Origin of the sequence: Streptomyces sp. NPDC017225, assembly GCF_044331465.1 — a bacterium.
Lineage (GTDB): Bacteria > Actinomycetota > Actinomycetes > Streptomycetales > Streptomycetaceae > Streptomyces.
Genome location: NZ_JBIRNE010000002.1, coordinates 208,950 through 251,808, shown reverse-complemented (window position 1 = coordinate 251,808; position 42,859 = coordinate 208,950). Strand labels below are relative to the sequence as shown.

Below are 42,859 nucleotides of genomic sequence, written 5' to 3'. Positions count from 1 at the left end.
GCCCGCGAGGTCGGCACCGAGGGCAACCTGGGCGGACGCGCCCAGGTGCGCGGGGTGTCGGGCACCTGGAAGGACCTGACCGACAACGTCAACTCCATGGCCAACAACCTCACCGGCCAGGTCCGCTCCATCACGCAGGTCGCGACCGCCGTGGCGCGCGGCGACCTGTCGCAGCGGATCACGGTCGAGGCCAAGGGCGAGGTCGCGGCGCTGGCCGACGTCATCAACACGATGGTCGACACGCTGTCGGCGTTCGCCGACGAGGTCACCCGGGTGGCCCGCGAGGTCGGCACCGAGGGCCGGCTCGGCGGCCAGGCGCACGTGCCGAACGTCGCCGGGACCTGGAAGGACCTGACCGACAACGTCAACTCCATGGCCAACAACCTCACCGGCCAGGTGCGCAACATCGCGCTGGTGACGACCGCGGTGGCCCGGGGCGACCTGTCGAAGAAGATCGACGTCGACGCGCGCGGCGAGATCCTGGAGCTCAAGACGACCATCAACACGATGGTCGACCAGCTCTCCGCCTTCGCCGACGAGGTCACCCGGGTGGCCCGCGAGGTCGGCACCGAGGGCCGGCTCGGCGGCCAGGCCGAGGTGGAGGGCGTCTCCGGGACCTGGAAGCGCCTCACGGAGAACGTCAACGAACTGGCCGGCAACCTCACCCGGCAGGTCCGCGCGATCGCCGGGGTCACCTCCGCCGTCGCCGAGGGCGATCTGACCCGCTCCATCAACGTGGAGGCGTCCGGCGAGGTCGCCGAGCTGAAGGACAACATCAACTCCATGGTGGAGTCCCTGCGCGAGACCACGCGGGCCAACCAGGAGCAGGACTGGCTCAAGACCAATCTCGCCCGGATCTCCGGGCTGATGCAGGGACACCGGGATCTGCCGGTGGTCGCCGAGCTGATCATGGACGAGCTGGTGCCGCTGGTCTCGGCCCAGTACGGCGCGTTCTATCTGGCCGAGGACGGCGACGGCGGACCCGAGCTCAGACTCGTGGGCTCCTACGGCTATCCCGAGGACGCGAGCCGGCCCACGCGCATCGCCTTCGGCCGCACCCTGGTCGGGCAGGCGGCGCGCAGCCGGCGCACCATCGTGGTGGACGAGCTGCCGCCGGGCTACGTGACCATCTCCTCGGGGCTCGGCGAGGTGGTTCCGGCCGCCCTGGTGCTGGTGCCCATCGTGGTCGAGGGGCAGGTCCTCGGTGTGATCGAGCTGGCGTCGGTCACCGCGTTCACGCAGGTCCACCGGGACTTTCTGGACATGCTGATGGAGACCATCGGCGTGAACGTCAACACGATCGTGGCCAACGCCCGTACCGACGAGCTCCTCGCCGAGTCGCAGCGCCTGACCGCAGAGCTCCAGGCCCGCTCGGCGGAGCTCCAGGTGCAGCAGGAGGAGTTGCAGCGCTCCAACGCCGAGCTGGGGGACAAGGCGTCCCTCCTGGCGACGCAGAACCGGGACATCGAGGCGAAGAACCTGCAGATCGAGCAGGCGCGGCAGGAGCTGGAGGCCCGCGCCCAGCAGCTGTCGCTGGCCTCGAAGTACAAGTCGGAGTTCCTGGCCAACATGAGCCACGAGCTGCGCACCCCGCTCAACAGCCTGCTCATCCTCGCCCAGCTGCTCGCCCAGAACCCGTCGCGCAACCTCACCCCGAAGCAGGTCGAGTACGCGGGCATCATCCACTCCGCGGGCTCGGACCTGCTCCAGCTGATCAACGACATCCTGGACCTCTCGAAGGTCGAGGCGGGCAAGATGGACGTCGCCCCCGAGCGTGTGACGCTGCGGCAGCTCATCGAGTACGTCGAGGCCACCTTCAGGCCCATGACGACGCAGAAGGGCCTGGAGTTCACGGTGACGACGGCCGCCGGAGCACCGGCGGACCTGCTCACCGACGACTCCCGGCTGCGTCAGGTGCTGCGCAACCTGCTGTCCAACGCGGTGAAGTTCACCGAGCGGGGCGGGGTGGAGCTGGCCGTCGAACCGGCGCCGGACGACGAGGTGCCCAGCGGCGTGATCCGGGGCGGTGCCGTGGTGGCCTTCCGGGTGAAGGACACGGGCATCGGCATCCCCGAGCAGAACCTGGAGTCGGTCTTCGGCGCCTTCCAGCAGGCGGACGGCACGACGAGCCGCAAGTACGGCGGCACCGGGCTCGGCCTGTCCATCACCCGGGAGATCGCCCAGCTGCTCGGCGGCGCCGTCACCGTGGAGAGCACGCCCGACCGGGGCAGTACGTTCACGCTGTTCCTGCCCGTGGCCCGGCCCGACTTCGAGGAGCTGCTCGACCGGACGGCGGAGCACGCCCCGGCCGAGTCGGCGGCCGACGTGCTCACCCGCCGGGGGCCGGCGCCCGAGCTCACGGTCGGCCACCGGCAGCGCCCGCGACGGCTGCTCGTCGTGGAGGAGCGTCCGCGCGGTCTGCTGACCCTCGTCGCGGAGAGCGTGATCGCCGACCTGACGCACGGACGGGACGACGCGGCCGACCGGCCTCCGCTCGACGTCATCACGGCCGTGGGGGCGCAGGAGGCCGCCGGCGCGCTGGCGGCCGAGCCGTGCCACTGCGTCGTCCTGGAGCTGGGCATGCCGGACGCCGAGGCGTCCCGTTTCCTTCAGGCCCTGCGCGGCGACTCGGCGCTGGCCAGCGTGCCGGTGCTCGTGCACAGCGGTCACCGCGCGGACGCGGCGCTGGAGGAGAACCTGCGCTCGGGCGCGCCGGGCGGGGCGCTGGAGTTCCTGTCCAGCCTGGACGAACTGCGGGAGCGCATCGCCCTGCACCTGGCCGCCGAGGAACCGGGGGACGTGCTGTCCCTGGTCCGGCCCGAGGAGCAGACCCCGGCCCCGGCCGCCCTGGACGGCTCGCCTGCCGGGCGCACCGTCCTCGTCGTCGACGACGACGCGCGCAACCTCTTCGCGCTCAGCGGGATTCTGGAGCTGCACGGCTTCCGGGTCCTGCACGCGGAGAACGGGCGCCGGGGCATCGAGACGCTGGTGGACCACCCGGACGTCGCGCTGGTCCTGATGGACGTGATGATGCCGGAGATGGACGGCTACACGGCGACGGCCGAGATCCGCCGGATCCCCCGGTACGCGGAGCTGCCGATCATCGCGGTGACCGCGAAGGCGATGCCCGGTGACCGGGAGAAGAGCCTCGCCTCGGGCGCCAGCGACTACGTCACCAAGCCCGTCGACACCCAGGACCTCATCGCCTGCGTCCGGCGGTGGCTGCCCGCATGAGCGTGCCGGCCCCCGTCCCGTACACCGGTGGGCCGGGCGGTGCGCGGCGCGACCCGTCGTGCTCCGTGACGGTCTCCAGCCGAGGAGCGTCCTCATCGTGAACATGTCCGAGCAGCCGCGCGACCCGACCGGCGCCGCGCCGCGGGAAACGTCGGCCACGCCGCCCCCGGCGTCCGGGCCACCGCGGTCCCACGCGGTCGACGGGCCGGCCGCCGACCTGCGCGAAATGACCCCGCTGTCGCCGGTGGGCAGGCTGGCGGCCACGGTGGACCGGCTCAGCCGCGAGGTCCGGGCCGCCCAGGCGGAGGCCGAGGGCCGGGCGCTGATCGAGCTGGCCAAGGGCATCCTGGTCGCGCGGCTCGGGTGCGGTCCGGCGCAGGCCGCCCGCCAGCTCGCCGAGCTGGCCGAGCAGTCCCAGGTGACGCCCCTGGAGTTCGCGGTCGACGTCATCAACCAGGCCGCCCGGGACCGGATGTCGGAGGTCACGGACGCCTTCCTCACGGCCACCGCCGCCGCGCAGGCCGCGGTGGCCCAGGAGGGCGCGGACGGCGCGGAGGCCGGGGAGGCGGTGGCCGAGTCGGCCGCCGTGCGCCTGCGGGCGGCCGAGAGCGGCGCGCTGGCCGCGGACGACACCCAGGCCGTCGCCGACGCCCTGCTGGAGCAGGCGCTGCGCCCGCTCGGCGCGGTCGCCGTGGCCATCTGGGCGGCCGGGTACGACGGGTCGCTCACACTGGCCGGCAGCGCGGGGTTCTCGGCGGCCGAGGCCACCCGCTGGCGTTACGTGCCGCCGGACGTGGCGACGGTGGCCCGGTGCGGGCTGACCGAGCGCGCGGGCCAGTGGATCACCTCCCTGGCCGAGACCGGGCTGCCCAGTGTGGGCCGGCACCAGTACCCGGACGGCGGCAGGGCCGCCGTGCCCGCCGGTACCGGGGGGCGCATCCACGGCGTGCTGGAGATCGCCTGGCCGGCTGCGCTGGCCCCGCAGCCGCCCCAGGTGGTGCGCCAGGTGGAGGCCCTGGCGGAGCTGTGCGCGCACACCCTGGAGTCGTACACGCCGCCGCACGGCGCCGGGCAGGAGCCGCGGGTCATGCCGGACGCGGTGGAGCTGATGGACCTGGCGGACGGGCTGTACGACCCCGCACTGGTCCTGGTGCCGCATCTGGACGCCGAGGGTCACCTGGCGGACTTCCGTATCCAGCACGTGAACAAGAGCTTCCTCGATCCGGCCGGCCGGCCGCGTGCCGTGGTGGGCGGCGCGCTGCTGCTTGAGGCCTACCCGATGGCCGCCGGGGACAGCGAGCTGTACCAGAGCGTGGAGCGGGTGTACGCCACGGGCGAACCGTTCCGGGCCCGGCGCATGAACCTGACCGCGCTGGTGGACCAGGTGCCGCTGTCGGCGCTCGCGGACATCAGCGTCAGCCGGCACGGCAACGCCGTCCTGCTCATCTGGCGCATCGAGGACGAGACGGCCCGGCTGGCCAGCCTGCTCCAGCACGCCCAGCGCCTCGGCCGCATCGGTGGCTTCGAGGAGAACCTGCTGACCGGCGAGATCACCTGGAACGGGCAGCTTTTCGACCTGTACGGGCGTCCGCAGGCCAGTACGCCGGTGCCGTTGGAGGAGCTGACCGCCCACGCCCACCCGGACGAGGCCGTCGTCATCGGCCGGTTCCTGCGTACGCTCCTGCACCACCGCCGGCCGGCGTCGGCGGCGTTCCGGCTGCAGCGGCCCGACGGGGTGACCCGGCACGTCCGGGTGGTGGCCGAGCCGGTCCTGGACGCCGACGACCGCCTCCTCCTCGTACGGGGCGCCTATCAGGACATCTCGGCGCAGCACTGGACCGAGGTGGCGCTCGCGGCGACGCGCGACCGGCTGGCGCACACCGAGCAGGAGGCCATCGAGCGCAACCGGCTGACCCTGCAGTTGCAGCACGCGATCATGCCGCCCACCCAGACCCCGCTGAAGGTGCCGGCCCTCCAGGTGGCCGTCCGGTACCGGCCCGCGGAGACGGAGCAGCTGGTGGGCGGCGACTGGTACGACGCCGTGATGCTGCCGAGCGGGCGGGTGCTGCTGTGCGTGGGGGACGTGGCCGGGCACGGCATAGAGGCCGCGACCAGCATGGTGGTCCTGCGCAACGCGCTGCGCGGCCTGGCGGTGACCGGTGCCGGACCGGGGCAGCTGCTGTCGTGGCTCAACATCGTGGCGCATCATCTGACGGGCGGGGTCACGGCCACCGCGGTGTGCGGCCTGTACGACCCGGCCCGGCGCACACTGCGCTGGGCCAGGGCGGGCCATCTGCCGCCGGTGCTGGTCCGGGGCCCTGGGGCCGAGCCGCTGCCGCTGCTCAGGGGCATGCTGCTGGGAGCCGTGGCCGAGGCGGTGTACGAGGAGGACGAGGTGCAGCTGGCCGGAGAGGACACGCTGCTGATGTACACCGACGGGCTGATCGAGCGCCGCGACCGGTCGGTGGAGGAGGCGCTGGCCCAGTTGCTCAGCACCGTGCGTCCGACACCCAAGACGCTCGACCAGCACCTGGACCGGCTGCTCACCTACAGCAGGTCGGACACGGACGACGACACCTGCCTGGTGGGTATCCGGGTCGGGTGACGACGGTGCGGGACTCAAGGTCCCGGCCGGACAGGTGTGGGAGGCGGATTCGGGGGTAATCGGCGGGCGCGGTGGCACACGCCGAGCCACCGATGTCCGTCCTGTTGGAGGTACACGTGCCCATAGCCCAGAACCCGCTGTCCGTAGAGGTGACGCTGCCCCGGGAGGAGGTCGCGCTGCTCAAGGTGGAGGGTTACCTGGACGTCGACACGGCGACCGAGTTCCAGCACCACCTGGCCAACCAACTCCACCACGGCCGACGGCACTTCCTGCTGGACCTGTCGGAGGTCCCGTTCATGGACTCCTCCGGCATGAACATCATTCTGCGGGTGTATCAGGAGGCTCGCGAGCTGCCGGGCAGTGTGCACATCATCGCGCCCGCCCCGGCGGTGAGGCGCGTGCTGGACCTGACGGGGGTGAGCATCACCGTGCCGGTCTCCGAGAGCCTCGACGAGGCACTCGCCCGCGTCGACGCCCAGCCGGAGGGACCGCGGGTTCCGGACGCCTGAGACCTTTCCTCCCCGGCGCTCATCCGGACCGTTCCCGCGGGAGCAGGTGTCGTACGAGGTCGGCGGGTGGTTACAGTTGTCGCCCGGCAGACTCATGTCGCCGTCACGCCACCTTCGGGGTGCCGTGCGGCGCAACGCGGATGAGGAGTGGAACAGGTGCCGGAACAGGCGGAGGGAACAGCGGGATCGCCGACGGACGAGGTCAGGGACTTCCTGCGGCGGCGTCGTGAGCAGATCGCCCAGCGATGGGCGGACGAGCCCTTGTTCCGGGCCGTGTTCACCGTCTCGCGCGACGAGGCGGTCGAGGCGGGCAAGGCCGTGGTGGACGCACTGGCCCAAGTCGCCGACGCGGCACGGGTGGAGGACCCGGACGCCGCCGGATTCACGACGGTGCGCGAGCAGTTGGCGCGGATGGGCGCGGCCCGCTCCCGGGCCGGCCTGAGCACCGCCCAGGTGTCGAGCGAACTGGCCGCCCTGCGCCCGCCGGTCGAGAACCTCCTCGTGGCCGACCTGCCGGACGCCTCCGCCGACCACACCCGGGACTGCGTCACCACGCTGAGTGTGCTGATGGGCACCCTGCGGGTCGTGGTCATGCAGACGGCACTCAGCGAGGGGCAGGCGCTCATCGACCGCCAGCGGCTGCAGCTGCTGGAGGTGGCCACTCCCGTGATCAAGCTGTGGGACGGCATCGTGGCCGTTCCGCTCATCGGCACGCTGGACAGCGCCCGCAGCCAGGTCGTCATGGAGACCCTGCTGGAGTCCATCGTGGAGCAGCAGGCGCGCTACGCGATCCTGGACATCACCGGAGTCCCGACCGTCGACTCGCTGGTGGCCCAGCACCTGATGAAGACGGTAGCGGCGGCCCGGCTGATGGGCGCCGAGTGCATCGTCTCCGGCATCCGGCCCGCGATCGCGCAGACCATGGTCCACCTCGGCCTGGACCTGGGCACCGTGGTCACCCGGGCGAGCCTCGCCGACGCCCTGGGGTACGTACTGCACCAGCTCGGAGTCGGCATCGTGAACCCCGTCGCGAACGGCCCGGTCGCGCGGTGAGCGAGGCATTCCCGGGGCCCCACGCGGGTCCCGTGACGGGTCATGTTCCGGTGCTGCGGCTCGGCGAGGTGCTGCTGGTCACCCTGCAGGGGGACCTGCACGACAGCACGGCGCAGCAGCTCCAGCAGGACCTCGCCGAGACCATCTCCCGCAGCGGGGCCACGGGGGTGATCATCGACATCTCCGGTGTGGAGATCGTCGACTCCTTCCTCGGCCGGGTGCTGGCCGAGATCGCCGGGCAGACGGAGCTGCTGGCCGCGCGCACCGTGGTCGTCGGCATGCGGCCGGCGGTCGCGATCACCCTGGTCGAGCTGGGTCTGACGCTGCCGGGGGTGCACACCGCGCTCAGTACCGAGGTGGCCATGGGGCTGCTCACGCGGCACGCGCCGTCGTCCCGCTTCGGCGGTCTGCGCCAGGAGAGTCCGTGATGCACACTGCCGCGGGCGCCCAGGCCCGCCTGCCGATCCGTTCGGACATGGATCTGGTGTGGGTACGTCAGCATGTGCGGCAGGCGGCCGCCCAGCTCGGCTTCGGGCTGGTGGACCAGACGAAGCTGGTCACGGCGGCCAGCGAGCTGGCCCGCAACACGCTCGTGTACGGCGGCGGTGGAACGATGGAGACACAGCCCCTCACCGAGGGGGGCACGCAGGGACTGCGCCTGACCTTCAGCGACGAGGGACCGGGCATCGCGGACCTGGAGCAGGCGCTCAGCGACGGCTTCACCTCGGGAGGCGGGCTGGGCATGGGGCTGGGCGGCGCGCGGCGCCTGGTGCACGAGTTCGCGATCGAGAGCAGCCCGGGGGCCGGCACCACCGTGCGGGTGACCTCCTGGGTGGGCCGGGCGCCCCGCCCGCGTGAGGAGTCCTGATGCCACGCGTGTGGGACGTCCCGGTGCACGACTCGACCCGGGTGCGCGACGCCAGGGTGGCGGCGGAGCACGCGGCCACCCTGGCCGGTCTGGACGAGCAGCACACCGCCACCGCGGCGCTGGTGGCGACCGAGCTGGCCACCAACCTGCTCAAGCACGCCGGGGGCGGACAGGTCCTCATCGACGTCGTCGCGCCCACCGTTCTCACGGCCGAACGTGACGAGACCCGCCTCGTGCAGGTCGTCACGGTCGACCACGGGCCCGGGATCGCCGACGTGGCCGCCGCGCTGAGCGACGGTTTCAGCACGACGCGCTCCCTCGGCGCCGGCCTCGGTACCTGCGCGCGCCTCGCCGACGACTTCGACCTGCACAGCGTTCCGGGCCGGGGCACGGTGGTGGTCGCCCGGATCGGCGCCGCACCCGACGGCAACCGTGCCGCACGACCGGGTCCGGCGGCCGGTGTACGGGCCGGCGCGGTGAACGTCCCCTTCGGCGGCGCGGACTACTCGGGCGACGCGTGGGCCTGGGTCCGGGCCGGGGACCGGGTGACGCTGATGCTGGCCGACGGGCTGGGACACGGCCCGGAGGCGGCGCGTGCCTCGACCGCCGCCGTGGAGGCGCTGCGCGGTTCGGCCCACCTGGCGCCCGCCGAGGCGCTGCGGCGGCTCGACACGGCGTTGACCGGGACCCGCGGCGCGGCCGTGGCGGTGGCGCAGGTCGACACACGCGCCGCGGTGCTCAGGTTCGCGGGCATCGGCAACATCGGGGCGCGGCTGTGCGAGGGCGGTACCTGGCGGCACCTGGTGTCCCGGCCCGGCATCGTCGGCACCCACCGGCCCACGACGCTGCGCGAGCAGGAGGCTGCCTGGGCGGACGACCGGGTGCTGGTCCTGCACAGCGACGGTCTGCCGAGCCGCTGGACCCCGACGCCCGACACCTGCCGGGCGGCCGCCGACCCGGCGGTGACGGCCGCCGTGACGGTCCGCGACGCCAGCAGTTCGGCTCGCCCGGTGCGGGACGACACCGCCGTGGCCGTACTGGCCCCGAACCCGCCGGACGGCCCATGACCCGTACCTGGGAGATCACCGACACCGCCGACGCGGCACGGGCACGCATCACCACCGCGCGCCTGGCCACGGCCTACGGCGTGCCGCCGCTGGAGCGCGCGCGGCTGGTGGCCTCGCTCGGGGCGCAGCTGCGGCTGTGTCTGACCAAGGGCGGCACCTGGCGGCTCACGTTGGAGACCGGTACCGCTTCCCGTGCCACGCCGGAGGCCGGGGAGGGGGTGCTGCACGCGGTGCTGACGCCGTCGCGTGACGCCGCCGCCGCCGGTCAGCCGCCGTGGCGGGTCACGGTGCCCTGCCCCGAGGCTGTTCCGACGGCCGACGCCGACGTCGTGGCGGACGACCCGGCCGCGCTGGCGGAGGCTCTGCTGGGGGCGGACGAGGACACGGCGCTCGTACTGGACCGGCTCACCGAGCAGGAGGACCTGGTCGTCTTCCACCGGGAGGAGCTGCACCAGACGAACCAGGGCGTCGTGGCCTTGCACGCCGAGCTGGACGCCGCCGGGCGGGCCCAGCGGGAGGCGTTCGCCGCCGAGCGCAAGGCGCGTACGGAGGCGGAGAACGCCCGTCGCAGGCTGACGTTCCTCGCGGACGCGAGCGCGGTGCTGACGGCGTCGCTGGACCACCACGAGATCGTGCGCCGGCTGCCGGAGCTCCTGGTGCCGGAGTACGCGGCCAGTGTCGACGTCTGGCTGTTCGAGCAGGAGGGTGAACGGCCGGGGCCGGCCCATCCGGCCGCCGCCGTGGTCGCCGCCCGCACCGGACGGCCCCAGTACGCCGCCGCGCACCCCGGCGGCCTGCCCGGGGTCGACGACCAGCCGCCCTCGGCACTGGATCCCGAGCGGCCGCTGCTGTGCATCCCGCTGCCGACCCGGCAGGCACCGCTGGGCGTGGTGACCCTGTCCCCGCCGGGGGAACGCTGGGACCCGGACGACGCCGTGATGGTGATCGAGCTGACCCGGCGGGCCAGTACCGCGATCGACCACGCCCAGCGCTACCAGCACAACCGTGACATCGCGGAGACGCTCCAGCGGGCCCTGCTGACGGAACTGCCCGCCCCGCCGGGACTCGCCCTGGCCGCGCGCTATCTGCCGGCCACCCACGGCCTGAACATCGGCGGCGACTGGTACGACGCCTTCCGCCAGCCCGACGGCGGCGTCATCGCCGTGGTGGGCGACGTGACCGGGCACGGGCTGCGCGCGGCCGTGATGATGAGCCAGCTGCGCACCGCGCTGCGGGCCTACGCCGTCGACGGCGGCAGCCCCGGCCGGCTCCTGACCCGGCTGCACACGTTCCTGCACCACCTCCAGCCCGACCTGTTCGCCACCGCCGTCATCGCGCGCTTCCACCCCGACGACCCCACCCTGACGTGGGCCGCCGCCGGCCACCCGCCGCCGGTACTGCGTACCCCTGACGGGCGGGTCCAGACCCTGGACGCCAAACCGGGTGCGATGCTCGGCATCCCGCTGGAGCAGGAGATCGCCGACCACACGGTGCCGCTGGCGCCGGGTTCGACGCTCGCGCTGTACACCGACGGCCTGGTGGAGCGCCGGGCCCGGGGCATAGACCCGGGGATCGCGCGGCTGGCTCAGGCCCTGGGGTCCTTCGGTTCTGCGGAGCTGGAGACGGACCTGGAGGGCTCGGCGGACGGGATTCTGCGCCCCCTGCTCAGCGACTCCGAACGCGACGACGACGTGTGCCTGCTGCTCTGCCATCTCCGCGGGTCCGGCTGACCCCGGTTCGGCGTCGTCGCGGGCGCCGCTGACCCACGGGAGTCCCCGCCCGGTTCGTTCCCGCCCGGTGCGCGCCGGGCCCGGGCGGGGCATGGTGGTGATCAGGGTGTGTCGCCTGCCTGCCGCGCCCCGCTGGCCGAATCCGCGTGGGCGCGGTGGGATCGACGAGGTGCGAAGCAGCGATCCACGGGCAGGCGAATGGGGTTCGCGGCAGACCGCCCGGAGCCGCAGAAAGGGATGAACACCGTGACACGACCCAGGATCCTGGTGGTCGGCGCAGGTTTCGCCGGCGTGGAGTGCGTCCGCCGTCTGGAGCGGAGGCTCTCCCCCCACGAGGCCGACGTCACCCTGGTGACGCCGTTCTCCTATCAGCTCTATCTGCCGCTGCTGCCCCAGGTCGCCTCCGGGGTGCTGACGCCCCAGTCGATCGCGCTCTCCCTGCGCCGCAGCAGCAAGTACCGGACCCGGATCATCCCGGGCGGCGCCATCGGGGTGGACCTCAAGGCGAAGGTCTGCGTGGTGCGCACCATCACCGACCAGATCGTCAACGAGCCGTACGACTACATCGTGCTGGCCCCGGGGAGCATCACCCGCACCTTCGACATCCCGGGTCTCACCGACCACGCGTTCGGCATGAAGACGCTGGCGGAGGCCGCGTACATCCGCGACCACGTCATCTCGCAACTGGACCTCGCCGACGCCAGTCAGGACCCCGCGGAGCGCGCCTCCCGGCTGCAGTTCGTGGTGGTCGGCGGCGGCTACGCGGGCACCGAGACCGCGGCCTGCCTGCAGCGGCTGACGCACGCGGCCGTCAAGCGCTACCACCGGCTCGACCCGAGCCTGATCAAGTGGCATCTGATCGACATCGCCCCGAAGCTGATGCCCGAGCTGGGCGAGAAGCTCGGTCGCGACGCGCAGGAGGTCCTGACGCGGCGCGGTATCGAGATCTCCCTGGGCGTGTCCATCGCGAAGGCCGGACCCGAGGAGGTCACCTTCACGGACGGCCGGGTGGTGCCCACCCGCACGCTGATCTGGACCGCCGGTGTGGTGGCGAGCCCGCTCATCGCCACGCTCGGCGCGGAGACGGTCAAGGGACGGCTCGCGGTCACCGCCGACATGTGCCTTCCCCACCACGACGGGGTGTTCGCGCTCGGCGACTCCGCCGCCGTGCCCGACCTCGCCAGGGGCCAGGAGGGCGCCGTCTGCCCGCCCACCGCGCAGCACGCCATGCGGCAGGGCCGGCACGTCGCCGAGAACGTCATCGCCACCCTGCGCAACCAGCCGATGCGGCCGTACGTCCACAAGGACCTGGGTCTCGTCGTCGACCTCGGCGGCACCGACGCGGTCTCCAAGCCGCTCGGAGTCGAACTCAAGGGCCTGCCCGCCCAGGCGGTGGCCCGCGGCTACCACTGGTCGGCGCTGCGCACGGGCGTGGCCAAGGCCCGGGTGGCGGCCAACTGGGCGCTCAACGCGGTCGCCGGTGACGATTTCGTACGCACCGGTTTCCAGGCCCGCAAACCGGCCAAGCTGAAGGACTTCGAGTACACCGACGCGTATCTGACGCCGGAGCAGGTGCGGGAGCGTGTCAGGGGGGCGGGCCAAGCGAAGCTGTGACCCCGCGGCCGGGACCGGCTCGCGGCATGACATGCTGAGAAGTGGATCTCGGCGCGAACCGGCCGGGAGTCAGGCGTGAATCGGGAGAGTGTACGGCGGCGTGAAGGCAGCGGGGCGCTCGGCGCGGACACGGCTGCGGGACCGCCTCGCCGCGTCCGACCCCGGGCTGCTGCGGTTGACGGCGGGGCTGCGGACGGTGGGCGCGATCGCCCTGGCGCTGGCGGTGCTCGCCGTGTTCGGCGCGGACGTCCCCCATCTGGTGGCGGGCGCCATGACGGCGATGGTCGCCACCTTCGCCATCCGCGAGAACGAGTCCGGCGCGCAGGCCGTCACCGTGGCGCTGGGCCTGCCCGTCGCCCTGGTCTCGGTGTCGGTCAGCGCGCTGCTCGCCTCCCGGGTCGTCATCGGTGACGCCTTCTTCGTCGTACTCATCTTCTGCGCCGTCTTCGTCCGCCGGTTCGGCGACCGCGGCACCGCGCTCGGGCTGATCGGCTTCCAGGTCTACTTCGTGTCCCTATTCGTCGACGCGAAGGTGTCGGCGCTGCCGGGGCTGTGGGGCGCCATCGTGGTCGCGTTCGCGTGCAGCGCGGTGGTGCGCTTCGCGGTGGTACCGGCGACGTCGGCGGGCATTCTGCAGCGGCTGCGGCAGGCGTTCCGCGCCCGGCTGGCCCAGCTGATCGCCACGCAGACCGAACTGCTGGACGCCGGCCCGGACGAGATCGAGAAGACCCTCGAGCACCTGCGCGACGGCACCGCTCGGCTGCACGAGACGGCACTGATGATCCAGTCCCGGCTGGAGGAGGGCACTCCCGACGCGTCCACGGCCCGTCTGGTACAGCGGCGCATCGCGGACGCCGAGATCGCCGCCGAGCGGCTGGGCCTGCTGCTGCTGACCGCGCGCAGCGCCGAGCGGGCGGACACCCTGACCCTGCATCTGCCGGGCGCGCCGGCACCCACCGTTGGCCGCTCGCCCGCGCCCGGCGAGGCCACGGAGATACTGCGCCGCGATCTGGGGGCGCTGCGCACCCTGGTGCTGCGGCCGCCCGCCGAGGCACGCGGCACCGCGCTGTCCCATCTGCGCAACCGGCTCCTCGGCTACCGCGACGAGGAGAACCTGCCCGAGGCGACACCGGCCGTCCAGGACGTGTTCAGGGGCCTCGGCGAGACGGCGCGCGCGGTCATGGGACTCAGGATCGCCCTGGACGGGCCGCAGGACGAGTCGGACGACACGCCCGCGACGACCCGTTCCCGGGAGGAACTGGACGCCGAGGACGCCGCCATCGACGCCGGTGAGGAGGACACTCCCAAGGAGGAGCCGACCGGGCTGCGGCGGCCCACCACGCGCGCCGCGGTGCAGGTGTCGGTGGGGTCGTCACTGGCCATCGTGGGCGGGGAGTTCCTGTCCGCCGAGCGCTGGTACTGGGCGGTGCTCGCCTGCTGGATCGTCTTCCTGAACACGGCCTCCACCGGCGAGATCCTCGTCAAGGGCTACCGCCGCGTGCTGGGCACCATGCTCGGGGTGGTGGCCGGCATCGTGCTGGCGGGCCTGGTGGGCGGCCACACCTGGGTCGCGTTCGGGCTGGTGCTGCTGCTCATCTTCGCGATGTTCTACACCGCCCCGCTGTCCTACACGCTGATGTCGTTCTTCGTCACCGCGATGCTGGGGCTGCTGTACACCCTGCTGCACACCTACAGCCTGTCGGTCCTGCTGCTGCGCGTGGAGGAGACGGCGCTCGGCGCGGCCTGCGGGATCGCGGCGGCGGCGCTGGTGCTGCCGATACGGACCGACCGCCGTACGAACGAACTGCTCGGCACGGTGCTGGAGCGGCTCACGGATGTCACCGAGGGCGCCGTCGACCAGCTCAGTGGCGGGGCGGCGGCCGATCTGCTGGACACGGCGCGGGAGCTGGACCAGGCGCTGGGGGATCTGCGGGCGGCCACCCAGCCGCTGACCCATCCGATCACGCCGCTGCGGGCCCGGCGCAACACGGCCCAGTACGTGGTGGCGCTGCTGGAGACCTGCGCCTATCACGCGCGGTCGCTGGCCGCGACGGCCGAGCTGCTGCCGACCCATCCCTCGATCGCCGCCGACCCCCGGCTGCGTGGGGCGGTGCGGCGCACGGTGCGCAACATCGAGGCGATCGCCGCGCACGTCGCGGACGAGGACGCCGGGACCGAGGTGGAGACCGGGCCGAGCATCGCCTCGCTGCTGGAGCCGGACGCCGCCGGGGTGCCGCGGTACGGCCGCATCACCGGCCGTGTACTGCGGCACCTGGAGCGCCTGGACGAGGCCGTGGTGGGCCTCGCCCGGCCACTGGGCGTGCCGGTCAGGACGCCGGCGCCGTGACGGTCGGTGGCATGGAGCGTCGTGGTGGTGACGGTCGTCGGCGGTGTGGGCCGGCGGTGACGGTCGTCGGCGGTGACGGTCAGAAGTCGCTGGGCAGACCGCTCGCCTCGGCGATGCCGCGCAGTTCGTCGTTCTGCCGGTGGCGTTCCTTGAGGTAGTCGGCTATCTCGCCGAGCCGTTCGGGGTCGGAGGCGGTGACCGCGTCGGTGACGACCCGGACCGGACCGGTCTCGTCGGTGCTGATCTCGACGACCTCGTTGTCCAGCCGGCCCGTGACCGCGGTGGCGATGACCAGGGCGGCCTCGTCCCTGATCTCCTGGGGCAGCGCCTCGGCGTTGTCCCCGTCCAGGGAGAAGTCGATGGTGGGCATCTGGTGCTCGTCGATCGCCTGGAGGACGGGTTCCACCACGCTGAGCAGCATCTGGTAGTCGTGGGTCTCCATGCGGATGCGCAGGAGGTCGAGGTAGACGTCCACGGGACGTCCGTCCGGCGGAGGAATCTCGTGTTCGTTCATTCGACCCGTGTTCCCCGTGCGGCGCGGCTCAGACGCGACGCCAGCGTGCGAGCGCGAAGGAGAAGACGCCGAAGAGCACCAGACCCGCGGCGACGCAGACCAGAAGCCAGGGGCCGAGCGGGGTGTCGGCGAAGGAGCGGAGGGTGTCGTCCAGTCCCTTCGCCCTGTCGGGCGCGTAGTCGACGGCGGCCCGTACGGCGAAGGCGCCCGCCGCGGCGAAGACGAGTCCGCGGGCCGTGCCACCTCCGACGCCGGTGACGTCGACCAGCCGCCGGGCCCGGGGGCTCAGCGCGCCGAGCTTCAGCTTCTTGTGATAGCTGCGGCGCAGTGCCTGTACGCCGATCACCACGCCGGCGACGACGACCACGACGCCGGCGACGCCCACGAGCCACTGGCCGGCGGGCATCTCCATCACGCGGGCCGTGACGTCCCGGGACTGCTGGTCGCTGGAGCCGCTGGAACCGGTACCGGCCGCGAAGGCCAGTACGGAGTAGGCGACGAAGGCGTAGAAGACACAGCGGGCGGCGGCCGGCAACCGCTTCTTCGCCGTGCTGCCGTCCTTGCCCGTGGCGCCGAACAGTGCCTCGGACAGCCGCCACAGCGCCATGCCGACGAGCCCGATGCCGAGCGCCCACAGCAGTACGGCCCCGAAGGGCTTGTCCGACAGCTCGGCCAGGGCGCCGCCCCGGTCCGCCTGCCGGTTCCCGGTGCCGAAGGCGATCTGCAGGGCCAGAATGCCGACCAGCAGGTAGATCACGCCGCGAGCGGTGAGTCCCGCCCGGGCGGCCCCCTCCGCGGCCGACCCGTTCGCCGCCCGGCGGGCCCGGCCCTGTCCCATACGTGCCATGACACGTGCGTTCATGTGGTCCTCCCCTCCCGTCGGACTCCGGATGCCCCGGCTTTCCGGCCGCACACCGGGCTGTGGCTTCGGCGCACACGCTCGGGCGCGCAGACGCCGCGCGGGGGTTCGGCGCACACAGTCCGACCGCCCGCACGCCGTCGACCGGCGTGCGGGCAGTCGGGCCCACCAGGTGTCCCCTGTCCGCCGTGGGTCAGTCCCGGGCTCCGACGGTCTCGACGACGGCTACGGGCACCGGGGCGGGCGCCGGGGCCGTTCCGACCGCGAGCCAGCGGCGGGCGGCCTCCAGGGCCCGTGCCACGTCACGCGTGCCGGTCGACACGCACAGCGTGTACGCCAGGTCCCGCGTCCGGGGCCCCGGTCCGCCCCTGTCGTCGGCGGCCTCGTGCGCCACCGCCGCCTCGTACTCCTCGACGAGCCCGCGCAGCACCACGGGGTGAGGCATCAGCATCCGTCTCGTTCCTCCCTGGGTCCTCGGTCCTCGGTCCTCGGTCTTCGGGTCTTCGGGTCTTCGGGTCTTCGGGTCTTCGGGTCCTCGGTTCCTCGGTCCGTCAGGTCCGCACCGGCCGGCCGGTCCCCCGGCGGACGGCCCGCTGCCCCATCGCCTCGTCGCGCACGCGCGCGCAGCTGCGGCTGATGAGCCGCGAGACATGCATCTGCGAGATGCCCAGGTGGTCGGCTATACGGCTCTGCGTCATGTCCTCGAAGAAGCGCATGTAGAGGATGGCCCGCTCACGTTCGGGCAGCCTGCGCAGTCCCTCCTTGGCGGACTCGCGGTCGATCACGGTGTCGTACGAGGTGTCCGCCGCCCCGAGGGTGTCCGCGAGGCTGTAGCCGTCGTCGCCGGCCGAGAGTTCGGCGTCCAGCGACAGGGTGCTGAAGCTCTCCAGCGCCTCCATGCCGGCGCTGACCTCGTCCTCGGTCAGTCCGGTGTGGGCGGCCACGGCGGCGACGGACGGTTCGGGGCTGCCCGGGCTCTGGGTGAGCTCGCGCCGGGCCACCCGCACCTTGTTGCGCAGTTCCTGGACCCGGCGGGGCACCCGCAGGGCCCACATGCGGTCCCGGAAGTGGCGCTTGACCTCGCCGGTGATGGTGGGCACGGCGTAACTCTCGAAGGCTCCCCGCTCCGGGTCGAAGCGGTCGATGGCCTTCACCAGTCCGAGCGCCGCGACCTGGCGCAGGTCCTCGATGGACTCGCCGCGGTCCCGGAACCGCCCGGCGATCCGGTGGGCCATGGGCAGCCAGGACGTGACGAGTTCGTCGCGGACGGCGTCGCGTTCGGGCCCGTCCGTCAGCCCCGCCAGCCGGCCGAAGAGGGCCATGGTGTCGGGTGCGTCGTCGTGCCGGCGACGGGCGGGAGCGGCGGTAGTGGCGGTAGCCGCGGGAGCGTTGGTGGACTCGGTGGTTCCGGGACGGATGGTGGGCGTTTCGATGAGCATGCGCGTTCGCTCCTGAACGGTGGTCTCAGGGGACTTTCCGCGGGAACGGCACTGTCCGGGTCACCACCCGGAGGGCCTGAGCAGCCATACCGCTCCCGCTGCTGCGCCTCCGGTCCGAAGCACGAACTTGCGACTGCCCCTGCCCCGGTGGAACAAACTCCGCTTTTCGAAAAGTACTCAGGACAGCGGAACGACCACGGTGATGCACTTGCCTCCCGAGGCGAGATCTGCCACGCGTACGTCACACGCCAGCCGGCAGACGATCGGCCAGCCCCGGCCGCCGACGCGGCGGCGTCCCTGCGGGTCGGTGGCCGGCACGGCCACCGGAAGGTCGTGGCTGCGGTCGCACACCGAGAGCCGGACGCCCGGCCCGACGACGTCGACCTGGAAGTCCGTGATGCCGCCACCGTGCAGGATGGCGTTGGTGGCCAGTTCCGAGGCGACGAGCACGACGTCCGACAGGGCGCCCACGTCGCACGACGTGCGGCCGTCGGTGCCGCAGCGTTCGGTGACGACGCGTTCGACCGTTCGGCGTGCCTCGGCGGGCTTGCACGGCCGGTACCGCCGGTGCCGGTCCGCGCCGTGCTGCTCGACGACGGGCTCGGTCGTGTGCCTGTCACACATCCGTCAGCTCCCTGATCGGTGAGATAAGCCGGATCCGCGGCCCCACGGCGTCCGTGCGCCGTGCGGGCCTCGTTACTTCCGGCTGACCTCTGCCCGTATCCCCAAACCTCCGGCCCTCCGTACGGCCCAGCGGCCATCCACGGGCTCTGCGGGGGTACGCGGAGTACATGACGGATGTTGTGGACTCGGACGAACTGCTGCGCCGCATGCACCGCGCGAGGGCCTGTGCGGTGGCTCAGGAGCGGACCTGGCGGGCGCGAAGGGAAGAGCTGCGGCCGACCGACCCGGAGGGCTCCCGGGACGCCGCCGTACGGACGATCGCGTACGAGGCCGTCCTGCGGGTGCTGGACGAGGTGCTGACCCCGGGCCGGAACCCGGAGTGACGGGGCGCGCGGCCCGGGCGGACAGCGGCGGAGGCGGACCGGACGCCGGTCGGGGCGGAGCGACGATTGACCGGGGGCCGGGCGGGAAACCGGACCGGCATGACGGCCGACCACACCCGAGCACCCGTGCTGGAAGCCCTCGTCGACTACCGCCGCGAGGGGCGGCTGTCGTTCACGCCGCCGGGACACAAACAGGCGCGTGGGGCCGACCCGGCGGTGCGCGAGGTGCTGGGTGACGCCGTCTTCTACGGCGACGTGCTGGCGGCGGGCGGACTCGACGACCGGCTCACCCGGGGACGCGTGCTGCAGCGCGCCCAGGAGCTGATGGCGGACGCGGTGCACGCCGACCACACGTTCTTCTCGACGTGCGGGTCGTCCCTGTCGGTGAAGGCGGCGATGCTGGCGGTCGCGGGGCCGCACGAGAAGCTGCTGATCGGCCGGGACGCCCACAAGTCCGTCGTCTCCGGGCTGATCCTGTCCGGGATCGAACCGGCCTGGGTCGAGCCGCGCTGGGACGCGGAGCGGCACCTGGCCCATCCGCCGTCCGCCGCGGAGTTCGAGAAGGCGTTCGAGGCCCATCCCGACGCCAAGGGCGCCCTGGTCACCAGCCCGACACCGTACGGCGCCAGCGCCGACCTGCGGGCTGTCGCCGAGGTCTGCCACCGACGCTCGGCGCCGCTGATCGTCGACGAGGCGTGGGGAGCACATCTGCCCTTCCACCCCGATCTGCCGTCCTGGGCGATGGACGCGGGCGCCGACATCTGCGTGACCAGCATCCACAAGATGGGCAGTGGTCTGGAGCAGGGCTCCGTGTTCCATCTGCGCGGTGACCTGGTCCCGCCGAAGCTGCTCGGCATGCGGGCGGACCTGCTGGGCACCACCAGCCCCTCGGCACTGATCTTCGCCGGGCTGGACGGCTGGCGCCGACAGATGGCGCTGCGCGGACGCGAGCTGATGGGCGGGGCCCTGGAGCTGGCGGCCGAGGTCCGCGCGGCCGTCGAGGAGATCGACGGCATGCACGTCAACGACCGGGACGACTTCTGCGGCCCGGGGCTGGCCCACGGTTTCGATCCGCTGCCCGTCATCATCGACCTGGACGGGCTCGGCATCTCGGGCTTCCAGGCGGCGGACTGGCTGCGCGAGCACCGGAGCGTGATCGCGCACATCACCGACCACCGTCGCATCGGCGCGCAGATCACCCACGGCGACGACCGGGAGACCGCCGGCGAGCTGCTGGCCGCGCTCAAGGACCTCGCGCACGCCGCCCCCGGCCTGGAGGCCGCTCCGCGCGTGGCGGTGCCCTCGCCGTCCGAGCTGCGGATGCCGCAGGCGGGCCTGGTCCGGGACGCGTTCTTCGGCCCCACCGAGGACGTGCCGCTCGACCGGGCCGCGGGCCGCGTCGCGGCGGAGATGATCACGCCGTACCCGCCCGGCATCCCGCCCGTCCTGCCCGGCGAGCGGCTGGCCGAACCCGTCCTGCGGTATCTGCGCAGCGGACTGGAGGCCGGTATGTACCTGCCGGACCCGAGCGATCCGGAGCTGGAGACGATCCGGGTCGTCGCCGAGCACGAGGGGTGATCCGGGAGCGGGACGGCATCGGCGGCGGAGCCGGCGAGTGAAACGGGTCACGTGACCCGGTTCCCGCTTCGTGGAAGCCCCGTAGATGGTTTAGCGTTCATCCATACGTGGCGACGGGGTCGACGGAAGTGTCCTTCGTACGTCACCGATTACGGCCCTGGCTGGCTTCCCCCGTCCAGCCAGGGCTTTTTCATGTCCGGGCCCGGCCGTCCCCGGATCCGGCACGGAATCCGCACGGAAATCGGCCGTCCGCCGAGGTGCTGAGGGCGCTGCGAGCGACTGAAATGGGCATAGGGAAAGCCCCGGAACCGAATCGCCGGCGAGGAGCCCCGTGCCATGACCAAAGCGATCAAACTGCTGACCGCCCTCCCCCTTCCCCAGCGCGATCGGCTGACGGCACTCGCCCGGGAGGTCTCCTTCCCGGAGGACGCCCGGATCTTCGAGGCCGGCGGCAGGGCCGACCGCTTCTGGGTCATCCGCTCCGGCGCGGTCTCCCTGACCCAGCGAGTGACGTCCGTGCAGCAGGTCCAGGTGGCCGGCCTGGGCGCGGGCGACCTGCTCGGCTGGTCCTGGCTGTTCCCGCCCTACGAATGGGACTTCGGCGCCGAGGCCTTCAGCCCGGTACGCGCCTACGAGTTCGAGGCGGCCTCGGTACTCGCCCTGTGCGAGGAGGACCCGCAGCTGGGCATCGTGCTGGTGCGCTCGGTCGCCGAGATCCTCGCGCACCGGCTGGAGACCACCAGGGGCCGGCTCATGGAGCACTACGCGCTGCACGGGCGCGGCTCCCTGTGAGACGGCGCCTGAGCGGGGGCCGGGCCGGCTCCCGCTCAGGCTCCGGCGATGAGGGTGACACCGAGCACGATCATCGTGGCGGCGACCAGGGCGTCGAGTACGCGCCAGGCCGCGGGCCGGGCCAGGAAGCGGCCGAGGTAGCGGGCACCGAATCCGAGCGCGGCGAACCAGCACAGGCTGGCGACGACGGCACCGAGGCCGAACGTCCAGCGCAGCGGCCCCTGGTCGGCGGCGACCGAGCCCAGCAGGAACACGGTGTCGAGATAGACGTGCGGGTTGAGCCAGGTCAGTGCCAGGCAGGTGAGGACCGCCCGGCGGCGGGAGCCCGCGGCGTCGCCGTCCGCCCGCAGCGCACCGACGGGCCGGAACACGCGCCGGGCGGCCAGCGCGCCGTAGCAGAGCAGGAAGGCGCCGCCGATCCAGCCGATCGCGGTGAGCGCGCCCGGCCAGGCCACCACCACCGCGCCGACCCCGCCGACGCCCAGGGTGATGAGCAGGGCGTCGGACAGCGCGCAGATGCCGACCACCGCGAGGATCGCTTCGCGGCGGATCCCCTGGCGCAGGACGAAGGCGTTCTGGGCACCGATGGCGACGATGAGCGAGAGGCCGGTGCCGAAGCCGGCGGCCGCGGCGGAGAGGGCGTTGTGCATGCTCTCGACGCTAAGCGGGCGATCACGGGACGTACAGCTAAAGATTCTTACGTAACCTTAGCGTTCTTGATGACGGGTACGACGGACGGGCAGGCATGACGGGAACGACCACGGCGGCCTTCGCGGACCTGCCGCTGGACCAGGTACGCACCCTGCTGGCCGTGGTGGACGAGGGCACGTTCGACGCGGCCGCCGCCGCGCTGCACGTGACACCGTCCGCGGTCAGCCAGCGGGTGAAGGCGCTGGAACAGCGCACCGGCCGGGTGCTGCTGCTGCGCACCAAGCCGGTGCGGCCGACGGATTCCGGCGCGGTGCTGGTCCGCCTGGCCCGCCAGGTGGCCCGGCTGGAGCGGGACGCGTACGCGGAACTGGGGCTGAGCGGCGGGGCCGGTGAGCCGACCCGGGTCTCGGTCGCCGTCAACGCCGACTCGCTCGCGACCTGGTTCCTCGGCGCCCTCACGCGGGTGCCCCGGGAGCCGAGGCTCTGTTTCGAGTTGCGCCGTGAGGACGAGGACCACACGGCGGCCCTGCTGCGGGAGGGCGTGGTGATGGCCGCGGTGACCTCGTCGCCCGACCCGGTCCCCGGCTGCGCCGTCCGGTATCTGGGCCGGATGCGGTATCTCCCCTGCGCCGCCCCCGGGTTCGCCGCGCGGCATCTGGACGGGCCGCTGCGGGAGGTGCTCGCCGAGGCGCCGGTGGTGTTCTTCGACCGGCGGGACGACTTCCAGGACGGCTTCGCACGGCGGCTCGGTCACGGCGGCGCGAGTCCCGCCCGCCACTACGTGCCGACCTCGGAGGGTTTCGTCGAGGCCGTCGCCGCCGGCCTGGGCTGGGGCATGGTGCCCGAGCCGCAGGCGGAGCCCTTGCTGAGCACCGGCCGGATCGTCGACTTCGCCCCGGATCTGGCGGTGGACGTCCCGCTGTACTGGCAGCAGTGGAAACTCGACTCCCCGGCGCTGGCGACGGTGGCCGACGCGGTGGTGGCGGCGGCCCGGGAGGCGCCGCTGAGGTAGGCGCGGCAGGCGGCCCGAGGCGTCGCGCCGGTTTCACCCCGCTGTCGACAGGTCACCCGCAAGGGAGTAAGGCATTCACGAGGGCGCGAACGATACCGATCGCAGGTGACTTTGATGGACAACTGGCGAGAGCACGCCGCGTGCCGCGCGGAGGACCCCGACCTGTTCTTCCCGATCGGCACCACCGGTCCGGCCGCTTCGCAGACCGAGCAGGCGAAGGCGGTCTGCCGGCGCTGTCCGGTCCAGGAGCAGTGTCTGCGGTGGGCGCTCGACACCGGGCAGACCCTCGGTGTCTGGGGCGGGACCGGCGAGCTGGAACGCCGTGCGCTCAAGCGCCGCGAGGCCGTGCGCCGGAGGTCCGGCTGACCGGGTCCGGCGCGGGCGCCGGACAGGGCTCGCGACAACACCGTTCCGGCCGACCGTGGGAAGGAACCCGGCCATGAGTGTCCGTGTGCACCGCGTCTACGACCCGCCCGAACCGGACGACGGCGTGCGGGTCCTGGTGGACCGGCTGTGGCCGCGGGGTGTGGCGAAGGACGCCGCGCACGTGGACGAGTGGCCCAAGGGGATCACCCCGTCGACCGAGCTCCGCCGCTGGTACCACGCGGACGAGGGCTCCTACGAGGAGTTCGCCGAGCGGTACGAGGCCGAGCTGGCCGCCCCGGAGGCGGCCGAGCTCCTCGACCACGTACGGGAGCTGGCGCGCGAGGGGGACGTGACGCTGCTGACCGCGTCCAAGTCGCCCGGGGAGAGCCACGCCGCCGTGCTGCTCCGTCTCCTCGACGGGGCCTGAGCTCGCGACGCGCGGGCCCGACGACAGCCCGGACCCCCGACAGCCCGGACCCCGCGACGGCATGCAATCGGTGAGGGCCCGGACTCGGTGGAGTGTGTGGAGACGGAGCGGAACGGCCTGTGCCGTCAGGCGGTCTGACGTGCCGCGGCCCGGCCCGCCGCCCGTCCGGAGAACAGGCAACCGCCGAGGAAGGTGCCTTCCAGCGCGTTGTAGCCGTGCACCCCGCCGCCGCCGAAGCCGGCCACCTCACCCGCCGCGTACAGTCCCTCGACGGGTGTGCCGTCGGCGCCCAGCGCGCGGGAGTCCAGGTCGGTCTGGATGCCGCCGAGGGTCTTGCGGGTGAGGATGTGCAGCTTGACCCCGATCAGCGGGCCCGCCGCCGGGTCGAGGATCCGGTGCGGCGTGGCGACCCGGCCGAGTCGGTCGCCGATGTAGCGGCGGGCGTTGCGGATGCCCTGGACCTGGGCGTCCTTGGCGTACGGGTTGGCCATCTGGAGGTCGCGGGCCTCGATCTGACGCCGGATCACGGCGGCGTCCAGGAGCGGCTTGTCGGTCAGTCCGTTCATCCTGTCGACGAGCTGTTCCAGGTTCGGCGCGGTCACGAAGTCGGCGCCGTTGCGCAGGAAGGCGTCCACCGGGCCCGGCGCGCCCCTGCCGAGGACGCGTTCGCGCAGGAACCCGGCGCGGTCCTTCGCGGTGATGTCGGGGTTCTGCTCGGAGCCGGAGAGCGCGAACTCCTTCTCGATGATCTTCTGGGTGAGGATGAACCAGGAGTGGTCGTGGCCGGCGAGGTCATCGGCCGTGCGCAGATGCCGGAGGGTGCCGAGGGTGTCGTAGCCGGGCAGGCACGGTTCGGGCAGGCGGCGGCCGAGCGCGTCGAACCACAGCGAGGACGGTCCGGGCAGGATGCGGATGCCGTGGCCGGGCCAGACCGGGTCCCAGTTGCGCACCCCCTCGGTGTAGTGCCACATGCGGTCGCGGTTGACCAGGCGTGCGCCCGCCTCGGCGCTGATGCCGAGCATCCGCCCGTCGACGTAGGCGGGGACGCCGGTGACCATCTCGGCGGGCGGGGTGCCGAGGCGCTCGGGCCAGTGGCGGCGGACGATGTCGTGGTCGGCGCCGATGCCGCCGGAGGTGACGATCACGGCCTGGGCGGTGAGTTCGAACTCGCCGATCGCGTCACGGCTGGAGGCGACCCCGCGAGGCGAGTGGTCCTCGGCCAGTACCGTGCCGCGCACGCCGCGCGCGGTGCCGTCCTCGACGACCAGGTGGTCGACGCGGTGGCGGTGGTGGAAGGTGAGCAGTCCGTCGCGCACGGCCTGCCTGGCGTACCGCACGAACGGCTCGACGACGCCCGTGCCGGTGCCCCAGGCGATGTGGAAGCGGGGCACGGAGTTGCCGTGTCCGCCGGCCCGGAGGTCGCCGCGCTCGGCCCAGCCGACGGTGGGCAGGAAGGTGATGCCGTGCCCGGCGAGCCAGGACTGCTTCTCCCCCGCCGCCCACTCGACGTACGCCCGGGCCCAGCGCACCGCCCACGAGTCCTCGTCCTCGGTCCGGTCGAAGCCCGCGCTGCCCTGCCAGTCGTTCCAGGCCAGGTCGAAGGAGTCCTTGACGCCGAGGCGCCGCTGCTGAGGGGAGTCGACGAGGAAGAGACCGCCGAAGGACCAGAAGGCCTGCCCGCCGAGGTTGGCCGCGTTCTCCTGGTCGACGAGGGCCACCCTCCTGCCCCGGCTGGTCAGTTCGTGGGCCGCGACCAGGCCCGCCAGACCCGCTCCGACCACGATGACGTCGGCATCCATGGCGACCGTCCCTTCCTGTTCCGTGTCAATGGGGGTTCAAAAGGCCTGGGGGTCCGAGTGGTTCGGGGGTCCCAGGGATTCGGGGGTCCGAGTGGTTCGGGGTCGCGAGGGTCAGGGGGTCAAGGAGTGCGGCTGCCCTCGGTGAGCAGTGCGGTGAGCAGTCGGCCCAGCCAGGCGCGGGCGTGCTCGACGTCCCGGTCCAGGAGCAGCTGGGTGGTGACTCCGTCGTACGCGGCGACCACGGCGTGCGCGGCGCCGTCGGTGTCGCCGAGCACGGCGGGCAGGGTGGTGTGCCCGCGCGCCCGGGCGAGGCGGTCGGCGATCGCGCGTCGCAGGCGCGCCCGGTGCTCCAGCAGGGCCCGTGCCACGGCCGGATCGCGAGCGGCGTGCACCAGGAAGTCCGTCTTCACCAGAAGCCACTCCCGGTCCAGGAGCAGCACCTCGGTGACACGGTTCACGGCGGCGGGCACGTCCAGGTCCGGACCGTCCTGCGCCAGGGCGCCGGACACCTGCTCCGCGATCAGGTCGGCCCGTTCGCGGTAGAGCGCGAAGAACAGCTCGTCGAGGCTGCCGAAGTTCGAGTAGAAGGCGCCCCGGCTGTATCCGGCCGCCTCGCAGACCTCCTCGATCGACACCCGGCCGAACCCCTTGGCGGCGAACACCGCGAACGCCGCGTCCAGGAGGTTCGCGCGGGTCCGCACACGCCGCCGGGTGACGCGGCCGGCCGTCTCCTTCACCGCCATGTCCGGCCCTCCCTCGCCACTGGATACGGAAATGTATCGGATACAGCGCTGTATCCACAGGTCTCGTGACGGATCCATGCACCCCCAGCAATAGAACTCACATTCGAACAAGGGGTACGCTGGTGCCATGACCACGCACCTCCAGGGCTCGCTCTTCGACCAGACCGACGAGGCCCGGCTCGGCCCGCTCGACGGCCTGCGCCGCACCCGTCTGGGCTCCGGTGCCTGGATCGACCTGCTCCCCGGGTGGCTGAGCGGTGCCGACGCGCTGTTCGAGCGGCTGGCCGCCGAGGTCCCGTGGCGCGCGGAGCGGCGGGCCATGTACGACCAGGTGGTCGCCGTACCCCGGCTGCTCTCCTTCTACGGTGTCGGTGACACGCTGCCGCACCCGCTGCTGGCCGAGGCCCGCGACGCGCTGTCCGCGCACTACGCCGAGGAGCTGGGCGAGCCCTTCACCACCGCCGGGCTGTGCCACTACCGCGACGGCCGGGACAGCGTCGCCTGGCACGGCGACCGGATCGGACGGGGCGCGCGCCAGGACACGATGGTCGCCATCCTGTCCGTCGGGGCGCCCAGGGACCTGCTGCTGCGCCCGGCGGGCGGAGGCGGTGACACCGTGCGCCGTCCGCTGGGCCACGGCGACCTGATCGTGATGGGCGGCTCCTGCCAGCGCACCTGGGAGCACTGCGTCCCCAAGAGCACCCGCGCCGCCGGGCCCCGCATCAGCGTCCAGTTCCGCCCGCACGGCGTGCGCTGAACCGCCGTACCCGGTGGCCGGGCCCGAGGGCCGTGCCGGAAGGCTGTCCTCCCCGGCCCGCTGCCCCCACACTGGGCGCACCTCGGGCGGGAGAGCCGATGAGCGCGGACGTGGGGCGAGGGGCGGACACGGGGCAAGGTGCGGACGCCCGCCGGCGCGGCGAACTCGACGCGCTGCGCGCTCTCGTCGTACTGGGACTGGTCTTCTTCCACACCGCCCTCGTCTTCTCACCGGACGACGACTTCTACGTCAAGAACGCCCAGACCACGGACGCCGTCACCGTGGTCGCCGGGTTCGGTGTGGTGTGGGCCATGCCCATGCTGTTCCTCGTCGCCGGTCTCGGCGCCCGGCACTCGATCCGCCGCCGGGGGCCCGGCGGGTTCGCCCGGGAACGCCTGCTGCGCCTCGGCGTCCCCCTCGTCTTCGCTACGGCCGTCCTGTGCCCCCTCCCCCAGTGGCTGCGGCTGCGCGCCGCCGACCCGGGCTACGACGAGTCGTACTGGCGGTTCTGGCCGCGCTTCCTGACCGTCCGCCCGGATCCGGCCGACTTCCCCTTCGTCGTGGAGGGGGACCACTTCGAGACCGGGCATCTGTGGTTCGTCGTCCTGCTGCTCGCCTTCTGCCTGCTGCTCGCACCGGTGGCGACCCGGCTGACGACCGGCGCCGGACGCGTGGCCCCCGTTCTGCGCCGCCACCCGGCCCTGCTGCTGCTCCCCGCGCTGCCGCTCGCCGCCGTCAACGCGCTGCTGGGCATGGAGGAGGAGTACGCGGGCTGGAACCGCTGGGCCTACCTGCTGTTCTTCCTGTGCGGCCTCACCCTCGCCGACGACGGGCGGATCCGGGAGGTGACGCGCCGCGCGGCGGTACCGGTGGGTCTGCTCGGACTGGTGCTGTTCGCCGGGTCCGCGCCCGGATTCGTCGCCGGTGACGATCCGTTCACGGCATGGACACCCCTCGCCCTGTTCACCCGGGCGGTCTTCGGGGCGGCCGGCTGGTGCTGGGTGGTCTCGATCCTCGGCCTGCTGGACCGGCCCCGGAACCGGACGGCACGCACACGGCCCGGCACCGGCGGCCGGGCGGCGCGACGGGACGCGGCCCTGCGGTATCTGGGGGTGGCCGCGCTGCCCCTGTACGTGCTGCACCAGCCGGTGGTGGTCGCCTTCGCCTACGGCGTGGTCGGATGGTCCGCGCCGATGGCGGTCGAGTACGCGGTGATCGTGACGGCTTCGCTGGGGGTGATCCTCGTCGGGTACGAGTACGGGGTGCGCAGGACGCCGGTGACACGCTTCCTGTTCGGCATGCGGCCGGCCGCCGCGCGGCGGCCGGACCCACCGGACCCACCGGCCCTTCCACCTTCCTGACGGCATCGGGCGCTTCGGCGAGAAGGGTGCCTCGCGCGACAGGCCCGGGAACGGGCGTTCTAAAGTCGGGGGCATGGCCTTGCAGATCAGTGCCACCAATCCGGAGCACCCCGCGCTCCTGCTCGAACTGCCGTGGCAGACGCCGCTGGAGGAGTGGCCCGAGGAGTACCTCGTGCCGCTGCCGCGCGGCATCTCCCGCCACGTCGTCCGCTACGCCCGCGCCGGGGACGAGGTGATCGCCGTCAAGGAACTGGCCGAACGGCCCGCGCTGCGGGAGTACCAGCTGCTGCGCGACCTCGACCGCCTCGCCATCCCCGCGGTGGACGCGCTCGCCGTCGTCACCGGCCGCGTCGGCACCGCCGGTGAGCCGCTGGAACCGGTGCTCGTCACCCGGCATCTCGGCGGCTCGCTGCCGTACCGGTCGATGTTCGAGACGACGCTGCGCCCGGCGACCATGCACCGCCTGATGGACGCCCTGGCCGTGCTGCTGGTCCGGCTGCACCTGGCCGGGTTCGCGTGGGGCGACTGCTCACTGTCCAACACGCTCTTCCGGCGCGACGCGGGCGCCTACGCCGCGTACCTGGTGGACGCGGAGACCGGCGACCTGCACCCGCGGCTGAGCGACGGGCAGCGCGACTACGACCTCGACCTGGCCCGGGTGAACATCAGCGGCGAACTGCTCGACCTGGAGGCGTCGGGGGCGCTGCACCCCTCCGTCGACCCGATCGACTTCGGTACCGAGATCTGCGCCCGTTACCGGAGTCTGTGGCAGGAGCTGACCCGCACCTCCGTCTATCCGGCGGGCAAGTACCACTACATCGAGCGCCGGATCCGGCGGCTCAACGACCTCGGCTTCGACGTGGCCGAGATGCAGATCGAGCACGCCTCCAACGGCGACACGGTCACCTTCGTGCCCAAGGTCGTCGACGCCGGCCACCACCAGCGCCAGCTGCTGCGCCTGACCGGCCTGGACGCCGAGGAGAACCAGGCCCGGCGGCTGCTGAACGACCTGGAGAGCTGGATGGCCACCCAGGACGACTACGCCCCGGGCGACCCACTCGGCGCCCGCCCGGAGGTCCTGGCCCACCGCTGGGTGCGCGAGGTCTTCCGGCCCACCGTGCGCGCCGTACCGGTCGAGCTGCGCGGCGCGATGGACCCGGCCGAGATCTACCACGAGCTGCTGGAGCACCGCTGGTACCTGTCCGAGCGGGCCCAGCACGACATCGGTCTGGACACGGCCGTGGTGGACTACATCGCGAACATCCTGCCCAGGGCCCGGGAGACCCTGCAGCCCACGGCGGACTGAGCCACCGGCCCGGGTCGGGACGCCTGCGGACGTGACGCGAGCGGGCGCCACATGTGCGGCCTCCACCTGCCCGGACCCGCACCCCCGGACCTACACGTGTGGGGACCTACACATGTGCGGGCCTCACGTATGCGGTCTCCACGCGCGCGGGCCACCACATGTGGGGCATCACATGTGGTGGCCTCACCGGTGCGGGACCACCGCCACCGGGCAGTCCGCGTGGTGCAGCACGCCGTGCGCCACCGAGCCGATCCGGGCGCCGACCGCCGTACGACGGGCCCGGCGGCCGACCACCATCAGCTGGGCGTTCGCGGCCACCGACAGCAGCACCTGCCCCGCGCTGCCCATCTCCACGTGCTCGATCACCGGGACGTCGGGGAAGCGCTCGCGCCACGGCCCGAGCGCCTCGCCGAGCGCCTTCCTCTCGTACGACTCCAGGCCCCCTGCCTCGTCGGCGAGCCGCATCGATCCCGGGGTGTAGGTGAACACCGTGGGCAGGGCCCAGGCCCGGACGGCCCGCACGGTGGCACCGCGCGCGGCGGCCGCCTCGAAGGCGAACCCGATCACGTCGGCGCTGTCCTCCGGCTCCCCCTGCTGTCCCACGACGACCTCGCGGCCGGCGGCCTCGGCCGCGGCCTCCTCCCCGGCCCGTACGAGGACGACGGGTCGCGGCGCCTGGGCGATCACCTGCTGGCCGACCGAGCCGAGCAGGAACCCGACGACCGCCCCGTGGCCGCGCGAGCCGAGCACCAGCGTCCCGGCGTCGCCCGCGGCGGCGAGCAGCGCGGCGACGGCGTCGCCCTCGCGGATCTCCGTGGACACCGTGAGGTCCGGATACCGCTCGGCGACGGTCCCCACCGACTCGGCGACCGAGTCCCGGACCCACCGATCCTGCACGTCCCGGTCCCCCGTGCCGGCCGCGTCCTGCGGCTGGAACCGCCAGGCGTGCACGACGTGCAGCGGCGCTTGCCGGCGGACCGCCTCCCTCGCGGCCCAGGCCAGTGCGGCCAGGCTCTCCTCCGAACCGTCGACCCCTGCCGTGATCGGGCGCGTCATGCGGTTCCCTCCCTGTGTCGCGGGCACGTCCATGAAGTCCAGTCTTCCCTACCCTGTGCCCATGACTTTGCAGTGGGAGCAGCTGAACGTCGACGCGACCGATCCCGTGGCGCTCGGACGCTGGTGGGCCGAGGCGCTCGGCTGGGTCGTGGTGAACGACGCCCCCGAGGAGTACGAGATCCGTCCGGACCGGGACCGGCTGCCGGGGCTGCTCTTCGCCCCGGTGCCGGAGGGCAAGGCCGGCAAGAACCGGCTGCACCTGGACTTCCGGCCCGACGACCAGGAGGCCGAGGTGGTCCGTCTGCTGGAGCTGGGCGCGCGCCGCGTCGACGTCGGGCAGGGCGAACAGCCGTGGGTGGTACTGGCCGACCCCGAGGGCAACGAGTTCTGCGTGCTGGGCGTCCGTGGCGGTCCCGCGGCCGGCTGAGCCGGGCCCGGCGACTCGGTCCGGTCCACCCGCTCCGGCCTGCTCCGACGGGCTCGGGCCGACGGGTCGTCAGGGCCCGCTCCATGCGGCGCCCTCGTGCGCATAGGGGCTGTCGGACCCGCGTGCCAGGATGGCATGGTGCCGCAGACCTCATTCGCCAGCCCGCTCGTCGGCCGCGAGGACGAACTCGCCCGTCTCACCGGCGTGCTGGAACGCGCCCGTTCCGGAGAGGCCCGCGCGGTACTGATCGCGGGGGACGCCGGGGTCGGCAAGACCCGGACCCTCGGCGAGGTCTCCGGGCGGGCCGCCGCGGCCGGGACGACCGTGCTCACCGGGCACTGCGTCGACCTGGGCGACGTCGGCCTGCCGTACCTGCCCTTCACCGAGATACTCGGCGTGCTGGCCGCCGACGAACGGTTCGCCGAAGTACTGGCCGCACACCCGGTGGCCGACCGGCTGCTCGGCGGTGGTCCGGACGGCGGCGGCGACGGGGGCGACGGGGACCCCAGCACCCGCTCGCGGCTGCGGCTGTTCGAGGGCGTGGCCGCGCTGCTGACCGAGCTGACGGACGTCGCACCGCTGCTGCTGGTCCTGGAGGACCTGCACTGGGCCGACCAGTCCTCCCGGGACCTGCTGAGGTTCCTGCTCAGCCGGGGTGCCCCGCGACGGCCCACGGGCGGGGCTCCCGGCGGGCGGCTCGCGGTGTTCGCCTCCTACCGGGCGGACGACCTGCACCGCCGTCACCCGCTGCGGCCCCTGCTGGCCGAGCTGGTGCGCCTGCCCACCGTGGAGCGGCTGGAGCTGCGGCCCCTGCCCGACGCCGACGTGGCCCGGCTGGTGCGTTCCCTGCGGGACCGGCCGCTGCCGGACACCACCGTGCACCGGATCGTCGAACGCGCCGAGGGCAACGCCTTCTACGCCGAGGAACTGGTCGCGGCCACGGACACACCCGCCCGAGGTGTCCCCAGCGGCCTGGCCGACGTGCTGCTCATCCGGTTCGAGCAGCTTTCCGAGACCGCCCAGCAAGTGCTGCGCACCGCCGCGGTCGCCGGGCGCCGCGTGGGGCACGATCTGCTGCGGGACGCCGTGGGGCTGCCCGAGGAGGAGCTGGAGTCGGCGCTGCGCGAGGCCGTGGAGCGGCAGTTGCTCGTCTCCGGCGACGGGGACACCTACTCCTTCCGGCACGCCCTGGCGCGGGAGGCGGTCTACGCGGACCTGCTTCCCGGCGAACGGGCCCGGCTGCACGGCGCGTTCGCGCGGCTGCTCGCCGCCAGGGACCGCCGGTCCGACAGCGCGGCCGAGCGCGCCCACCACTACCGCGAGAGTCACGACCTGCCCGAAGCGCTCGCCGCCTCCCTGGAGGCCGCCGACCACGCCCAGCGCGTCGGCGCGCCCGCGGAGGAACTGCGGCACGTCGAGTCGGCCCTGGACCTGTGGCCGGCCGTCGACGCCGCCGCACGGCCCGAGGTCCCCGACACCGTGACGCTGACGCTGCGGGCCTCCGCGGCCGCGGCGCACGCCGGGGAGCTGCACCGCGCGGTCTCCCTCACCCGGTCCGCGCTGGCCGGCCTCGGCCACGACGCGGACCTGGAGCTCGCCGCCCGCGTCCGCTACACGCTCGCCGGGAACCTGCTGAGCGTCGACAACCTGTCGTCCGCGTTCGCCCACAGCAGCGAGGCGCTCGGCCTGATCCCCGCCGAGCCGCCGTCCTCGACGTGGGTGTGGGCGGCGGCCACCCATGTGACGGCGGCCCGCCAGGTCGGGGAGAACGAGACAGCGCTGCGGGTGGCCCGCCGTGCCCTGCGCGTCGCCGAGGACCTGGGCGTCACCGACGCCCGCGCCGACCTCCTGATCTCCCTGGCCGGCCTCGAGGGCGGCAACCGGAGCACTCCGAAGGGCCGGGAGCGGCTGCTGGAGGCACGGGAGCTGGCGCGGCGGGCGGGGAACGCGCCGGTGGAGATGCGCGCGCTGTTCAATCTCGCCATCGGCTGTTTCGAGTCCGGTGACCTGGAGGAGTGCCTGCCCTGGGCGGCGGAGGGACTGGACCGGGCCCGCCGCTCCGGGCTGCTGTCCTCGCCGTATCCGCGGGAGATGCGCTATCTGCGGCTGCTGGTGCAGTACACGTTGGGCCACTGGGACGACTGCCTGCGCGGGGCCGCGGACAGCTCCGGGGTGCTGCCCGCCGCGGGCGGTCACGCCATCGGGCCCGGTCTGTACGTGGCGTTGGCGCGCGGTGACGCCGGGGCCGCGGAACGCGCCCGCGCGATGCTGGAGGGGCCGTTCGACTGGATGGGCACGATGGTCGCGGGCGTCGTGCTGACCGACGCCGCCGCGCTGCGCGGCGACGCGGAGGACGCCGTGCGCTGGACGCGGTCCACCGTCGAGGCGCTCACCGACGACGCGGGCACGCGGCCCGCCGTGACGGTCAGGCTGATCGCCCTCGCGCTGTCCGCGGTCGCCGACAGCGTCGTCGAGGCGCGCGGGGCGGGCGACGAGTCGGGGGTCCGTCGCTGGACCGCGACGGCGGCGGACCTGGTGGAGCAGGCCAGGTCGTCCGCCCGGCAAGGACAGGACGGCACACCGCAGGGCCCGGAGGGCCAGGCGTGGCTGGCGCGCGCGGAGGCGGAGCTGGCACGGACCGCCGGGTCCGGTCCGGACCCGGCGTCCTGGGAGAAGGCGGTGGCGGGGTTCGCGTACGGCGACGCCTACGAACGCGCGCGGTGCAGGCTGCGGCTGGCGGAGGCCCTGCTGGCGGCCGACCGCCGCGAGGAGGCGGCGGCCGAGGCGGACACCGTACGCGGGGAGGCCGACCGGCTCGGCGCGACGCTGCTGCGTGAGCGGCTGAACGACCTGGTCCGCCGCGGCCGGCTGACGGACGCGGCGCCCACCGGCGGCCGTGCGGCGACGCTCACCGCCCGCGAACAGGACGTACTGCGGCTCCTCGCCCTCGGCCGCAGCAATCGCCGGATCGGTGAGGAGCTGTTCATCAGCGCCAAGACGGCGAGCGTCCACGTCTCCAACATCCTCGCCAAGCTGCGGGCGGCCAGCCGCACGGAGGCGGTGGCTGTCGCCTACCGGCAGGGCCTGATCACTCCGGAGCGAACGGCCTCGGGCTGAGCCCCGGGCGCCGGCGTGCGCCGGGAGCCCCCGTCGGCCGGTGGACGTTGACCCGATACCAGCACCAGCACCGGCACTCCGACCGAAACGCACCCCGGCCGACACATGGAGCGAGGACACAGGGCGGCACGATGAGCGAGTTGGTCCCCGGCGGCAACGTCCCCCTGCCCGACGGCCCCGTGAGCGTGCGGGTGCCCGGTGGCCTCGACATGACGGCGCTCATCACCGATGACGGTGGCAAGGTGGCCGGCGACGGCGACTTCGTCTTCTACAACCAGCCGGAGGCACCTGGCGTCCGGTTGCGGGGCGACACCCTCATGGTCGATCCCGCGCGACTGCGCCCCGGTGCCACCCGGGTGACGGTGGCGGTCAGCCCCTCGGACCCCGGGGCCGCCCTGAGCGCACTCCCCTCCCCCACCCTGCGTGTCACCGACGCGCGCGGGCACGCGCTGACCCGGTTCACCCCCTCGCGCCCCGGGCAGGAGACCGTACTGCTGCTCGCGGAGTTCTACCGACGCGGCGAGGCATGGAGGTTGCGTGCTCTGGGACAGGGGTACGCCGACGGACTCGCCGGTCTCGCCCGCGACTTCGGGGTGGACGTCGTCGACGACGCGCCCCCGCCCGCTGCCTCTTCGCCCGACACCCGGACACCGGCCGCGTCCCCCGCCGACCCCGACGGCTTCCTCGGCCTGGTCAACTCCGCCCGGACCGCCGCCGGGTCCCCTGCCGTCAGCACCGACGCGCGCCTGGTCTCGGCGGCCCGTGCCCACGCCGCCGCCATGGCCGCCGCGGGCACACTGAGCGTCGAGACCCGGGACGGTGTCTCCGTCCACCAGCGCGTCGTCCTGGCCGGGTACACCTATCTCACCGTCGGCGAGCACCTGGTCGCCGGCCCGCGCACGCCCGCCGAGTTCGTCGCGTACTGCCTGCACACCGAGCGGACCCGGCGCACACTGCACGAGGCGGCCTTCACGCACGCCGGGTGGGCGTCCGTCACCGGCGGGCCCTCGGGCGACACGTACTGGACCGTGGTGTGGGCCGTGCCGCTCACCGCGGACGGCCTGGCCCGCACGACGGCCGAGGTCGTGGACCTCACCAACCGGGAGCGGGCCGGGGCCGGTCTGCCCGCGCTGGCCGTCGACGCCCGGCTGACCCGGGCCGCGCAGGCGCACAGCGCGGACATGGTGGCCCGCGACTTCTACTCCCACACCGACCCCGACGGCGGCAAGCCATGGGACCGGGCCGCCGCCGCGGGTGCCACTCGGCGCACCGTCGGGGAGAACATAGCCTGCGGCCAGCGTTCCCCCGCCGACGTGGTGGAGGGCTGGATGAACAGCCCGGGGCACCGCGCCAACATCCTCAAGGCGGACTTCACCCACATCGGGATCGGCCTCGCCGGCGGCGGCCGGTCGGGAACGTACTGGACCCAGGTCTTCGGCGGCTGAACACGTCGAACGGCACGCGATCTTGGCGGAACCAGAGGCTCCGGGCGAGGATGCCTCTATGAAGGGTGACCTGTTTTCCAGCGAGCACATGGTGCAGCCCGCCACGGCGTCGGGCATGACCGTCGAGAACTCCAAGTGCATCCGTTACACGGTGAACGGCGACATGCTCGCCCGGCAGGGCGCGATGGTCGCCTATCGCGGCAACCTCCAGTTCGAACGCAAGGGCCAGGGCGTGGGCGGCATGCTCAAACGCGCGGTCACCGGGGAGGGCCTGCCCCTGATGGCCGTGCGCGGGCAGGGCGAGGCCTGGTTCGCCCACGAGGCGCAGAACTGCTTCGTCGTGGAGGTGGAGCCCGGCGACGAGTTCACGGTCAACGGCCGCAACGTCCTGTGCTTCGACTCCTCGTTGTCGTACCGCATCGCCACCGTGAAGGGCGCGGGCATCACCGGCGGCGGGCTGTTCAACAGCGTCTTCACCGGCCATGGCAGGCTGGGGCTGGTCTGCGAGGGCAGCCCGCTGGTCATCCCGGTCTCGCCCCAGTACCCGGTGTACGTCGACACCGACGCGATCGTCGGCTGGTCGGCGGGGCTGTCGACGTCCCTGCACCGTTCACAGTCCATCGGCTCGATGCTGCGCGGCGGTTCGGGGGAGGCCGTGCAGCTGCTGCTCCAGGGGCAGGGCCATGTCGTCGTACGGCCGAGTGAGGTGACGCCGCAGAAGGCGCAGCAGCACTGAGGCGCGGGCCCGGTACGCGGACGCATATCGCCTTCCGGAACCGTGTTGACCTCGGGCGCGGCGCGCGAAAGGGTGCGAAGCGGCGTGGATCACCGCCCGCGCCGGAAGGATGACTGCCTTGATCGGGATCACGGAGATCGAAGCCGCGGCCGAGCGGATCGCCGGACATGTCGTACGCACCCCCACCGTGCCCAGCCCCGGGCTGTCCGCGCTGCTCAGGGTCCCGGTCACCGCGAAGCTGGAGCTGCTCCAGCGCACCGGCTCCTTCAAGGCGCGTGGCGCGACGGCGAAGCTGCTGTCGCTGACCGGGGCCGAGCGGGCCGCCGGTGTCGTCGCGGTCAGCGGCGGCAACCACGGCATCGCCGTGGCCGTCATGGCCGCCGCCCTCGACGTGAAGGCCACGGTGGTCATGCCGCGTACGGCACCCGCCCGCTCCGTGGAGACCGCGCAGGAGGCGGGCGCGCTGGTGCGGCTCACCGACGGCATGGACAGCGCCTTCGCGCTGGTGGCCCGGCTGCGGGAGGAGGGGCTGACTCTCGTCCATCCCTTCGACGACCCCGTGGTGGTCGCGGGGCAGGGCACCGTCGGCCTGGAGTTCGCCGAGGACGCCGGGGAGCTCACCGACGTGGTCGTGAGCGTCGGGGGCGGCGGGCTGATCGCCGGGGTGGCGGCGGCGCTGCGGGACCTGCGGCCGGACGTGCGGATCTGGGGCGTGGAGACCGAGGGTGCCGAGGCGATGTCGCGGGCGCTGACGGCGGGCGGACCACTGACCGTGCCCCTGTCCTCGGTCGTCACCACGCTCAGCGCCCCGTCCGTCTCGCAGCTGACGTACGACCATGTGGCGGAGCTGGTGGGCGAGGTGCTCGTGGTGCCGGACCGGGAGGCCGTCGAGGGTTCACTGGCTCTCGCCGAGCACGGCAAGGTGTGGACCGAGCCGGCCGCCGGCTGTCTGCTGCCCGCGGCCCGGCGCGTGGTGCGGCGGGTGGGTGACGGTGCCCGGATCGGGCTGGTGGTGTGCGGAGGCAACGCCACGACCGCGGACATGACGGCCTGGGCGGACCGATTCGGACTGCGCTGACGCCGCTTTCCGGCCCGCGATCCCTGTGCACCGCGGGTCACCAGCAGGTCAGCGCCCGCCTTCGGTTCCACGCGGGCGGCGGCGGGATTCCGGGCCGAAGGTCTCGGGGTGCCGGTGACGGCACCGCCCGCTGTTTTTCCTCCGTTTTCCGTCCGCCCGGACGGGGACTCGTCCGTTATGGTGCAAATCGGATACACGATGATGACCGAGCAGGCCGGCCCCCGCGATCTCGTCGGCCATCTGGTGCGGGCCGAGGAGGTGGGGTTCGACTTCTCGGTGACCTCGGACCACTACTTCCCGTGGCTGCGCTCGCAGGGCCACTCCCCGTACGCGTGGAGCGTGCTGGGCGCCGCCGCGCAGGCGACCTCCCGCATCCCGCTGATGACGTACGTGACGTGTCCGACGTTCCGCTACCACCCGGCGGTGGTGGCGCAGAAGGCGGCGACACTGCAGTTGCTGTCCGAGGGCCGGTTCCGGCTGGGGCTCGGCTCGGGCGAGAACCTCAACGAGCACGTGGTGGGCGGCGGCTGGCCCAGCGTGGACGTGCGGCACGAGATGCTCCAGGAGGCCGTGGAGATCATCCGGGCACTGTTCGAGGGCGGCCACGTGAACCATCGCGGCACCCACTTCGACGTGGAGTCGGCCCGGCTGTGGGACCTGCCGGGCAGCGCGCCGCCCATCGGGATCGCCGTCTCCGGGGAGCGTTCCTGCGCACTCGCGGGCGAGCACGCCGACCTGGTGATCGCCACCGAGCCCAAGCCGCGGCTGCTCGAGGCCTTCGACCGGCACGGCGGCGAGGGCAAGCCGCGCGTCGGGCAGCTCCCGGTCTCCTACGACCCCGACCGGAACGCGGCGGTCAAGCGCGCCCACGACCAGTTCCGCTGGTTCGGCAGCGGCTGGAAGGTCAACTCCGAACTGCCGCACCCGGACTCCTTCGACGCGGCCACCCAGTTCGTGACCCCCGACGACGTCGCCGAGTCGATTCCCTGCGGCGACGACCCGGACGCCTTCGTGGAGGCCGTGCGCCCTTACGCGGAGGCCGGGTTCACCGAGGTCGCCCTGGTGCAGATCGGCGGCGAGACGCAACCGGCCTTCCTGGACTGGTCGGAGAAGATCCTGCTGCCCGCGCTGCGCGAGGCGCTGGGCGGTTCCTGAACCCCGGGCCGAAACCCGGGCACGGACGAATCACCCGTCTGCGTGAGCATCTTGCGGACGGGCGGGGTACTAGAGGGCTCTACGTCCGTCCCCCTGGAGGCCCTGTCGTGAACACCGTCGTGCACAAGACCCTGGTGGTACAGCTCCAGGCGGGCGACGCCGACCGTTTCCCGGTGCTCGCCCACCTCGGCTACGACGCCGCCGACCCGTTCGCGCTCACCATGGTGTTCAGCCATGACGGCCGCGTGCTCGCCCGCTGGACGCTGGACCGGGAGATGGTGGGCGCCGGCCTCACCCGCCCGGTCGGCGTGGGCGACGTCCGGCTGCGTCCCGAGTCGCGGGGCCCGTGGGACGAGCTGCGCGTCGAGCTGCTGGGCGACGCACGGCCCGAAGGGGACCGCCACCACGCCGTGGTGTTCTTGTGGGCGGCGGCCGTGGAGGCCTTCCTGCGCGAAACCCACGCCGTGGTCCGGCCGGGGAAGGAGCAGGTGCGCGTCGACGACTTCCTCGCGGAACTCATGGCCGAGGGCTGACCTTCGCGCGACCGGCCTCGGGGGACGTGTAGCGGTGCCGGGTCCACAGCGGGATCCCGAACCAGCACAGCAGGTACCAGAGCACCACGCCGGCGACGAGGTAGGGCACGAAGCCGTCGTCCGTCGCCACGCGGAGGATCAGCAGCAGTGAGGCCGCCATCGTGGCGAGCAGCAGCACCAGGCCGAGCAGGGTCAGCCGGGAGGCCCACCGCACCGCCTGCGGCTTCACGCGCCTCCCGGAGACGATGCGGTGCAGGGACACCGGCCCGATCAGCGCCCCGGTCGTCACGGCGCCGAGGACGACCGTCACGAGGTAGATCGACTGGTCCGTGTCCGAGAGAGCGTCGTACTTCGGGGTGAACACCACGGTCAGCAGGAAGGCGAAGAGGATCTGCACACCCATCTGCGCGACGCGGACCTCCTGGATCAGCTCCGTCCACATCCGGTCCGCCCGCTCCTCCTCGCTCTCGTTGCGGCCCCTGCGCCGGACCGAGCCGTTGCCGTCCGCCGTGTCCGAGTCCGTCACTGTTCCTCCCGGTTGCCGCGGTCTGCGTTCTCTTCTCTCTTCCCGCCTTCCCCGCGCTCAGGCGCCGTGCCGCCGCGGGGGCTGACGGTTTGAGTGATCGGGGGGCGGTTACACGGGCCGGGACCGACGCAGGCCCAGGAGGAAGGCGAAGGATGTCCGACACTCAGCTCACCGTGACGCTCAGCGGTGGCGGCATCGACGACGCGCGGGCGATCGTCCGCGCACTGGAGGGCGTCTTCGGCGCACCCGACGGCCTCCCGGCCGACGAGCAGGCGACGGTGCGCACCGCGACCTTCGACTCCCCGGCGACCCCGGAGGCGTCCTCGGCACCGCGTGAGGCGGGTGCCCCGCTGTCCGCGCCGGTGACGGTCACCGTCCAGGGCACGCCGCAGGCCGTCGATGCGGCGAGCGAGACGTTGTCCCACGCCTTCAGCACGCGAGACGAAGGAGCGGCCTCCGGCGACCAGGAGCGGGAACGGCAACTGCTCCTGGTGCCGTGAGGCCGAGGGGTACCGGCTACGGGGTACCGGCTACCAGCGGCCCTCGACCTGGTCCTTGACACGGCGGTCGTAGAGGTCGCGGATCGCCGCGAGCGTGTCCTCGGACAGCTCCGGCAGCCGGGCGGCGTCCGTGTTGGCGCGGGCCTGCTCGGGCGAACGGGCGCCGGGGATCACGGTGGTCACGCCGGGCTGCTGGATGATCCAGCGCAGCGCCAGCTGGGCCGGGGTGTATCCCTCGGGGGCGAGCGCGGCGAACTCGGCGGCGGCTTCCACGCCCGTGGCGAAGTCGACGCCCGAGAAGGTCTCGCCCTGGTCGAACGCCTCGCCGTGCCGGTTGAAGTTCCGGTGGTCGTTCGCGGCGAAGACCGTGTCCCGGGTGTACTTGCCGGACAGCAGGCCGGAGGCCAGCGGCACCCGGGCGATGATGCCGACGCCCGCCTCCCGGGCAGCCGGGAGGACCTCGCGCAGGGGCTTCGTCCGGAACGGGTTGAGGATGATCTGGACGCTGGCCACGTTCGGCCGGGCGATCGCGGCCAGGGCCTCCTCACAGGTCTCCACGCTGACGCCGTACGCGGCCACGCGCTCCTCCGCGACCAGGGTGTCCAGGGCGTCGAACACCTCGTCGGCGGAGTAGACGGAGGTCGGCGGGCAGTGCAGCTGGACCAGGTCGACGACGTCGACGCCGAGGTTGCGGCGGGAGCGGTCGTTCCACTCCCGGAAGTTGTCGAGAACGTAGTTCTGCGGGATCTGCTCGACCCGGCGGCCCATCTTGGTGGCCACCAGCACGTGCAGGTCGGGCCTGCCGCGCAGGAAGGTGGCGATGGTCTCCTCGCTGCGTCCGTCGCCGTAGACGTCCGCCGTGTCGAAGAAGGTCACCCCCGACTCGGCCGCCGCCTCCAGCACCGCGAGGGCTTCCTTGTCGTCCACGTCTCCCCAGTCGGCGCCCAGTTGCCAGGTGCCGAGGCCGACCACCGATGCGTGCTGATCCGACCTGTCGAATGTGCGCTCGTCCATGCCGCCAGTGTGTCATCCGGAGTGATCCCGCACCGCACCGCGCCGGGACCGCTCGGTGCCGGCGCCGTCCGGTGCCGTGCCGTCGCCCCGCTCCCGGGCGGCCAGGTTCCGTGCCTGCACCGTCCGCGCCACCCTCGGTCCCAGCCAGCGCTTGAGCCGGCGCAGCGCCTCCAGCTGCCCGGCCGCCCGGTCGAGCCGGTAGTAGAGACGGGGCGGGACGTACGGCAGCAGGGGCGAGTGGCGCTGGCCGAGCAGGGCGAACATCCGCTCCGGGGGCAGGTGGATGTAGCGGGGCAGGTCCTCGTACCACCGCGCGCTGTGGCGGGCCGCGCTCTGCACCGGCAGCAGGGCCGCCCTGCGTTCGCGTTCGTAGTGGGCGAGGGCGTCCGGGAGGGCCGACCGGTCGCGCAGGGCCGCGGACAGTGCCATGGCGTCCTCCAGCGCGAGGGTGGTGCCGGCGCCGATGGAGTAGTGCGTGGTGTGGGCGGCGTCGCCGAGCAGGACGAGGTTGTCCCGGGACCAGGTGCGGTTGGTGAGGGTGCGGAAGGTCTGCCAGGGGGCACGGGCGCCGGGCGCGGACCGGCCGGTGAGCGGGTGGCCGTCCAGGACGTCGGCGAAGAGCTTCTCCAGCAGGATCAGCCCCTCGGCCTCGTCGGCCCGGTCCAGGCCCAGGCCGGTCCAGGTCTCGGGCGCGCACTCGACGACGCAGGTGCTGCCCTCGGGGCCGTAGCCGTAGCCGTACGCCCAGATCCAGCCGTGTCGGGTCTGTACGAAGGCGAAGGTGAAGGCGTCGAAGACCTTGGTGGTGCCGAGCCAGACGTAGTGGTCGCGCCCGGTGCGGATGTCGGTCCCGAAGTGACCGGCGTGGCGGGTGCGCAGGGCGCTGCCGGCCCCGTCGGCCGCCACGACGAGGTCGGCGGCGGGCGGGGCGTCGCCCGTGATCTCGCACTCGAACTCCAGGCGCACGCCGAGGGAGCGGGCGCGGGCGGCGAGGATCTCCAGGAGCCGGTGGCGGCCGATGCCGAAGCCCTCGTCGCCGTGGTGCCGGGTGGACCGGTCTCCCACGTGGGCGACTCCGTCCCGCCAGCGCACCGAGTTCTCCTCGACGGCGCGCGCGGACTCGGGGTCGTGTTCCCGCAGCCGGTCGAGCAGTCCGCGCCAGTAGGTGACGCCCCAGCCGTAGGTGGAGCCCTCCGGGTCGCGTTCGTGGACGGTGACGTCGTGGGAGGGGTCCCGCAGCTTGAGCAGGATCGACAGATACAGTCCGGCGGGCCCGCCGCCGACACAAGCGACCTTCATACACACCCCTGGTATGCACTCATTACGGTCATCGCGGTCTTTCGCGAACGCACAGTAACAAGTGAGGGGGCGCGGGCTCGTGCCACGCGGCCGGGGGGCGGCGCGGGTTACCCGGCCGCCACCGTGCGGCACTCCGGGTGGCCCCAGCCCTGGTCGTTCTTGGCGATGGGCTCCCCCGCCGCGTACGAGCGGCCGCACAGGCAGCGTCCCGGGAACTTCGCCTTGATGGTGCGTGCCGACGAACCACCGCTCTTGCGGGCCGCGCCCGGTCCCCGGCGCGGTGCCTTGCGGGCCGCCGGGACGTCCGGCGACGGCGGCGGCTCCGGAGAGCCGAG

At 73.2% G+C, this 42,859-nt stretch carries 40 protein-coding genes (1 of these 40 running past the window's edge); 27 read left to right on the top strand and 13 right to left on the bottom strand.

Features of this window, described 5'->3' with window-relative positions:
* The 10 genes from ACH4NX_RS04815 to ACH4NX_RS04770 all read left to right on the top strand — a co-directional run.
* Positions 1-3,234, top strand: a 3,234-nt coding sequence (locus ACH4NX_RS04815; RefSeq protein WP_398153346.1) for a HAMP domain-containing protein, incomplete at its 5' end; no start/stop codon positions are given.
* A 103-nt stretch (positions 3,235-3,337) separates the two neighbouring features.
* Complete coding sequence (locus ACH4NX_RS04810) at positions 3,338-5,839, top strand: SpoIIE family protein phosphatase (RefSeq protein WP_398127169.1); 2,502 nt, start codon at positions 3,338-3,340, stop codon at positions 5,837-5,839.
* A gap of 116 nt (positions 5,840-5,955) precedes the next feature.
* Positions 5,956-6,348, top strand: a complete 393-nt coding sequence (locus ACH4NX_RS04805) for an STAS domain-containing protein (RefSeq protein WP_383524759.1) — start codon at positions 5,956-5,958, stop codon at positions 6,346-6,348.
* 156 nt (positions 6,349-6,504) lie between these two features.
* Positions 6,505-7,401 (top strand): STAS domain-containing protein, encoded by an 897-nt coding sequence (locus tag ACH4NX_RS04800; protein WP_351398773.1) that lies wholly within the window; start codon positions 6,505-6,507, stop codon positions 7,399-7,401.
* Positions 7,398-7,829, top strand: coding sequence for an STAS domain-containing protein (locus tag ACH4NX_RS04795; RefSeq protein WP_279562479.1), 432 nt, complete (start codon positions 7,398-7,400; stop codon positions 7,827-7,829). The genes ACH4NX_RS04800 and ACH4NX_RS04795 overlap by 4 nt, the downstream gene beginning before the upstream one ends.
* The gene (locus ACH4NX_RS04790) at positions 7,829-8,269 is read left to right on the top strand and encodes an anti-sigma regulatory factor (protein ID WP_351398775.1); all 441 of its coding nucleotides are present in this window, start codon (positions 7,829-7,831) and stop codon (positions 8,267-8,269) included. Before ACH4NX_RS04795 ends, ACH4NX_RS04790 begins: the two co-directional genes overlap by 1 nt.
* Positions 8,269-9,336, top strand: a complete 1,068-nt coding sequence (locus ACH4NX_RS04785) for an ATP-binding SpoIIE family protein phosphatase (protein ID WP_398126968.1) — start codon at positions 8,269-8,271, stop codon at positions 9,334-9,336. The genes ACH4NX_RS04790 and ACH4NX_RS04785 overlap by 1 nt, the downstream gene beginning before the upstream one ends.
* Positions 9,333-11,066 carry a SpoIIE family protein phosphatase gene (locus tag ACH4NX_RS04780; protein WP_351398779.1) on the top strand — a complete coding sequence of 578 codons (1,734 nt, stop codon included), beginning with the start codon at positions 9,333-9,335 and terminating at the stop codon, positions 11,064-11,066. The genes ACH4NX_RS04785 and ACH4NX_RS04780 overlap by 4 nt, the downstream gene beginning before the upstream one ends.
* A 237-nt stretch (positions 11,067-11,303) precedes the next feature.
* Complete coding sequence (locus ACH4NX_RS04775; RefSeq protein WP_351398782.1) at positions 11,304-12,680, top strand: NAD(P)/FAD-dependent oxidoreductase; 1,377 nt, start codon at positions 11,304-11,306, stop codon at positions 12,678-12,680.
* 100 nt (positions 12,681-12,780) lie between these two features.
* Entirely contained in the window at positions 12,781-15,027 is a 2,247-nt protein-coding gene (locus tag ACH4NX_RS04770; protein WP_398126969.1) for an FUSC family protein, read from the top strand.
* A 79-nt stretch (positions 15,028-15,106) separates the two neighbouring features.
* On the opposite strand, the gene ACH4NX_RS04765 is transcribed toward ACH4NX_RS04770, so the two are convergent.
* From ACH4NX_RS04765 to ACH4NX_RS04745, 5 genes are all read right to left on the bottom strand, one after another.
* The gene (locus ACH4NX_RS04765) at positions 15,107-15,541 is read right to left on the bottom strand and encodes a hypothetical protein (RefSeq protein WP_351398786.1); all 435 of its coding nucleotides are present in this window, start codon (positions 15,539-15,541) and stop codon (positions 15,107-15,109) included.
* 28 nt (positions 15,542-15,569) lie between these two features.
* Positions 15,570-16,403: a DUF1206 domain-containing protein gene (locus ACH4NX_RS04760; protein ID WP_351398788.1), complete on the bottom strand. Its 834-nt coding sequence runs from the start codon at positions 16,401-16,403 to the stop codon at positions 15,570-15,572.
* Positions 16,404-16,593: 190 nt separating this feature from the next.
* Positions 16,594-16,851 (bottom strand): DUF5133 domain-containing protein, encoded by a 258-nt coding sequence (locus ACH4NX_RS04755; protein WP_398126970.1) that lies wholly within the window; start codon positions 16,849-16,851, stop codon positions 16,594-16,596.
* Between the two features lie 100 nt (positions 16,852-16,951).
* Positions 16,952-17,839, bottom strand: coding sequence for a SigB/SigF/SigG family RNA polymerase sigma factor (locus ACH4NX_RS04750; RefSeq protein WP_398126971.1), 888 nt, complete (start codon positions 17,837-17,839; stop codon positions 16,952-16,954).
* Between the two features lie 177 nt (positions 17,840-18,016).
* Positions 18,017-18,463, bottom strand: a complete 447-nt coding sequence (locus ACH4NX_RS04745) for an ATP-binding protein (protein WP_351398794.1) — start codon at positions 18,461-18,463, stop codon at positions 18,017-18,019.
* Between the two features lie 167 nt (positions 18,464-18,630).
* Between ACH4NX_RS04745 and ACH4NX_RS04740 the strand changes: the two genes are divergently transcribed.
* The 3 genes from ACH4NX_RS04740 (at position 18,631) to ACH4NX_RS04730 (ending at position 21,216) form a co-directional block, all read left to right on the top strand.
* On the top strand, positions 18,631-18,846 hold the full coding sequence (locus tag ACH4NX_RS04740) for a hypothetical protein (protein WP_351398796.1): 216 nt from the start codon (positions 18,631-18,633) through the stop codon (positions 18,844-18,846).
* Positions 18,847-18,945: 99 nt separating this feature from the next.
* Positions 18,946-20,424, top strand: a complete 1,479-nt coding sequence (locus tag ACH4NX_RS04735) for an aminotransferase class I/II-fold pyridoxal phosphate-dependent enzyme (RefSeq protein WP_398126972.1) — start codon at positions 18,946-18,948, stop codon at positions 20,422-20,424.
* A 336-nt stretch (positions 20,425-20,760) separates the two neighbouring features.
* Positions 20,761-21,216 (top strand): cyclic nucleotide-binding domain-containing protein, encoded by a 456-nt coding sequence (locus ACH4NX_RS04730; RefSeq protein WP_351398801.1) that lies wholly within the window; start codon positions 20,761-20,763, stop codon positions 21,214-21,216.
* Between the two features lie 35 nt (positions 21,217-21,251).
* Here the strand turns inward: ACH4NX_RS04730 and ACH4NX_RS04725 are convergent, their stop codons facing one another.
* Positions 21,252-21,866, bottom strand: coding sequence for a LysE/ArgO family amino acid transporter (locus ACH4NX_RS04725; protein ID WP_351398803.1), 615 nt, complete (start codon positions 21,864-21,866; stop codon positions 21,252-21,254).
* A 95-nt stretch (positions 21,867-21,961) separates the two neighbouring features.
* On the opposite strand from ACH4NX_RS04725, the gene ACH4NX_RS04720 reads away from it, so the two are divergent.
* The 3 genes from ACH4NX_RS04720 to ACH4NX_RS04710 all read left to right on the top strand — a co-directional run bounded on the left by ACH4NX_RS04720 (position 21,962) and on the right by ACH4NX_RS04710 (position 23,672).
* Positions 21,962-22,879: a LysR family transcriptional regulator ArgP gene (locus ACH4NX_RS04720; protein WP_398126973.1), complete on the top strand. Its 918-nt coding sequence runs from the start codon at positions 21,962-21,964 to the stop codon at positions 22,877-22,879.
* Positions 22,880-22,993: 114 nt separating this feature from the next.
* A complete protein-coding gene (locus tag ACH4NX_RS04715; RefSeq protein ID WP_351398806.1) occupies positions 22,994-23,245 on the top strand; it encodes a WhiB family transcriptional regulator in 252 nt (83 codons plus the stop codon).
* Positions 23,246-23,318: 73 nt separating this feature from the next.
* Positions 23,319-23,672 (top strand): DUF488 family protein, encoded by a 354-nt coding sequence (locus ACH4NX_RS04710; RefSeq protein ID WP_351398808.1) that lies wholly within the window; start codon positions 23,319-23,321, stop codon positions 23,670-23,672.
* A 125-nt stretch (positions 23,673-23,797) separates the two neighbouring features.
* Here the strand turns inward: ACH4NX_RS04710 and ACH4NX_RS04705 are convergent, their stop codons facing one another.
* Both ACH4NX_RS04705 and ACH4NX_RS04700 read right to left on the bottom strand, forming a co-directional pair.
* Positions 23,798-25,471, bottom strand: coding sequence for an FAD-binding dehydrogenase (locus ACH4NX_RS04705; RefSeq protein WP_398126974.1), 1,674 nt, complete (start codon positions 25,469-25,471; stop codon positions 23,798-23,800).
* 119 nt (positions 25,472-25,590) lie between these two features.
* Positions 25,591-26,214 carry a TetR/AcrR family transcriptional regulator gene (locus ACH4NX_RS04700; protein WP_351398812.1) on the bottom strand — a complete coding sequence of 208 codons (624 nt, stop codon included), beginning with the start codon at positions 26,212-26,214 and terminating at the stop codon, positions 25,591-25,593.
* Positions 26,215-26,341: 127 nt separating this feature from the next.
* Between ACH4NX_RS04700 and ACH4NX_RS04695 the strand changes: the two genes are divergently transcribed.
* The 3 genes from ACH4NX_RS04695 (at position 26,342) to ACH4NX_RS04685 (ending at position 29,638) form a co-directional block, all read left to right on the top strand.
* Positions 26,342-26,971, top strand: a complete 630-nt coding sequence (locus tag ACH4NX_RS04695; RefSeq protein WP_351398814.1) for an alpha-ketoglutarate-dependent dioxygenase AlkB — start codon at positions 26,342-26,344, stop codon at positions 26,969-26,971.
* Between the two features lie 98 nt (positions 26,972-27,069).
* Positions 27,070-28,332, top strand: coding sequence for an acyltransferase (locus tag ACH4NX_RS04690; protein ID WP_398126975.1), 1,263 nt, complete (start codon positions 27,070-27,072; stop codon positions 28,330-28,332).
* Between the two features lie 73 nt (positions 28,333-28,405).
* Positions 28,406-29,638, top strand: a complete 1,233-nt coding sequence (locus ACH4NX_RS04685; RefSeq protein ID WP_351398817.1) for a DUF4032 domain-containing protein — start codon at positions 28,406-28,408, stop codon at positions 29,636-29,638.
* Positions 29,639-29,821: 183 nt separating this feature from the next.
* Here the strand turns inward: ACH4NX_RS04685 and ACH4NX_RS04680 are convergent, their stop codons facing one another.
* Positions 29,822-30,694: a universal stress protein gene (locus ACH4NX_RS04680; protein WP_351398820.1), complete on the bottom strand. Its 873-nt coding sequence runs from the start codon at positions 30,692-30,694 to the stop codon at positions 29,822-29,824.
* Between the two features lie 61 nt (positions 30,695-30,755).
* Here ACH4NX_RS04680 and ACH4NX_RS04675 point away from each other — a divergent pair, with 61 nt between their 5' ends.
* The 7 genes from ACH4NX_RS04675 to ACH4NX_RS04645 all read left to right on the top strand — a co-directional run bounded on the left by ACH4NX_RS04675 (position 30,756) and on the right by ACH4NX_RS04645 (position 39,185).
* Positions 30,756-31,121: a VOC family protein gene (locus ACH4NX_RS04675; RefSeq protein WP_398126976.1), complete on the top strand. Its 366-nt coding sequence runs from the start codon at positions 30,756-30,758 to the stop codon at positions 31,119-31,121.
* A gap of 135 nt (positions 31,122-31,256) precedes the next feature.
* On the top strand, positions 31,257-34,238 hold the full coding sequence (locus ACH4NX_RS04670) for an AAA family ATPase (RefSeq protein WP_398126977.1): 2,982 nt from the start codon (positions 31,257-31,259) through the stop codon (positions 34,236-34,238).
* A gap of 131 nt (positions 34,239-34,369) precedes the next feature.
* Positions 34,370-35,683 carry a CAP domain-containing protein gene (locus ACH4NX_RS04665; RefSeq protein ID WP_398126978.1) on the top strand — a complete coding sequence of 438 codons (1,314 nt, stop codon included), beginning with the start codon at positions 34,370-34,372 and terminating at the stop codon, positions 35,681-35,683.
* 58 nt (positions 35,684-35,741) lie between these two features.
* Positions 35,742-36,419, top strand: coding sequence for an AIM24 family protein (locus ACH4NX_RS04660; RefSeq protein WP_351398829.1), 678 nt, complete (start codon positions 35,742-35,744; stop codon positions 36,417-36,419).
* A 118-nt stretch (positions 36,420-36,537) separates the two neighbouring features.
* Positions 36,538-37,497, top strand: coding sequence for a threonine/serine dehydratase (locus ACH4NX_RS04655; protein ID WP_398126979.1), 960 nt, complete (start codon positions 36,538-36,540; stop codon positions 37,495-37,497).
* 177 nt (positions 37,498-37,674) lie between these two features.
* Complete coding sequence (locus tag ACH4NX_RS04650; RefSeq protein WP_398126980.1) at positions 37,675-38,652, top strand: LLM class F420-dependent oxidoreductase; 978 nt, start codon at positions 37,675-37,677, stop codon at positions 38,650-38,652.
* A gap of 107 nt (positions 38,653-38,759) precedes the next feature.
* Positions 38,760-39,185 carry an SsgA family sporulation/cell division regulator gene (locus ACH4NX_RS04645; protein ID WP_398126981.1) on the top strand — a complete coding sequence of 142 codons (426 nt, stop codon included), beginning with the start codon at positions 38,760-38,762 and terminating at the stop codon, positions 39,183-39,185.
* Here ACH4NX_RS04645 and ACH4NX_RS04640 read toward each other — a convergent pair.
* Positions 39,169-39,711: a DUF6328 family protein gene (locus tag ACH4NX_RS04640; RefSeq protein ID WP_351398837.1), complete on the bottom strand. Its 543-nt coding sequence runs from the start codon at positions 39,709-39,711 to the stop codon at positions 39,169-39,171. The genes ACH4NX_RS04645 and ACH4NX_RS04640 overlap by 17 nt on opposite strands.
* Positions 39,712-39,863: 152 nt before the next feature.
* Between ACH4NX_RS04640 and ACH4NX_RS04635 the strand changes: the two genes are divergently transcribed.
* Entirely contained in the window at positions 39,864-40,211 is a 348-nt protein-coding gene (locus ACH4NX_RS04635) for a hypothetical protein (protein ID WP_351398839.1), read from the top strand.
* A 30-nt stretch (positions 40,212-40,241) separates the two neighbouring features.
* Here the strand turns inward: ACH4NX_RS04635 and ACH4NX_RS04630 are convergent, their stop codons facing one another.
* The 3 genes from ACH4NX_RS04630 to ACH4NX_RS04620 all read right to left on the bottom strand — a co-directional run.
* Entirely contained in the window at positions 40,242-41,225 is a 984-nt protein-coding gene (locus ACH4NX_RS04630) for an aldo/keto reductase (RefSeq protein ID WP_351398842.1), read from the bottom strand.
* Positions 41,226-41,237: 12 nt separating this feature from the next.
* A complete protein-coding gene (locus tag ACH4NX_RS04625) occupies positions 41,238-42,524 on the bottom strand; it encodes an FAD-dependent monooxygenase (RefSeq protein WP_351398845.1) in 1,287 nt (428 codons plus the stop codon).
* Between the two features lie 107 nt (positions 42,525-42,631).
* Positions 42,632-42,859: the 3' end of a ribonuclease H gene (locus ACH4NX_RS04620; RefSeq protein ID WP_351398963.1), read on the bottom strand. 474 nt of this gene lie beyond the right edge of the window; only the last 228 of its 702 coding nucleotides appear in the window; its start codon lies beyond the right edge, outside the window; it ends in the stop codon at positions 42,632-42,634.

Excerpts from the sequence above, each read along its gene's own strand:
- ACH4NX_RS04740 (WP_351398796.1), top strand. The coding sequence starts at position 18,631 with ATGACGGATGTTGTGGACTCGGACGAACTGCTGCGCCGCATGCACCGC.
- ACH4NX_RS04810 (WP_398127169.1), top strand. The coding sequence starts at position 3,338 with ATGTCCGAGCAGCCGCGCGACCCGACCGGCGCCGCGCCGCGGGAAACG.
- ACH4NX_RS04630 (WP_351398842.1), bottom strand. The coding sequence starts at position 41,225 with ATGGACGAGCGCACATTCGACAGGTCGGATCAGCACGCATCGGTGGTC.
- ACH4NX_RS04635 (WP_351398839.1), top strand. The coding sequence starts at position 39,864 with ATGTCCGACACTCAGCTCACCGTGACGCTCAGCGGTGGCGGCATCGAC.
- ACH4NX_RS04760 (WP_351398788.1), bottom strand. The coding sequence starts at position 16,403 with ATGAACGCACGTGTCATGGCACGTATGGGACAGGGCCGGGCCCGCCGG.
- ACH4NX_RS04710 (WP_351398808.1), top strand. The coding sequence starts at position 23,319 with ATGAGTGTCCGTGTGCACCGCGTCTACGACCCGCCCGAACCGGACGAC.
- ACH4NX_RS04715 (WP_351398806.1), top strand. The coding sequence starts at position 22,994 with ATGGACAACTGGCGAGAGCACGCCGCGTGCCGCGCGGAGGACCCCGAC.
- ACH4NX_RS04780 (WP_351398779.1), top strand. The coding sequence starts at position 9,333 with ATGACCCGTACCTGGGAGATCACCGACACCGCCGACGCGGCACGGGCA.
- ACH4NX_RS04680 (WP_351398820.1), bottom strand. The coding sequence starts at position 30,694 with ATGACGCGCCCGATCACGGCAGGGGTCGACGGTTCGGAGGAGAGCCTG.
- ACH4NX_RS04720 (WP_398126973.1), top strand. The coding sequence starts at position 21,962 with ATGACGGGAACGACCACGGCGGCCTTCGCGGACCTGCCGCTGGACCAG.
- ACH4NX_RS04685 (WP_351398817.1), top strand. The coding sequence starts at position 28,406 with ATGGCCTTGCAGATCAGTGCCACCAATCCGGAGCACCCCGCGCTCCTG.
- ACH4NX_RS04665 (WP_398126978.1), top strand. The coding sequence starts at position 34,370 with ATGAGCGAGTTGGTCCCCGGCGGCAACGTCCCCCTGCCCGACGGCCCC.
- ACH4NX_RS04670 (WP_398126977.1), top strand. The coding sequence starts at position 31,257 with ATGGTGCCGCAGACCTCATTCGCCAGCCCGCTCGTCGGCCGCGAGGAC.
- ACH4NX_RS04775 (WP_351398782.1), top strand. The coding sequence starts at position 11,304 with ATGAACACCGTGACACGACCCAGGATCCTGGTGGTCGGCGCAGGTTTC.
- ACH4NX_RS04755 (WP_398126970.1), bottom strand. The coding sequence starts at position 16,851 with ATGCTGATGCCTCACCCCGTGGTGCTGCGCGGGCTCGTCGAGGAGTAC.
- ACH4NX_RS04725 (WP_351398803.1), bottom strand. The coding sequence starts at position 21,866 with ATGCACAACGCCCTCTCCGCCGCGGCCGCCGGCTTCGGCACCGGCCTC.
- ACH4NX_RS04625 (WP_351398845.1), bottom strand. The coding sequence starts at position 42,524 with ATGAAGGTCGCTTGTGTCGGCGGCGGGCCCGCCGGACTGTATCTGTCG.
- ACH4NX_RS04705 (WP_398126974.1), bottom strand. The coding sequence starts at position 25,471 with ATGGATGCCGACGTCATCGTGGTCGGAGCGGGTCTGGCGGGCCTGGTC.
- ACH4NX_RS04700 (WP_351398812.1), bottom strand. The coding sequence starts at position 26,214 with ATGGCGGTGAAGGAGACGGCCGGCCGCGTCACCCGGCGGCGTGTGCGG.
- ACH4NX_RS04660 (WP_351398829.1), top strand. The coding sequence starts at position 35,742 with ATGAAGGGTGACCTGTTTTCCAGCGAGCACATGGTGCAGCCCGCCACG.
- ACH4NX_RS04765 (WP_351398786.1), bottom strand. The coding sequence starts at position 15,541 with ATGAACGAACACGAGATTCCTCCGCCGGACGGACGTCCCGTGGACGTC.
- ACH4NX_RS04750 (WP_398126971.1), bottom strand. The coding sequence starts at position 17,839 with ATGCTCATCGAAACGCCCACCATCCGTCCCGGAACCACCGAGTCCACC.
- ACH4NX_RS04690 (WP_398126975.1), top strand. The coding sequence starts at position 27,070 with ATGAGCGCGGACGTGGGGCGAGGGGCGGACACGGGGCAAGGTGCGGAC.
- ACH4NX_RS04730 (WP_351398801.1), top strand. The coding sequence starts at position 20,761 with ATGACCAAAGCGATCAAACTGCTGACCGCCCTCCCCCTTCCCCAGCGC.
- ACH4NX_RS04675 (WP_398126976.1), top strand. The coding sequence starts at position 30,756 with ATGACTTTGCAGTGGGAGCAGCTGAACGTCGACGCGACCGATCCCGTG.
- ACH4NX_RS04650 (WP_398126980.1), top strand. The coding sequence starts at position 37,675 with ATGGTGCAAATCGGATACACGATGATGACCGAGCAGGCCGGCCCCCGC.
- ACH4NX_RS04785 (WP_398126968.1), top strand. The coding sequence starts at position 8,269 with ATGCCACGCGTGTGGGACGTCCCGGTGCACGACTCGACCCGGGTGCGC.
- ACH4NX_RS04695 (WP_351398814.1), top strand. The coding sequence starts at position 26,342 with ATGACCACGCACCTCCAGGGCTCGCTCTTCGACCAGACCGACGAGGCC.
- ACH4NX_RS04735 (WP_398126972.1), top strand. The coding sequence starts at position 18,946 with ATGACGGCCGACCACACCCGAGCACCCGTGCTGGAAGCCCTCGTCGAC.
- ACH4NX_RS04790 (WP_351398775.1), top strand. The coding sequence starts at position 7,829 with ATGCACACTGCCGCGGGCGCCCAGGCCCGCCTGCCGATCCGTTCGGAC.
- ACH4NX_RS04745 (WP_351398794.1), bottom strand. The coding sequence starts at position 18,463 with ATGTGTGACAGGCACACGACCGAGCCCGTCGTCGAGCAGCACGGCGCG.